Source organism: Microbacterium sp. CFH 31415 (assembly GCF_022538185.1).
Classification (GTDB): domain Bacteria; phylum Actinomycetota; class Actinomycetes; order Actinomycetales; family Microbacteriaceae; genus Microbacterium.
The window spans coordinates 57,405-112,722 of sequence record NZ_JAKYXC010000001.1; the positions used below are offsets into that span (position 1 = coordinate 57,405).

Annotated in this window: 55 protein-coding genes, 2 tRNA genes and 1 other RNA gene (2 of these 58 only partly in view); 36 read left to right on the forward strand and 22 right to left on the reverse strand. The window is 70.4% G+C overall.

Features of this window, described 5'->3' with window-relative positions; genetic code table 11:
- Window positions 1-552, reverse strand: partial view of a nicotinate phosphoribosyltransferase gene (locus tag MK786_RS00260; RefSeq protein WP_241110265.1) — the beginning only. It extends 807 nt beyond the left edge of the window; only the first 552 of its 1,359 coding nucleotides appear in the window; its start codon is at window positions 550-552; its stop codon lies off the left edge, out of view.
- A 52-nt stretch (window positions 553-604) separates the two neighbouring features.
- Between MK786_RS00260 and murI the strand changes: the two genes are divergently transcribed.
- The 4 genes from murI (at window position 605) to MK786_RS00280 (ending at window position 3,882) form a co-directional block, all read left to right on the forward strand.
- A complete protein-coding gene (gene murI, locus MK786_RS00265) occupies window positions 605-1,432 on the forward strand; it encodes a glutamate racemase (protein WP_241110266.1) in 828 nt (275 codons plus the stop codon).
- Window positions 1,433-1,459: 27 nt separating this feature from the next.
- Window positions 1,460-2,209, forward strand: a complete 750-nt coding sequence (rph, locus tag MK786_RS00270) for a ribonuclease PH (RefSeq protein ID WP_241110267.1) — start codon at window positions 1,460-1,462, stop codon at window positions 2,207-2,209.
- 22 nt (window positions 2,210-2,231) lie between these two features.
- Window positions 2,232-2,876 (forward strand): RdgB/HAM1 family non-canonical purine NTP pyrophosphatase, encoded by a 645-nt coding sequence (rdgB, locus tag MK786_RS00275; protein ID WP_241110388.1) that lies wholly within the window; start codon window positions 2,232-2,234, stop codon window positions 2,874-2,876.
- Window positions 2,877-2,961: 85 nt separating this feature from the next.
- Window positions 2,962-3,882 carry a cation diffusion facilitator family transporter gene (locus tag MK786_RS00280; protein WP_241110268.1) on the forward strand — a complete coding sequence of 307 codons (921 nt, stop codon included), beginning with the start codon at window positions 2,962-2,964 and terminating at the stop codon, window positions 3,880-3,882.
- Here the strand turns inward: MK786_RS00280 and MK786_RS00285 are convergent.
- Complete coding sequence (locus tag MK786_RS00285; RefSeq protein WP_241110269.1) at window positions 3,879-6,359, reverse strand: ATP-dependent DNA ligase; 2,481 nt, start codon at window positions 6,357-6,359, stop codon at window positions 3,879-3,881. The two genes, MK786_RS00280 and MK786_RS00285, sit on opposite strands and share 4 nt — an antisense overlap.
- A 78-nt stretch (window positions 6,360-6,437) precedes the next feature.
- Between MK786_RS00285 and MK786_RS00290 the strand changes: the two genes are divergently transcribed.
- Window positions 6,438-7,355, forward strand: coding sequence for a Ku protein (locus MK786_RS00290; protein WP_241110270.1), 918 nt, complete (start codon window positions 6,438-6,440; stop codon window positions 7,353-7,355).
- A gap of 12 nt (window positions 7,356-7,367) precedes the next feature.
- Here the strand turns inward: MK786_RS00290 and MK786_RS00295 are convergent, their stop codons facing one another.
- From MK786_RS00295 to MK786_RS00305, 3 genes are all read right to left on the reverse strand, one after another.
- Complete coding sequence (locus MK786_RS00295; RefSeq protein WP_241110271.1) at window positions 7,368-8,159, reverse strand: DedA family protein; 792 nt, start codon at window positions 8,157-8,159, stop codon at window positions 7,368-7,370.
- Window positions 8,160-8,221: 62 nt separating this feature from the next.
- Window positions 8,222-8,303, reverse strand: a tRNA-Leu gene (locus MK786_RS00300).
- Window positions 8,304-8,373: 70 nt separating this feature from the next.
- A complete protein-coding gene (locus tag MK786_RS00305) occupies window positions 8,374-8,586 on the reverse strand; it encodes a PLDc N-terminal domain-containing protein (RefSeq protein WP_241110272.1) in 213 nt (70 codons plus the stop codon).
- Between the two features lie 200 nt (window positions 8,587-8,786).
- On the opposite strand from MK786_RS00305, the gene MK786_RS00310 reads away from it, so the two are divergent.
- From MK786_RS00310 to MK786_RS00340, 7 genes are read left to right on the forward strand one after another with little or no spacing between them, the layout of a single operon-like run.
- Complete coding sequence (locus MK786_RS00310) at window positions 8,787-9,941, forward strand: CpaF family protein (protein ID WP_241110273.1); 1,155 nt, start codon at window positions 8,787-8,789, stop codon at window positions 9,939-9,941.
- Entirely contained in the window at window positions 9,938-10,795 is an 858-nt protein-coding gene (locus tag MK786_RS00315; RefSeq protein WP_241110274.1) for a type II secretion system F family protein, read from the forward strand. The genes MK786_RS00310 and MK786_RS00315 overlap by 4 nt, the downstream gene beginning before the upstream one ends.
- A complete protein-coding gene (locus tag MK786_RS00320; protein WP_241110275.1) occupies window positions 10,792-11,730 on the forward strand; it encodes a type II secretion system F family protein in 939 nt (312 codons plus the stop codon). Before MK786_RS00315 ends, MK786_RS00320 begins: the two co-directional genes overlap by 4 nt.
- Window positions 11,731-11,782: 52 nt before the next feature.
- Entirely contained in the window at window positions 11,783-11,986 is a 204-nt protein-coding gene (locus tag MK786_RS00325) for a hypothetical protein (RefSeq protein ID WP_241110276.1), read from the forward strand.
- Between the two features lie 3 nt (window positions 11,987-11,989).
- A complete protein-coding gene (locus MK786_RS00330) occupies window positions 11,990-12,382 on the forward strand; it encodes a TadE/TadG family type IV pilus assembly protein (RefSeq protein WP_241110277.1) in 393 nt (130 codons plus the stop codon).
- A 13-nt stretch (window positions 12,383-12,395) separates the two neighbouring features.
- Window positions 12,396-12,836 carry a TadE family protein gene (locus tag MK786_RS00335; RefSeq protein WP_241110278.1) on the forward strand — a complete coding sequence of 147 codons (441 nt, stop codon included), beginning with the start codon at window positions 12,396-12,398 and terminating at the stop codon, window positions 12,834-12,836.
- A gap of 59 nt (window positions 12,837-12,895) precedes the next feature.
- Window positions 12,896-13,279 carry a pilus assembly protein TadG-related protein gene (locus MK786_RS00340; RefSeq protein ID WP_308220008.1) on the forward strand — a complete coding sequence of 128 codons (384 nt, stop codon included), beginning with the start codon at window positions 12,896-12,898 and terminating at the stop codon, window positions 13,277-13,279.
- A gap of 14 nt (window positions 13,280-13,293) precedes the next feature.
- Here MK786_RS00340 and pucL read toward each other — a convergent pair whose 3' ends face one another.
- From pucL to MK786_RS00370, 6 genes are read right to left on the reverse strand one after another with little or no spacing between them, the layout of a single operon-like run.
- A complete protein-coding gene (gene pucL / locus MK786_RS00345) occupies window positions 13,294-14,187 on the reverse strand; it encodes a factor-independent urate hydroxylase (protein ID WP_241110280.1) in 894 nt (297 codons plus the stop codon).
- A 6-nt stretch (window positions 14,188-14,193) separates the two neighbouring features.
- On the reverse strand, window positions 14,194-14,529 hold the full coding sequence (gene uraH / locus MK786_RS00350; RefSeq protein ID WP_241110281.1) for a hydroxyisourate hydrolase: 336 nt from the start codon (window positions 14,527-14,529) through the stop codon (window positions 14,194-14,196).
- Window positions 14,526-15,023: a 2-oxo-4-hydroxy-4-carboxy-5-ureidoimidazoline decarboxylase gene (uraD, locus tag MK786_RS00355; RefSeq protein WP_241110282.1), complete on the reverse strand. Its 498-nt coding sequence runs from the start codon at window positions 15,021-15,023 to the stop codon at window positions 14,526-14,528. Before uraD ends, uraH begins: the two co-directional genes overlap by 4 nt.
- A complete protein-coding gene (gene allB, locus MK786_RS00360; protein WP_241110283.1) occupies window positions 15,013-16,362 on the reverse strand; it encodes an allantoinase AllB in 1,350 nt (449 codons plus the stop codon). The genes uraD and allB overlap by 11 nt, the downstream gene beginning before the upstream one ends.
- 1 nt (window position 16,363) lies before the next feature.
- Complete coding sequence (locus tag MK786_RS00365) at window positions 16,364-17,179, reverse strand: bifunctional allantoicase/(S)-ureidoglycine aminohydrolase (RefSeq protein WP_241110284.1); 816 nt, start codon at window positions 17,177-17,179, stop codon at window positions 16,364-16,366.
- Window positions 17,176-18,459: an aldolase gene (locus MK786_RS00370; RefSeq protein ID WP_241110285.1), complete on the reverse strand. Its 1,284-nt coding sequence runs from the start codon at window positions 18,457-18,459 to the stop codon at window positions 17,176-17,178. Before MK786_RS00370 ends, MK786_RS00365 begins: the two co-directional genes overlap by 4 nt.
- Window positions 18,460-18,564: 105 nt before the next feature.
- Between MK786_RS00370 and MK786_RS00375 the strand changes: the two genes are divergently transcribed.
- The 3 genes from MK786_RS00375 to xdhC are packed head-to-tail and all read left to right on the forward strand — an operon-like array spanning window position 18,565 to window position 23,243.
- Complete coding sequence (locus MK786_RS00375; protein WP_241110286.1) at window positions 18,565-20,025, forward strand: xanthine dehydrogenase small subunit; 1,461 nt, start codon at window positions 18,565-18,567, stop codon at window positions 20,023-20,025.
- A complete protein-coding gene (gene xdhB / locus MK786_RS00380; protein WP_241110287.1) occupies window positions 20,022-22,397 on the forward strand; it encodes a xanthine dehydrogenase molybdopterin binding subunit in 2,376 nt (791 codons plus the stop codon). The genes MK786_RS00375 and xdhB overlap by 4 nt, the downstream gene beginning before the upstream one ends.
- A 12-nt stretch (window positions 22,398-22,409) precedes the next feature.
- On the forward strand, window positions 22,410-23,243 hold the full coding sequence (gene xdhC / locus MK786_RS00385; RefSeq protein ID WP_241110288.1) for a xanthine dehydrogenase accessory protein XdhC: 834 nt from the start codon (window positions 22,410-22,412) through the stop codon (window positions 23,241-23,243).
- Window positions 23,244-23,253: 10 nt separating this feature from the next.
- Here the strand turns inward: xdhC and MK786_RS00390 are convergent, their stop codons facing one another.
- Together MK786_RS00390 and MK786_RS00395 are read right to left on the reverse strand one after the other, a co-directional pair.
- A complete protein-coding gene (locus tag MK786_RS00390) occupies window positions 23,254-23,754 on the reverse strand; it encodes a nucleoside deaminase (RefSeq protein ID WP_241110289.1) in 501 nt (166 codons plus the stop codon).
- A gap of 114 nt (window positions 23,755-23,868) precedes the next feature.
- The gene (locus tag MK786_RS00395; RefSeq protein ID WP_241110290.1) at window positions 23,869-27,738 is read right to left on the reverse strand and encodes a S8 family serine peptidase; all 3,870 of its coding nucleotides are present in this window, start codon (window positions 27,736-27,738) and stop codon (window positions 23,869-23,871) included.
- Window positions 27,739-27,816: 78 nt separating this feature from the next.
- Between MK786_RS00395 and MK786_RS00400 the strand changes: the two genes are divergently transcribed.
- Window positions 27,817-28,833: a helix-turn-helix domain-containing protein gene (locus MK786_RS00400; RefSeq protein WP_241110291.1), complete on the forward strand. Its 1,017-nt coding sequence runs from the start codon at window positions 27,817-27,819 to the stop codon at window positions 28,831-28,833.
- A 31-nt stretch (window positions 28,834-28,864) separates the two neighbouring features.
- Here MK786_RS00400 and MK786_RS00405 read toward each other — a convergent pair whose 3' ends face one another.
- Window positions 28,865-29,191, reverse strand: a complete 327-nt coding sequence (locus MK786_RS00405; protein WP_241110292.1) for a hypothetical protein — start codon at window positions 29,189-29,191, stop codon at window positions 28,865-28,867.
- On the reverse strand, window positions 29,188-30,462 hold the full coding sequence (locus MK786_RS00410; RefSeq protein WP_241110293.1) for an MFS transporter: 1,275 nt from the start codon (window positions 30,460-30,462) through the stop codon (window positions 29,188-29,190). The genes MK786_RS00405 and MK786_RS00410 overlap by 4 nt, the downstream gene beginning before the upstream one ends.
- A 20-nt stretch (window positions 30,463-30,482) precedes the next feature.
- On the opposite strand from MK786_RS00410, the gene prfB reads away from it, so the two are divergent.
- Window positions 30,483-31,595: a peptide chain release factor 2 gene (gene prfB / locus MK786_RS00415; protein WP_241110294.1), complete on the forward strand. Its 1,113-nt coding sequence runs from the start codon at window positions 30,483-30,485 to the stop codon at window positions 31,593-31,595.
- A gap of 8 nt (window positions 31,596-31,603) precedes the next feature.
- Here the strand turns inward: prfB and MK786_RS00420 are convergent, their stop codons facing one another.
- Window positions 31,604-31,972 (reverse strand): cupin domain-containing protein, encoded by a 369-nt coding sequence (locus MK786_RS00420; protein ID WP_241110295.1) that lies wholly within the window; start codon window positions 31,970-31,972, stop codon window positions 31,604-31,606.
- 37 nt (window positions 31,973-32,009) lie between these two features.
- Window positions 32,010-33,335, reverse strand: a complete 1,326-nt coding sequence (locus tag MK786_RS00425; RefSeq protein ID WP_241110296.1) for an HNH endonuclease signature motif containing protein — start codon at window positions 33,333-33,335, stop codon at window positions 32,010-32,012.
- A gap of 146 nt (window positions 33,336-33,481) precedes the next feature.
- On the opposite strand from MK786_RS00425, the gene ftsE reads away from it, so the two are divergent.
- From ftsE to smpB, 3 genes are all read left to right on the forward strand, one after another.
- Complete coding sequence (ftsE, locus tag MK786_RS00430) at window positions 33,482-34,624, forward strand: cell division ATP-binding protein FtsE (protein ID WP_241110297.1); 1,143 nt, start codon at window positions 33,482-33,484, stop codon at window positions 34,622-34,624.
- A complete protein-coding gene (gene ftsX, locus MK786_RS00435) occupies window positions 34,621-35,535 on the forward strand; it encodes a permease-like cell division protein FtsX (protein WP_241110298.1) in 915 nt (304 codons plus the stop codon). Before ftsE ends, ftsX begins: the two co-directional genes overlap by 4 nt.
- A 73-nt stretch (window positions 35,536-35,608) precedes the next feature.
- Entirely contained in the window at window positions 35,609-36,085 is a 477-nt protein-coding gene (smpB, locus tag MK786_RS00440; protein WP_191766702.1) for an SsrA-binding protein SmpB, read from the forward strand.
- Window positions 36,086-36,118: 33 nt separating this feature from the next.
- Here smpB and MK786_RS00445 read toward each other — a convergent pair whose 3' ends face one another.
- Window positions 36,119-36,796: an SIMPL domain-containing protein gene (locus tag MK786_RS00445; RefSeq protein ID WP_241110299.1), complete on the reverse strand. Its 678-nt coding sequence runs from the start codon at window positions 36,794-36,796 to the stop codon at window positions 36,119-36,121.
- Window positions 36,797-36,919: 123 nt separating this feature from the next.
- On the opposite strand from MK786_RS00445, the gene MK786_RS00450 reads away from it, so the two are divergent.
- The 3 genes from MK786_RS00450 to ssrA all read left to right on the forward strand — a co-directional run bounded on the left by MK786_RS00450 (window position 36,920) and on the right by ssrA (window position 38,858).
- Complete coding sequence (locus MK786_RS00450) at window positions 36,920-37,744, forward strand: DUF4397 domain-containing protein (RefSeq protein WP_241110300.1); 825 nt, start codon at window positions 36,920-36,922, stop codon at window positions 37,742-37,744.
- Window positions 37,745-37,755: 11 nt separating this feature from the next.
- Window positions 37,756-38,394 (forward strand): class F sortase, encoded by a 639-nt coding sequence (locus MK786_RS00455; protein WP_241110301.1) that lies wholly within the window; start codon window positions 37,756-37,758, stop codon window positions 38,392-38,394.
- A gap of 95 nt (window positions 38,395-38,489) precedes the next feature.
- Window positions 38,490-38,858, forward strand: a transfer-messenger RNA (tmRNA) gene (gene ssrA / locus MK786_RS00460).
- A gap of 98 nt (window positions 38,859-38,956) precedes the next feature.
- On the opposite strand, the gene MK786_RS00465 is transcribed toward ssrA, so the two are convergent.
- Both MK786_RS00465 and MK786_RS00470 read right to left on the reverse strand, forming a co-directional pair.
- Window positions 38,957-39,394, reverse strand: coding sequence for a VOC family protein (locus MK786_RS00465; protein ID WP_241110302.1), 438 nt, complete (start codon window positions 39,392-39,394; stop codon window positions 38,957-38,959).
- A gap of 10 nt (window positions 39,395-39,404) precedes the next feature.
- Window positions 39,405-40,727: an NAD(P)/FAD-dependent oxidoreductase gene (locus MK786_RS00470; protein ID WP_241110303.1), complete on the reverse strand. Its 1,323-nt coding sequence runs from the start codon at window positions 40,725-40,727 to the stop codon at window positions 39,405-39,407.
- 264 nt (window positions 40,728-40,991) lie between these two features.
- Between MK786_RS00470 and MK786_RS00475 the strand changes: the two genes are divergently transcribed.
- The 4 genes from MK786_RS00475 (at window position 40,992) to MK786_RS00490 (ending at window position 45,815) form a co-directional block, all read left to right on the forward strand.
- A complete protein-coding gene (locus MK786_RS00475; protein WP_241110304.1) occupies window positions 40,992-41,768 on the forward strand; it encodes a M23 family metallopeptidase in 777 nt (258 codons plus the stop codon).
- Window positions 41,769-41,897: 129 nt separating this feature from the next.
- Entirely contained in the window at window positions 41,898-43,793 is a 1,896-nt protein-coding gene (gene nhaA / locus MK786_RS00480) for a Na+/H+ antiporter NhaA (protein ID WP_241110305.1), read from the forward strand.
- Between the two features lie 2 nt (window positions 43,794-43,795).
- A complete protein-coding gene (locus MK786_RS00485; protein ID WP_241110306.1) occupies window positions 43,796-45,424 on the forward strand; it encodes a cyclic nucleotide-binding domain-containing thioredoxin-disulfide reductase in 1,629 nt (542 codons plus the stop codon).
- A 37-nt stretch (window positions 45,425-45,461) separates the two neighbouring features.
- The gene (locus MK786_RS00490) at window positions 45,462-45,815 is read left to right on the forward strand and encodes a UBP-type zinc finger domain-containing protein (RefSeq protein WP_241110307.1); all 354 of its coding nucleotides are present in this window, start codon (window positions 45,462-45,464) and stop codon (window positions 45,813-45,815) included.
- A 73-nt stretch (window positions 45,816-45,888) separates the two neighbouring features.
- Here the strand turns inward: MK786_RS00490 and MK786_RS00495 are convergent, their stop codons facing one another.
- Together MK786_RS00495 and MK786_RS00500 are read right to left on the reverse strand one after the other, a co-directional pair.
- Window positions 45,889-46,473: a hypothetical protein gene (locus MK786_RS00495; protein ID WP_241110308.1), complete on the reverse strand. Its 585-nt coding sequence runs from the start codon at window positions 46,471-46,473 to the stop codon at window positions 45,889-45,891.
- A 39-nt stretch (window positions 46,474-46,512) separates the two neighbouring features.
- Window positions 46,513-47,340: an inositol monophosphatase family protein gene (locus tag MK786_RS00500; protein ID WP_241110309.1), complete on the reverse strand. Its 828-nt coding sequence runs from the start codon at window positions 47,338-47,340 to the stop codon at window positions 46,513-46,515.
- Between the two features lie 93 nt (window positions 47,341-47,433).
- Here MK786_RS00500 and MK786_RS00505 point away from each other — a divergent pair.
- The 9 genes from MK786_RS00505 to MK786_RS00545 form a co-directional block, all read left to right on the forward strand.
- Window positions 47,434-47,506, forward strand: a tRNA-Lys gene (locus tag MK786_RS00505).
- Window positions 47,507-47,600: 94 nt separating this feature from the next.
- Window positions 47,601-48,443, forward strand: coding sequence for a zinc-ribbon domain-containing protein (locus MK786_RS00510; protein WP_241110310.1), 843 nt, complete (start codon window positions 47,601-47,603; stop codon window positions 48,441-48,443).
- A 177-nt stretch (window positions 48,444-48,620) separates the two neighbouring features.
- Window positions 48,621-49,826 carry a substrate-binding domain-containing protein gene (locus MK786_RS00515; protein ID WP_241110311.1) on the forward strand — a complete coding sequence of 402 codons (1,206 nt, stop codon included), beginning with the start codon at window positions 48,621-48,623 and terminating at the stop codon, window positions 49,824-49,826.
- A gap of 19 nt (window positions 49,827-49,845) precedes the next feature.
- A complete protein-coding gene (locus MK786_RS00520; protein ID WP_241110312.1) occupies window positions 49,846-50,637 on the forward strand; it encodes an ABC transporter ATP-binding protein in 792 nt (263 codons plus the stop codon).
- Window positions 50,637-51,371, forward strand: coding sequence for an ABC transporter ATP-binding protein (locus MK786_RS00525; protein WP_241110313.1), 735 nt, complete (start codon window positions 50,637-50,639; stop codon window positions 51,369-51,371). The genes MK786_RS00520 and MK786_RS00525 overlap by 1 nt, the downstream gene beginning before the upstream one ends.
- The gene (locus tag MK786_RS00530; protein ID WP_241110314.1) at window positions 51,368-52,243 is read left to right on the forward strand and encodes a branched-chain amino acid ABC transporter permease; all 876 of its coding nucleotides are present in this window, start codon (window positions 51,368-51,370) and stop codon (window positions 52,241-52,243) included. Before MK786_RS00525 ends, MK786_RS00530 begins: the two co-directional genes overlap by 4 nt.
- The gene (locus MK786_RS00535; RefSeq protein WP_241110315.1) at window positions 52,240-53,367 is read left to right on the forward strand and encodes a branched-chain amino acid ABC transporter permease; all 1,128 of its coding nucleotides are present in this window, start codon (window positions 52,240-52,242) and stop codon (window positions 53,365-53,367) included. The genes MK786_RS00530 and MK786_RS00535 overlap by 4 nt, the downstream gene beginning before the upstream one ends.
- Window positions 53,364-54,953: a class I adenylate-forming enzyme family protein gene (locus MK786_RS00540; protein ID WP_241110316.1), complete on the forward strand. Its 1,590-nt coding sequence runs from the start codon at window positions 53,364-53,366 to the stop codon at window positions 54,951-54,953. The genes MK786_RS00535 and MK786_RS00540 overlap by 4 nt, the downstream gene beginning before the upstream one ends.
- A protein-coding gene (locus MK786_RS00545) for a TetR/AcrR family transcriptional regulator (RefSeq protein ID WP_241110317.1) crosses the window boundary here: on the forward strand, window positions 54,950-55,318 show its 5' portion. 318 nt of this gene lie beyond the right edge of the window; the window shows 369 of its 687 coding nt (coding positions 1-369); it begins with the start codon at window positions 54,950-54,952; its stop codon lies beyond the right edge, outside the window. The genes MK786_RS00540 and MK786_RS00545 overlap by 4 nt, the downstream gene beginning before the upstream one ends.

Sequence of the window (55,318 nt, forward strand, 5' to 3'; positions counted from 1 at the left end):
GTTCGACGTCGCGCCGAAGCCCGCGATGTAGGCGGCGCGGGCGGCCGCGACGGCGGACGCCTCACCGGCGCGCCGAGAGCCCATCTCGGAGAGGGGGCGGTCACCGGCGGCGACGCTCATGCGCGCGGCGGCGGTCGCGACGGCCGAGTCGTGGTTCAGCACGCTCAGCGCGAGGGTCTCGAGTACGACGGCCTCGGCGAACGTCCCCTCGACGGTGAGGATGGGGGAGCCGGGGAAGTACAGCTCGCCCTCTCGGTAGCCCGTGATCGAGCCGGTGAAGCGGTAGCCCTCGAGGAAGTCGAGGGTCGCGGCATCCACCACCCGCTCGTCGCGCAGGAACCGCAGCTCTTCGTCGCCGAAGCGGAAGTCCCGGACGAGGCTCAGCAGGCGGCCGGTGCCGGCGACGACGCCGAAGCGGCGACCGCCGGACAGGCGCCGGCCGAACAGCTCGAAGACGCATCGCCGGTCGGCGGTGCCGTCGCGCAGAGCCGCGTCGAGCATCGTGAGCTCGTAGCGATCGGTGTGCAGGGCTGTGCTGCGAGAGGCGGTCATGCGGGTCACTCTAGCGATCTCGATGACCCGGCCTGGCGTAGGCTGGATCATCGTGAAGGACGCACCCATCGGAATCTTCGACTCCGGTGTCGGCGGACTCACGGTGGCGCGAGCCGTGTCGGCGCTGCTCCCGCGCGAGTCGATCCTCTACATCGGCGACACGGCGCACTCGCCGTACGGCCCCAAGCCCATCGCCGATGTCCGGCGCTACTCGCTCGAGATCCTCGACACGCTTGTCGACGAGGGCGTGAAGATGCTCGTGATCGCGTGCAACACCGCCTCGGCCGCCATGCTGCGCGATGCCCGCGAACGCTACGACGTGCCGGTCGTCGAGGTGATCGGTCCCGCGGTGCGCACCGCGATGTCGACCACCCGCAACGGACGCATCGGGGTGATCGGCACCGCCGGCACGATCGGTTCGGGCGCCTACCAGGACATGCTCGAGGTCAACGAGCGTCTCACCGTCTTCGCCGAGGCGTGCCCCCGGTTCGTGGAATTCGTGGAGGCGGGCGTGACCGACTCGCCCGAGGTGCTCGCGACCGCCGAGGAGTACCTCGCGCCGCTGCGCCATGCCGGCGTCGACACGCTGGTGCTCGGGTGCACGCACTATCCCTTCCTCGAGGGCGCCATCAGCTACGTCATGGGCTCCGATGTGTCGCTCGTGTCGAGTGACACGGAGACCGCGAAAGACGTCTACCGCCAATTGATCTCCCGTGACCTGCTCGCGGGTCCTGATGCCGCGCCCCGCCACGTCTACGAGGCCACCGGCGCGTCGGCTGACGAGTTCCTCCAGCTCGCCCACCGGCTGATGGGCCGCGAGGTGCGCGAGGTCCAGCTGGTGCAGACCGGCGCCATCGACCTCCCGCATCGTTCGAACTGATCCCCCGTCCCACCCGAGGAGAACCCGATGACCGATCTCGTCCGCGCGGACGGCCGCACCGTCGACCAGCTGCGACCCATCACGATCGAGCGCGGCTGGAGCGCCAACGCCGAAGGATCGGCGCTCATCTCGTTCGGGGGCACCAAGGTGCTCTGCACGGCGTCGTTCACGAACGGCGTGCCGCGCTGGCTGACCGGCAAGGGCAAGGGCTGGGTGACCGCGGAGTACGCGATGCTGCCGCGCGCGACGAACAGCCGCAACGACCGAGAGAGCGTGAAGGGCCGCGTCGGCGGACGCACGCACGAGATCTCGCGGCTCATCGGCCGCGCGCTGCGCGCGGTCGTCGACACCAAGGCGCTCGGCGAGAACACCATCGTGATCGACTGCGACGTGCTGCAGGCCGACGGCGGCACGCGCACCGCCGCGATCACCGGTGCGTATGTGGCGCTCGCCGACGCGATCGAGTGGGGCCGCGGCAAGAAGTTCATCGCCCAGAGGTCGCAGGTGCTCATCGACTCCGTCTCGGCCGTGTCGGTCGGCATCATCGACGGCGAGCCGATGCTCGACCTCGCCTACGTGGAGGATGTGCGCGCCGAGACCGACATGAACGTCGTCGTGACCGGGCGCGGGCTGTTCGTCGAGGTGCAGGGCACCGCCGAGGGCGCGCCGTTCGACAAGCGCGAGCTCGACGCCCTCCTGGAGCTCGGCATCGCCGGCTGCGCATCGCTGCGCGACCGCCAGGCCGCCGCGCTCGAAGCCGGCGCGGCGGAGGCGTGACGTGACCGCGCTGCCGGAGGAGATGGCGCAGGCCGTGGCCGACGTCGCGGCCGAGGCCGAGCCGCTCCGCCAGATCGTGCTTGCCACCCATAACCGGCACAAGGTCGAGGAGTTCCAGGAAATCGTCGCCGAGACCCGCCCCGACCTGCAGGTCGTCGCGTACGACGGGCCTGAGCCCGTCGAAGACGGCGTGACGTTCGCCGCGAACGCGCTCATCAAAGCACGGGCCGCCGCCGAGCACACCGGGCTGCCGGCGCTCGCCGACGACTCGGGCATCTGCGTGGACGTGCTGGGCGGCGCGCCCGGCGTGTTCTCGGCCTACTGGGCGGGGCATGCGAAGGACGCCGCGGCCAACCTCGAGCTGCTGCTCGACCAGCTCTCCGACATCGCCGACCCGCACCGGACGGCGCAGTTCGTATCGACCATCGCCCTCGTGGTGCCGGGCGACGCGTCGAGCGAGCAGGTCGTCGAAGGGCGCTGGCCGGGCCGCCTCGCGACCGCGGCGGCGGGGGAGGGCGGCTTCGGCTACGACCCGATCTTCATTCCCGACGGGCAGCCCGCCGGCAGCGAGCGCACCGTCGGCGAATGGTCGTCGCTCGAGAAGAACCGCGCGTCGCATCGCGCCCGCGCCTTCGCCGAGCTGACCCCGCTCCTCGAGCAGCTCTGACACGCTCGCGCGAGTGAGAATCACGATCATTCCCGACTGCGCGGATCGGCATACGGCGGGTCGCGCCCGGGCTTAGCCTGGGCGCATGCACGATCACGCGAGCGCCTCGGAGAGCGGCATCCGCGGGGCGAGCAACCGCCGACTGCTTGCGATCTCGCTCGCGATCACGAGCGTCGTGATGGTGGTGCAGGTCGTCGGAGCGGCACTGTCGGGATCGCTGGCGCTCCTGGCCGACGCGGCGCACATGTTCACGGATGCCGTGGCGCTGGTCATCGCGCTGGTGGCGACGTCTGTCGCGGCGCGGCCGGCGAACGACCGCCGCACATTCGGGTATCAGCGCGCCGAGGTGTTCGGCGCCCTCGCGAACGGCGCCATCCTCCTCGTGCTGTCGGCATGGATCGCCGTCGAGGGAGTGCAGCGCCTGCTGGATCCGGGCGAGGTCGAGCTGGCGGGCGGGCTCATGCTCGCCGTCGCCGTCGCGGGCCTGATCGCCAACGCGATCGCGATGTGGCTGCTCAGCTCCGCGCAGCGCCGCAGCATCAACGTGCGCGGCGCCTACCTCGAGGTCCTCGGCGACCTGATCGGCTCGGCGATGGTGATCGTCGCCGCGATCGTGATCGTGACGACGGGCTGGGTGCAGGCCGACGCGATCGCATCGCTGGTCATCGCCGCCATGATCATCCCCCGCGCGATCGGCCTGCTGCGCGAGGTCGTGTCGGTGCTGGCGGAGTCGGCGCCTGCGGGCACGCACGTGCGCGACATCCGCGATCACATCCTGTCCACCCCCGGCGTCGTGGACGTGCACGACGTGCACGTGTGGCAGCTCACCCGCGGAGCGCCGGTGTTCAGCGCGCACGTGGTGGTCGACGACGCCGCGATGCGCGATGGGCGGGCCTCCGGCATCCTGAGCACCCTCCAGTCCTGCCTGTCTGAGCACTTCGACGTGGAGCACTCGACGTTCCAGCTCGAGCCCGCCGGCCACGTCGAGCACGACGCCCACGCCTAGCGCACGTCCTCGCGGCGCACCTCGCCGGGACTCTTGTCGGGCCGCAGTCCGCGCCAGCGCGGGTGGCGCAGGATGCCGCCGGGCGTGAACTCGCCGTACTCCACCTCGCCGACCAGTTCGGGCCGGACCCACAGCGCGTCGCGGGCATCGAGCGGCGGCACTCCCACCAGCGGGTTGTCGTCGGTGCGCAGCGGCGTGAGCGTGCGCAGGAGCTGGGTGAGCATGCTGTCGCTGAAGCCGGTGCCGACGCGCCCCGCGTAGTGAAGGCCGTCAGGGCCGGGGATGCCGAGCAGGAGCGAGCCGAACGTACCGCTGCGCCCGCCCTTGCCCGGGCGGATGCCGGCGATCACCACCTCCTGGGTGCTCGTGTGCTTCACTTTGAGCCAGGACTCCGAGCGGACGCCGCCGGTGTAGCGGGACCGCGGATCCTTCACGACGATGCCCTCGAGCCGCAGCGCGCGGCTGGCATCGAGCGCGGCGTCGACGTCGTCGAAGACAGGCGGCACCGAGATGAGCGGGATCGCGTCGGCGGCGAGGTCTTCGAGCAGACGCCGACGGACGCGGAGGGGCTCGCCCGTCACGTCGTCGCCGTCGGCGGACTGCACGTCGAACAGGTAGTACCGCACCGGGGCGCGGCGCGATTCGCGGGCGATCTCGGCGGGACGCTCGAGGTTCATGCGCCCCTGCAGCAGCGGGAAGCTCGGCCTGCCGTCAGGTTCGAGTGCGACGAGCTCGCCGTCGACGATCGCCGGGGCGTTGCCGAGCCCCGCGTCCACGTCGGTCAGCTCGGGGTAGCGATGGGTGATGTCGTTGCCGCTGCGGGCGTAGAGCCGCAGGCGCGAGCCGTCCCACACGCCGAGCGCGCGGATGCCGTCCCACTTGCCCTCCACCCACGGCTCGCTGCCCCAGCGGGCCGCGGATCGACGGGCGATGCCGGGGGTCGCGTTCGTCGCGAGCATCGCCGCCGGGGCGGACGGGGCAGAGGATGGGTCCTCGTCAGGTCCCGCGCGCCGTGCGGGAGGTCGCGCGTCGGCCTGTGCGCTGGGTTCGACGGGGATGCCGTCCGGCTGTGGCCGGCCCGCGGCATCCGTCTTCATCCGATGCAGCAGCCAGCTCGACTTCTCACCCTCGCCCTCGGTGCGGATGAGTGCGAGGCGCACCCGTCCGAGCGGGCCGCCCGGGCGACCCTCGAGTGTGGCGATCACCTCGTCGTCGCGCCACTTCTCGAGGTCGTAGCGGCCGTCGTCCCAGATCGTGACGCTGCCGCCGCCGTACTCGCCGGCCGGGATGGTGCCCTCGAAGCTCGCGTACTCCATCGGGTGGTCCTCGGTCATGATGGCGAGATTGTTCCGCTTGTACGAGTGCGGGACGCCGCGGGGCACCGCCCAGCTGACGAGCACGCCGTCGTGCTCGAGGCGGAAGTCCCAGTGCAGCGCCGTCGCGTGATGCTCCTGGATGACGAAGATCGGCTTCTCGCCGTGCGGAGTCGCGCCGAGGGGGTTCGCCGGCACCGGCTCGGGAGTGCGCGAGGCGCTGCGCTTGGAGATGTACGCCGACAGCGGCCCGGCCTCGGCCTCTCGTCCGCCCGCGTGGAAGCCGAGTGCCGCCATCGGGTCGCCGATCGCCTGCATGCGCTCGAGCACCTCCTCGAACAGCAGGTGCCGCAGTCCCGGGTCGCCGAGCTCGTCCCACGTGCGCGGGGCGGCGACCGTGGGGTGCATGCGGCCGCGCAGCGAGTACGGAGCGATCGTCGTCTTGGAGCCGTTGTTCTGGCTCCAGTCGATGAGCACCTTGCCGGGGCGCTCGGTCTTCTTCATCGAGCTGACGACAAGGTCGGGGTGGTCGGCCTCGATCGCGCGAGCGAGCTCCTTGGCGATCATCGACGCCTGCTCGGTCGTCTGCCCGTCAGGCAGCGCCGTGTACAGGTGGATGCCTTTGCTGCCGCTGGTCACGGGGTAGGGGTCGAGGCCCATTCCGGACAGGATGCCGCGTGCCCAGCCGGCGACGACGGCGCACTCCGGCAGCCCTGCGCCCGGACCGGGGTCGAGGTCGAGCACCAGGCGATCGGCGAATCCGCGCTGGCCGTCGGGAGTGAAGCGCCACTGCGGCACGTGCAGTTCGAGACTCGCCACCTGGGCGAGGTAGACGAGGGTCGGCACGTCGCCGATCAGGGGGTAGTCCTTCGTCCCCGTGGAGTGGGGGATCGGCATCCGCCTCACCCAGGACGGCGCGCCGCGCTCGAGGTCCTTCGCGAAGAACACCATGCCCGGGTCGTCGTCGGTTCCCACACCGTCCGGCCAGCGCTTGCGGGTCACGGGCCGCCCGACCACGTGCGGAATGAGCAGCGGGGCGATGCGCGTGTAGTAGTCGATGACCTCGCCCTTAGTGGTGCCCGTCTCGGGGTACAGCACCTTGTCGAGGTTCGTGACGCGCAGTCGCCGGCCACCGATGCTCACCATGTTGGACGGGCCCGGCATGCGTTCAGGCTAGCCGCGACATGTCAACACCTGCATATGGGCTAGCCGTGGCGGGTGTGACCGGTGTTCACTGGGGGGATGAGGGCGATCTGGAAGGGTGCGCTGACCTTCGGTCTGGTCAATGTGCCGGTCAAGGTGTATTCGGCGACCGAGGACCACGACGTGTCGCTGCACCAGGTGCACAACAAGGACGGCGGCCGCATCCGCTACCAGCGCATCTGCGAGATCGACGGCGAGGTCGTGCCCTACCAGGACATCGACAAGGCCTACGACGACGGCGACAAGACCGTCGTGCTCACGAAGGAGGACTTCGCGGCGCTGCCGGCCGAGAAGAGCCGCGAGATCGACGTCGTCGAGTTCGTGCCGAGCGACCAGGTCGACCTGCTCACGCTCGACAAGGCGTACTACCTCGAGCCCGACAGCGCTTCGCCGAAGGCGTACGTGCTGCTGCGCAAGACGCTCGAGCAGACGGACCGGACCGCGATCGTGCGGTTCTCGCTGCGCCAGAAGACGCGGCTGGCCGCGCTGCGTGTGCGCGGTGACGTACTGGTGCTCCAGACCCTGCTGTGGGCCGACGAGGTGCGCGAGGCCGCTTTCCCGGCGCTGGATGAGACGGTGCGCATCTCGGCGAAGGAGCTCGAGCTGTCGGCATCCCTCGTCGAGAGCTTCGCGAGCGACTTCGACCCGTCCGAGTTCTCGGACGAGTACCAGGAGGAGCTGCGCACCCTGATCGACGCGAAGCTCGAGAAGGGCGATGCGCTCGACACCTCCGAGACCTTCGGCGACCACGAGGAGGAGGACACCGGGGGAGAGGTCATCGACCTCATGGAGGCGCTGCGCGCGAGCGTCGAGAAGTCGCGCGCTGCGCGCGAGGGCGGCGCGACGTCGGCGAAGAAGGACGACGAACCCGCGAAGAAGCCCGCCGCCAAGAAGTCCACCGCGAAGAAGTCCACCGCGAAGAAGCCGGCGGCGAAGAAGACCGCGAAGGCCTCCTGACCGACGACAGCGTCAGGCCCGCGGCACCTCTCCGTCGTGCTGTCCGTGCTCGGGGCCGCGGTCGAAGATGTCGGCGTCGAGCACGAGCGCCTCGGCCTCCTCGTGGTCGGTCACGACATCCTCGCCCGCCGCAGCGGCCTTCTTGGCCTTGCTGCGCTCGCGGAAGTAGTGCCAGAGGGTGACCACGGCGGTGCCGCCGACGGCGGCGAGCAGGATGAGGTCGATGTAGTTCTCGACGAAGGTGGCCACCGGCGGGATGAAGCCGATCAGGTAGCCGAACATCGTCAGGCCGAAGCCCCAGATCACGGCGCCGATGAAGTTGTAGAGGGTGTACTTCCACTTGTTCATGTGGCCGACGCCGGCGGCGACGGGGGCGAAGGTGCGCACGATCGGCACGAAGCGGGCGAGGATGATCGTGAGCCCGCCGAAGCGCTCGAAGAACGCGTTGGTGCGCTCGACGTTCTTGACGCTGAAGAGACCGGACTCCTTCTTCTCGAAGACCGAGGGCCCGCCCTTGTGGCCGATGTAGTAGCCGACCTCGCCGCCGACGAAGGCGGCCAGTCCGATCAGCAGGGCCACCCACCAGACGCTGAGGCCGAACACGCCGTTCGGCGCGTAGTCCTGGGGGTGCGAGAGCAGGCCGGCGATGACGAGGAGCGTGTCGCCCGGCAGCAGGAAGCCGACCAGCAGGCCGGTCTCGGCGAACACGATGAAGCACACGACCACGAGCGCCCACGGGCCCGCCCAATCGATGATCGCGGCCGGATCGAGCCAGGGGATGAGAGCGGTGGGCACGGCGTGCACGATGTGGGATTCCCGTCGGTCGAGGCGGTCGGCGGTGCAGCGCGGTCAGCGAAGCAGCTGCGTGCGGAAGGTGGGACTTGAACCCACACGCCCGGAGGCACAGGAACCTAAATCCTGCGTGTCTGCCAATTCCACCACTCCCGCGAGCAGGTTCAGTCTACTGAGGCGCCTGGACGCGGGCTGTGGGGCGGGCCCCCGGGTTCCGCGGGTGCTTTCAGCGACGGATGCCGAAGAGGAAATAGCTCGCCGGACCGATCCAATTGACCAGGATCGCGGGGATCCACGCCGGCTTCGGTCCGCGCACCTCGGCCGCGTCGCGATGAGCGAGATCCCAGAAGGCCAGGAAGGCGAATGCGACCTGCACGAGGCCCACGAGGCCGAGGACGGCTCGGCCGATCGGTGCCATCTCTTGTGGGCTCTTGGTCATCATCGTGCCTCCGAATCGTTCGTCGGTGTCACCTCCATCCTGCACCGTGACGCGTCACGGCACGAGCGTGATCCGGTCCATCGGCGCCGGCGCCACTGGTCCGGCGAGAGTCACGTCTGATCCTGCGAGCACGGCGCGCTGCCTTCGGCACCTGTGGATAACTTCGGGATGCCGCTTTCCTCCCTTGCGAGGATGCAGTGGTGCATTCGTCCACCGCCTCCCCGCCGACGGCGACCCTCGTCGCCGAGCGGGTGCGGGAACGGCTGCGCGCCGAGCGGACCGACCCGTCGCGCGATCCGGAGTTGGCCGCCCACATCGCGCGAGCCGAGGTACGACGCCACAACGACTTCGCCCTCGCCCGCGGGCTCGCGCCTGTCGACGACGAGACGGCGTGCGTGCGCGAGGTGCTCGCCGCGGTCGCCGGTTTCGGTCCGCTCCAGCCGTATCTGGACGACCCGACCGTCGAGGAACTGTGGATCAATGCCCCCGACCGCATCTTCGTCGCCCGCGGCGGGGTGGCGGAGCGCACGCCGCTCGCGCTGACCGACTCGGCGGTGCGGGATCTCGTCGAGCGGATGCTGCAATCCTCGGGTCGACGCGTCGACCTGAGTCAGCCCTTCGTCGACGCGTCGCTGCCCGATGGGTCCCGCCTGCACGTCGTGATCCCTGACATCACCCGGCGGCACTGGGCGGTCAACGTCCGCAAGTTCCTGCCCGCCTTCCGCGACCTCGACCGGCTCGTGGCCGCACGTTCGATCACCGCCGACGGCGCTCAGCTGCTCCGGTCCGCGATGCATCGCGGAGCCTCTGTGATCGTGTCGGGCGCCACGCACGCGGGAAAGACCACGCTCCTCGGCGCCATGATCGCCGCCTGTCCGGCCGAGCATCGCATCGTCACCGTCGAGGAGACCTTCGAGCTCGCCGTCGCCGCCACCGACCTGGTCGCGCTCCAGGGTCGGCAGCCGAGTCTCGAGGGCACCGGTGAAGTCACGCTGCGGCGCCTCGTGAAGGAGGCGCTGCGCATGCGCCCCGACCGTCTCGTCGTCGGCGAGGTGCGCGACGCCGAGGCACTCGACCTCGTGCTGGCGCTCAACACGGGCGTGCCGGGCGCTGCGACGATCCACGCCAACTCGGCGCGCGAGGCGCTGGGCAAGCTCGCCGCGCTGCCGCTGCTGGCCGGGCGCAACATCGACGCCGCTTTCGTGGTGCCGGCGGTCGCGGCATCCGTCGATGTCGTCGTGCATTGCGAGCGGGATGCCGCGGGCCGCCGCCGCGTCGCAGAGATCGTCGAGCCGGTCGGTGTCGAGGAGGGCGTGATCTCCGCGCGGACGCTCTATCGAGGCGACGGCGCATGACGTTCGTCTGGGGTGCCGTGCTCGCCGCCGGGGTGCTGCTCACCCTCTCGCCCTGGGTGTGGCCGCTGCGCGAGCGGTCGGCGCCTATGGCGTCGCACGGCCGCATCGCGCGACTCCTCGAGGGCGCCGGACTCGCGCGCCTGTCGCCCGGCTCGGTGATCGTCGTGGCCGGCTCCGCCGCGGTGGTCGGCGCGGCCGCGTCGTGGATCGTCGCCCAGGTGCCGGCGCTGAGCCTCGTCGCCGCCGCCGCATGCACCGTCGCGCCGTTCGCGTGGCTGCGCGCGCGGCGGTCCCGGCTCGTGCGTGTGCGTCGCGGCCTCTGGCCCGATGTGTGCGACCTGCTCATCGCGTCGGTGCGTGCCGGGATGTCGCTGCCCGACGCCGTCGCGAGCCTCGCACGGTCCGCGCCCGTCGAGCTGCGGCCGGCCTTCGGGGGGTTCGCACGCGATGTTGCGGCATCCGGTCACTTCGACTCCAGCGCGCAGCGCCTGAAGGTGGCGCTGGCCGATCCGGTCGCCGATCGCATCATCGAGACGCTGCGCATGGCGCGCCAGGTGGGCGGCACCGAGCTGACGCCGGTGCTGCGTGCGCTGGCCGCCTCAGTACGCGCCGACACCGCGCTGCGCGCCGAGGTCGAGTCGCGTCAGTCGTGGATCCGCGGAGCCGCCGTGCTCGGCGTCGCCGCCCCTTGGGTCATCCTGTGCCTGCTCGCGATGCGGCCCGAGGGCGCCGAGGCGTACGGCAGTCCCGAAGGGGTCGCGCTCATCCTCGCCGGCGCTGCGGTGTCGTTCCTCGCCTTCCGCGTGATGATCCGGCTCGGACGTCTGCCCGAGCCGCGGAGGTGGTTCGGGTGAGCCCCCTCCCGATGGACGACGTCGCGTTCTCGATCGTGCTGGGAACGGCGCTCGGCGTCGGCGTCTGCCTGCTGCTGTCACTCGCCCCGCGCGTCGGCGCGCCGAGCCTCGCGCAGCGCATCGCTCCGTACATCCGCGACGTGACGGATCCGCGCGGCGTCGGGGACGTCATCGGCGCGGCCGGTCCGGTGCCGGCCCCGTCCCTCGCGTGGCGTGCATTGCAGCTGCGCTTCGCGCGATTCCTGGGCGGCGACGCGGCGCTGAGCCGCCGGCTTCACCAGGCGGGGCGATCGATGGATGCCTCGGCCTTCCGCGGCCGGCAGCTGGCGTGGTCGATCGCGGGGCTGGCGACGGGCAGTGTGCTCGTGGTCGCCGCTGTGCTCCTCGGCCGCGGTTCCCCCTCGCTCGTGGTGCTGCCCCCGCTGTTCGCGGTGGGAGGGATCCTCGGGTACGACGCGTGGCTGTCGCAGTCGGCGAAGGCGCGCGTCGCCCGCATCCGCGAAGAGCTCCCGACGGTGCTCGAGTTCGTCGCACTCTGCCTCTCGGCGGGCGAGGGGATCCTCGACTCGCTCCGACGGGTGAGCGAGGTCGGGGCCGGCGAGCTCACGGCGGAGCTGCGCGGGGCGGTGGTGGCCGTCGGCACCGGTTCGCCGCTCCCGGAGGCGCTGGCGAGGATGTCGGACGCTCTGCAGATCCCCGCCCTGTCGCGATCAGTCGACCAGCTCGTCGCCGCGATCGACCGCGGGGCACCGCTCGCGCGGGTGCTGCACGCCCAGGCGCTCGACGCCCGGGACGACGCCAAGCGCGACCTCATCGAACGTGCGGGGCGCAAAGAGATCTACATGCTCGTGCCGCTGGTCTTCCTCATCCTCCCGCTCAGCGTGCTGTTCGCCGTGTTCCCGGGAGTGTTCATGCTCCGGCTCGGCCTTGGCTGAGTCGCCCTCCACCTCAGTCGCCCTCCACCTGACCCCCCCTCGAAGGAGAGACATGATCCGCCACCACCTCCAGAATCTGACGTCCCGCCTGCGCGCGTCGTTCGCCGACATCGCCCACGACGACCGCGGCGATGTGCCCGGCTGGGTGCTCATCACGCTCATGACCGCCGGGCTCGTCGTCGTGATCTGGGCGCTCGCAGGTGCCGCCCTCGCAGGCCTGTTCGAACAGGCGATCTCGCGCGTCTCCGGCTTCTGATCCGTGCGGGTCCATCATCCCCTCGATGAGGAGGGCTCCAGCCCGGTCGAGTTCGTGCTCGTCGGAGCGCTGCTCACCGTGCTGACGCTGGGGGTGCTCCAGTTCGGCCTGGCGGTCTACGTGCGCAACGTCGTGCACGATGCCGCCATCGAGGGGGCGTACCACGCGGCTCTCGCCGACACCTCGCTCGACGATGGGGCGCGGCGCACCCGCGAGATCGTGTCGCGCACGGTCGGTGAGGAGTACGCCACCGACATCGACGTGCGCGAGACGGATGCGCTGGGCCATACGTCCGTCCAGGTGACGGTGCGCGCGATGTTGCCGCTGGTCGGACTGCTGGGCGCTCCCCGCACGATGGAGGTGACAGCCCGTGCACCGGCGGAGTCCTTCGGCTGACCCGCTGTCCGCGATGCCCGACGACGGCGAGCGGGGATCCGCCGCCCTGGAGTTCATCCTCGTCGGCCTGCTGCTCCTCGTGCCGCTCGTCTACCTCGTCGGTGCGCTCGGCCTCATCCAGGGGCAGTCGCTGGGCGCCGAAGCGGGCACTCGCCACATCGCGCGTGCCGTCGCGTCGGCCACGAATGACGCCGACGCCGCGGGCCGTGCCGACCTCGTGCTCGAATCCATCACCCGCGAGTACGGGCTGGACCCCTCGTCCGTCGACGTGACGTTCGCCTGCCGCCCGGCCGGGGCCGCGTGCCCGCGCGCCGGCGCGACGCTGGTCGTGACCCTGCGGACGCGGGTGGCACTTCCGCTCGTGCCGCCCGTGTTCGGGCTCGATCGCCTCGCGAGCATTCCGGTCGAGGCGTCCGCCGTGCAGAAGGTGTCGCGCTTCTGGGGATCGCGATGAGGGCGCGCCCCTCCCGCGACGCTCGTGCACGGCGCCGGGGATCGGATGACGAGGGCAGCGTGCTGCTCCTGACCCTCGGCTACGGCGTCCTCGCGCTCGTCGCCATCCTGGTGTGCGCCGATGCCACGAGTCTCTATCTGGCGCAGAAGCGGCTGGATTCGCTCGCGGATGCCGCGGCCCTCGCGGCCGCCGACGGCTTCGTGCTGTCCGTTGACGACGGCGAGCCCGTCGCCGAGCTGACGACGGCGCGCGTCCGCGACCAGGCGCAGACGATGGTGGATGAGCTCGGTTCCGGGGCGACGCTGCTATCGGCCGGCACGCCCGACGGGCTCTCAGCCCGGGTGACGGTCGCCGCGACGTGGCGGCCGCCCGTCCTGACGCTCTTCGTGCCCGACGGCGTGGCGCTGGAGGCCACGGCGACGAGCCGCACCGCACTGCGCTGACGATCGAGCACGCTTCAGCAGAAGGGTCCCGCGCCCTCCCATGCGGCGCCGGCCGGCTCGATGCCCTCCCGCGTGACCTGCGCCTCGATCAGGCCATAGGGGCGGTCGGCGGCGTAGAACACCTCGTTGGGGTTGTCGAGGCCGAACGGCGCGAGGTCGACGGCGAAGTGATGCTTGTTCGGGAGGGAGAATCTCATCTCCGCGATCTCGGCGTGCGCCTCGAGCACCGCGGTGCCCAGTTCGAACATCGTCGTCTGCAGCGCCGCCGAGTATCGCCGCGTGAACTCCTCCAGCAGGGTGCGCTTCACGTCGGCGTACACGGCGTTGTAGTCGACCTCCGCGCCGGGGAGGTACCGCCAGCGGGTCGCGACGTCGGTCGCGAGGATCCGGTCGCGGGTCTCGGGGAGCGTCGTGTAACGGTCCTTGGGGTAGCCCTCGAATCCCGATCCGGTGGTCTTCAGCAGAGTCAGGCCGTGCAGTCCGCCGAGCACGTGGCGCTGGTCCCCGTCGGCGACGACCACGGCGGTGCGAGTCTCCTGCCCCGCCCGCACGAAGCCGTGGTCGTGCGGGTCGCCGTCGACGTGGATCCGCTGCCACGCGTAGCTCTCGGCGGTCCACCGGCCGCCCGTGACCCACTCGAACGAGTCGGTGAAGTGGTCGGCCAGGCGCAGCAGGAATTCCTCGGGCGACCCGATCCCATCACGCGCGAAGGCGAACACGGTGTTCTTCTGCGTGTCGGTCGGCACGACGTGACGGTTGTCGCCGGTGAGGTGGGCGGCGGCGAAGTCACCGCGCAGCTGTGAGGTGACGCTCAGGTCTTCGATCTCGTGGCGGGGGTCGTCGCGCGTCACCTTGACGACCCGCACCTCGGCCTTTCCGTACTGATTCGCTCCCAGGATGATGCTCATCGACGCTCAGCTTCCTCGGTAGGTGGAGTAGGCGAAGGGGCTCAGCAGCAGCGGCACATGGCAGTGCGACTCGTCGACGCGGAAGGTCAGCACCGCCTCCGGATAGAACGTCGGTGTGCCCTGGGCGTCGAAGTACGCACCGGTGTCGAACTGCAGCCGGTAGTCGCCGGGGGCGAGTCGCTCGGGCCCGAGCTGCGACGCCCGGCCGTCGGCATCCGTCACCGCTTCTGCGATCGGCTGCCAGGCGTCGCCGTCGCGGGTGAGCAGCTGCACTGCCACGCCGCTCGCCGGCCTGCCCCGCGCCGCGTCGAGCACGTGCGTCGTGATGTGCGACACGCTCATGGCTGCACCATCCCCTCCAGTCGCAGCAGCGCGATCTCGCGCAGCTGTTCTCCCACGACCGCCGCTTCGGCATCGGGGTCGTTCTCCAGGCGCGTGCGCAGCGCGGCCAGGATCTCGGGCGCCCCCCGCCCGGCGGCACGGATGAGGAACACCCGCCCGAACCGCTCCTCGTATGCGCGATTGCCGCCTTGCAGCGCGCGTTGCACGTCGACGTCGGCGGGGTCGACCGCCGCCTGCTCCGCCCGCGACAGCGTCGCCTCGCGACTGTCGCCCCGCGCGCGCTCGCCGATGCGCGGATGGTGCGCGAGCGCCGCCTCGACCTCGTCCGGCGTGAACGGGTCGGCCGCGCGCGCCGCCTCGGCGAGCAGCTCATCGACCGACGCGTACGGCCGGCGATCGGCCACCTGCTCGCACCAGCGCGTCACATCGGCGCACGTGCGCAGCGCGGCGATCGCGTCGGCGCGGTCGGCCCGGTTGAACTCCTCACGCCGCATGCGCCGCCTCCGTCCGACGCGTGAGCAGGCGCCCGCGTGGAACCTCGCGGTCGATGCGCACGCCCGCGAGGTACGCGGCCCGCACGACGCCGGTCAGTTCGCGGCCGTCGTACGGGCAGATCGGATGCCGGTGCTCGAGCGACCTCGCATCGACGGCGAATGTCTCGTCCGGCGCGAACACGGCGAAGTCGGCGGCTGCTCCGACCGCGATCCTGCCTTTGCCGGTCAGGCCGACGCGTGCCGCGGGACCCTCGGCCATGAGCGTGACCACCCGCTCCAGCTCGAAACCGCGCTGCCGTGCCTCGGTCCACACCAGCGGCAGCCCGAGCTGCAGCGAGGCGATCCCGCCCCACGCGAGCTCGAAGTCGCCGTCGCCGGCCGACTTCAGTTCGGGGGTGCTGGGGGAGTGGTCCGAGACGATGACGTCGATCGCGCTCGCGGCGAGACCCTTCCACAGCGCATCCCGGTTGGCGGCGTCACGGATCGGCGGGCAACATTTGCACACGGTGGCTCCGGTCGCGATCTCTTCCGCGGTGAGGGTGAGGTAGTGCGGGCAGGTCTCCACGGTCAGATCGACACCGCGCCGCCGCGCCTTCGCGATGCGGTCGAGCGAGCCCGCGTTGCTCAGGTGCAGGATGTGGGCTGCCGCGCCGGTCGCCTCGGCGAAGCGGATGACGTCGGCGATCGCGGTGTCTTCGGCTTCGCCCGGCCTCGAGGCGAGGAAGTCGGCGTACTCGCGACCACCTCGGTGCGGTGCCGCCTCGATCGTGTGCGCGTCTTCGGCGTGCACGATCAGCAAGGATCCGAGCTCGGCGACGACCGCCATCGCCTCGCCCATCTCTTCAGGGGTGACGGCGGGGAACTCCTCGACGCCCGACGGCGTGAGGAAGCACTTGAAGCCGAACACGCCGGCCTCTGCGAGCGGGCGCAGCTCGGCGAGGCTGCCGGGCACGACGCCGCCCCAGAAGCCGACATCTACGTGGACTCTGCCCTCGGCCGCCGAGCGCTTCTCGGCGAGGGCTGCGACCGACAGCGTGGGCGGGATGCTGTTGAGCGGCATGTCGACGATCGTCGTCACCCCGCCGGCGGCTGCGGCGCGGGTGGCCGACTCGAAGCCCTCCCACTCGGTGCGTCCCGGCTCGTTCACGTGCACGTGCGTGTCGACGAGCCCGGGCAGCAGCACCTCGTCGTCGCGCAGTTCGGTGAGGGACGCGGTATGCGTCACCGTTCCGTATTCGGCGACGCGCGCCACGACTCCGCCGCACACGCCTACATCGGCCGGACGGAACGCGCCGTCGACGAGTACGCGTGCCGCGCGGAAGACCGTGTCGAACGCCACGTCAGGCCCCGGTCAGGCGGATCTGTCGGTTCACGTCCTTGTACAGCAGGTAGCGGAACGGGCCCGGCCCGCCCGCGTAGCAGGCCTGAGGGCAGAAGGCGCGCAGCCACAGGTAGTCGCCCGCCTCGACCTCGACCCAATCGCCGTTGAGCCGGTACACGCCCTTGCCCTCGAGCACGAACAGGCCGTGCTCCATCACGTGCGTCTCGGCGAAGGGGATCGATCCGCCCGGCTGGAACGTCACGATGTTGACGTGCATGTCGTGCGCGAGGTCGCCGGGGTCGACGAACCGGGTCGTCGCCCACGCGCCTTCTGTGTCGGGCATCGGCTCGGGTGCGACGTCCTGATCCCGGGTGACGAAGGATGCCGCGGCATGGCCTTCGACCGGCTCGTACGCTTTGCGGATCCAGTGGAAGCTCGTCAGCGCGGCGCCGTCGTTCGCGAGGGACCACTCCTCGCCCGCCGCGAGGTAGGCGTAGCCGCCCGGTTCGAGCACATGGCGCCGGCCGGCGAGCGCGAGGGTGAGGCTGCCGGACGTGACGAAGATCACGCTCTCGACGCCCGCCTCCTGCTCGGGGCGCTCGGCGCCGCCTCCCGCGCCGATCTCTACGATGAGCTGCGAGAACGTGGTCGAGAATCCCGCGATCGGCCGGGCGAGGATCCAGGCGCGCGCGGCGGTGAACCCCGGCAGGTTGCTCGTGACGATGTCGCGCAGCACACCCTTCGGGATGACCGTGTAGGCCGCCGTGACGATCGCTCGATCGGTGAGCAGCTCGGTCTGGTCGGGCAGGCCGCCCGACGGGGTGAAGTAGCTCATGCGGACTCCTCAGCCGGGGGAGCGGAACGGGTGGGGTGGGCGAGTGCGGTGAGCGTGTCGTGGCCGATGCCCAGGTCGGCGGTGATCTCGACGGGGTCGATTGCGCCGCACTGGAGGCCGCGGTGCAGGAACCACGCCAGCGCCCGTGCGGTGGCGGGCTCGTCGAGCACCGTGCCCGCACGGCTGTTCAGGTACGCGCCCAGCCGGGTGGCGGCATCCGGATATCCCTCCCGGAAGAACGCGTACGTCGCGAGATACCGGGTCAGCAGCTGGTGGGGGTGGAGGTCCCAGCCCTGGAAGATCCCGCGCTCGAGGGCACGACGCACGAGTCGGGCGTGCATAACCCACGCATCGAGGGCGCCGTCGCCGACCGGCAGGATGTTGGTCGAGCCGTCGGAGAGCCGGATGCCGGTGCCCGCGACCGCGAGCTGCATGAGGTCTTTCGCCAGGTCGGCGGCGGGGTGCTCGAGCGACTGGTGGCGGGCCGCGATGCCGAGCGCGGCGGTGTAGTCGTAGGTGCCGAAGTGCAGCGAGGTGACCCGGCCGTCGCCCGCGACCGGCAGTTGCGCGAGCGGCACGCGCCCGTCGCGACCGAGCACTACCTGGGGCGTCTCGATCTGCACCTCGAAGCGCAGCGTGCGCTCCGGCAGGCCGTGCGCGCGCTCGAGAGCCGCGGCGACCATGACCATCGCGTCGACCTGCGCGATCGCCGACACCTTGGGAAGCGTCAGCATGAGGTTCTCCGGCAGCCCGCCGAGCTCGACGAGGGTGCCGATGAACAGATCGAGCGTGCGCAGGCCGCGGGCCCGCGTCGACTGCTCGAGACTCTTGAAGCGGATGCCGGTGAACGGCGTCGCCGTGCCGGCTTCGAGCGCCTCGGCCACACGCCGCGCGGCTTCGACCGCATCGGCGTCTTCGACGTCGTCGCCGCGATCTCCGTAGCCGTCCTCGAAGTCCAGCCGGAGGTCTTCGATCGGCTCGCGCTGCAGCTTCGCGTGGACGCGGGGCGCGACGTCGCGGGCGAACGACGGGTCCAGGCCGATGCGTTCCGCCAGCGCGGCCAGACCGCCGGCGTCCGCGGCGGCGGACAGCGCCGCGGCGCCCCACGCCGAGAGCAGCGTCGGCGTCATGCGGTCGGCGGGGACGTACACCGTATGCACGGGCTGGCGCGAGCCGTCGTCGCCCGGGTAGGCCGTGCGCAGCACATCGTCGGTCGCGTGCAGCGAGGCGTCGACGTGATCGAGCACCGCAGGCGTGAGCGCGCGGCGGGGCTGGCTCATCGGCGGTGCCTCCTTCGGCGGCCGGCCTTCGTGGTTCCCTCATCGTGGCGCACGCGAGGGGCGATCGCCACAGTGCGGACGTACAATCGCGCAAGAGGAGCTCACTTGGCTGACAACGTCGTTACCGTGAATGGGATCCGCCGGCCGCTGGACGGCGTGCCGGTGAACACGAACGCGCTCGATTGGCTGCGCTCCGTCGGGCTGACGGGGAGCAAGGAAGGCTGCGCCGAGGGCGAGTGCGGCGCATGCGCGATGCTCGTGCTCGGCCCCGACGGCGACGATCGGTCGGCGTGGGTGCCCGTCAACTCGTGCCTCGTGCCCGTTCACTCTCTCGACGGCCAGGAGGTCGTGACCGCCGAGGGGCTCGGCACTCCCGACGCGCTGCACCCCGTGCAGGAGCGCATGGCCGAAGCCGGCGGCTCGCAGTGCGGCTACTGCACTCCCGGCTTCGTGTGCAGCATGGCGGCGGAGTTCTATCGCGCCGACCGGGAGCCGGCGACGACCGCTGGCGGCGAGCACGATCACGAGCACGGCCCGAACGGGTTCGACCTGCACGCGCTGAGCGGCAACCTGTGCCGCTGCACGGGTTACCGGCCCATCCGCGACGCCGCTCATGCGCTCGGGATGCCGGAACCCGCCGACCCGCTCGCGGAGCGCCGCGCTCGGCCTGCGCCGGAGCCGATGGCCGTCGATGTCGCGGTCGACGGCTCGCGCTTCGTACGCCCTGCCGGGCTGGACGAGACGCTCCAGCTGCTGCGCGACGAGCCCGACGCGACCGTCGTCGCCGGCGCCACGGACTGGGGCGTCGAAGTCAACTTGCGCGGCCGGCGCGCCGCGCTCGCCATCGTGATCGACCGCCTCCCCGAGCTGCGCACGCTGTCGGTCGCCGACGACGCGATCGAGCTCGGCGCGGCGCTGACGCTGTCCGAGATCGAGCATGGATTGGACGGCCGGGTTCCCCTGCTGGCCGAGCTCGTCCCGCAGTTCGCGTCGCGCCTCATCCGCAATCGCGCCACGATCGGCGGGAACCTGGGGACGGCCTCTCCGATCGGCGACGCGGCTCCGGCGCTTCTCGCCCTCGACGCGCGTGTCGTGCTGACCTCGGTCGACGGCGACCGCGAGGTCGAGCTCGCCGAGTACTTCACGGGCTACCGCGAGACGGTGCGGCGCTCGGACGAGCTCATCCGCGCCGTCCGCATACCACTGCCGCTCGCGCCGATGACCGCCTTCCACAAGATCGCGAAGCGGCGGTTCGACGACATCTCCAGCGTGGCGATCGCATTCGCCCTCGACCTCGATGACGGAGTCGTCACAGCTGCCCGCATCGGCCTGGGCGGGGTGGCCGCGACGCCGTTGCGCGCGCGTGCGACGGAGCAGCGGCTCGTCGGCGAGCCGTGGGACATCGCCACCGTGCGCGCCGCCTCGGCCGTGCTCGGGTCGGAGGGCACACCGGTGTCGGACCACCGCGCGAGCGCGGACTACCGCGCCATGATGCTGGGCAACTCGCTCCTGAAGCTCTACGCCGCCACCGCCGGTGACCTCGAGCCGGAGGAGGCGACAGCATGAGCGAGCTCGCCCAGCGCCCCGACGACGCAGTGGTCGGCATCCCGGTTCCGCACGAGAGTGCGACCTTGCACGTGACCGGCGCCGCCGCCTACACCGACGACCTCTCGGTCTCGGCTGCGGGCGTGCTCACGGCCTGGCCCGTGCAGTCCACGAACGCGCACGCGGCCGTCGACATTGATGCCTCCGGCGCCTACGCGGTGCCCGGCGTCGTGCGCGTGCTCACAGCGGAGGACGTGCCGGGAATCAACGACGCCGGGGTGAAGGACGACGAGCCGCTCTTCCCTCGCGAGGCTATGTACCACGGGCACGCGGTCGCATGGGTGCTCGGCGAGACGCCCGAGGCGGCGCGCCTGGGCGCCGCCGCGGTCACGGTCGAATACAGCCCGCTGCCGAGCATCCTCACCCTCACCGAGGCGATCGCCGCGGGCTCGTTTCAGGGCGTGCAGCGCACGGTCGAGCGGGGGGACGCTGCGGCCGCGCTCGCCGGCGCGCGGTTCGCGTTCGAGGGTGTGACCGAACTAGGCGGCCAGGAGCACTTCTACCTCGAGACGCAGGCCGCACTCGCGGTGCGTGACTCCGAGGGCCAGTACTTCGTGCAGTCGTCGACGCAGCACCCCAGCGAGACGCAGGAGATCGTCGCGCATGTGCTCGGCGTGCCGTCGAGTCAGGTGACGGTGCAGACCCTGCGGATGGGCGGCGGTTTCGGCGGCAAGGAGATGCAGCCGCACGGTCTCGCCGCGATCGCCGCGCTCGGCGCGAAGCTCACCGGTCGCCCCGTGCGGCTGCGGCTGAACCGCACGCAGGACATCACGATGACCGGGAAGCGGCATCCGTTCCACATCTCGTGGCGCGTCGGCTTCGACGAGAACGGCGGACTGCTCGCGCTCGACGCGACGCTCACGTCCGACGGCGGGTGGTGCCTCGACCTGTCGGAACCGGTCATGAGCCGGGCGCTCTGTCACATCGACAACGCCTACTGGATTCCGCACGTGCGCGCACTCGGACGCATCGCCCGCACGAACAAGCCGTCGAACACCGCGTTCCGCGGGTTCGGCGGCCCCCAGGGCGTCTTCCTCATCGAAGACATCCTCGGCCGCGTCGCGCCCCTGCTCGGGAGGGACCCGATCGACCTCCGGCGGCAGAACCTCTACGGCGAGGGACAGCTCACGCCCTACGGGCAGCCGGTGAAGGATGCCGCGCGCATGCCTGCCATCTGGGATCGGCTGCGCGCCGAGAGCGATGTCGACGTCCGCCGAGAGCAGGTGCGGGCGTTCAACGACAGCCACGTGCACGTCAAGAGGGCGATCGCGATGACGCCCATCAAGTTCGGCATCTCGTTCAACTTCACCGCGTTCAACCAGGCGGGTGCTCTCGTGCACGTCTACAAGGACGGCTCCGTTCTCGTGAACCACGGCGGCACCGAGATGGGCCAGGGCCTCCACACGAAGATGCTGCAGGTGGCCGCGACCACGCTGGGCCTGCGACTGGACCAGGTGCGCCTGGCACCCACGCGCACCGACAAGGTGCCGAACACGTCCGCGACCGCGGCGTCGGCCGGAGCGGACCTCAACGGCGGTGCCGTCAAGAACGCGTGTGATCAGTTGCGGACGCGCATGGCGCAGGTCGCGGCGGGCATGCTCGGAGCGGATGTGGACGACGTGCGGTTCACGTGCGGGTGGGTCACCGCGGTGGGCGTCGACGAGCGTCTCACGTTCGCCGAGGTCGCCCACGAGGCGTACCTGCAGCGCGTGCAGCTGTTCGCCGCGGGTTACTACCGCACCGAGGGACTCCACTGGGACGGCGTGCGCATGCAGGGGTCGCCGTTCAAGTACTTCGCTTACGGCGCGGCCGCCGCCGAGGTCGAGGTGGACGGGTTCACGGGGACGACGCGGCTGCGCAGGGTGGACATCGTGCACGACGTCGGCGACTCGCTCTCGCCGATGATCGACATCGGTCAGATCGAGGGCGGCTTCGTGCAGGGCGTCGGATGGCTGACTCTCGAGGAGCTGCGGTGGGACACCGGCGACGGTCCGAGCCGCGGGCGGCTGCAGACGCAGGCCGCGAGCACCTACAAGCTGCCGAGCTTCTCGGAGATGCCCGAGGAGTTCCACGTGCGGCTCTTCGAAGACGCCCGCGAGGACGGAGCCGTGTACGGCTCGAAGGCGGTGGGGGAGCCGCCGCTCATGCTGGCGTTCAGCGTGCGGGAGGCGGTCCGCACGGCCGTCCAGGCGTTCGGGCCGTCAGGCCACAGCGTGGAGCTCGCGTCGCCGGCGACCCCGGAGGCCGTGTTCTGGGCGATCCGGTCCGCGCAGGCCGCAGGCGACGCCGCGGAGTCCGGCGCGGCGTCGGTCCTCGCCGACGCACGGCGCTGAGGACACTCCGCCATGGACTGGGTCGACGCGCTGCAGCGGCTGCGTGAGGCGCGCACGCCGGCGGTGATCGTGACGCTCGCGATGGTCCGTGGGCATGCGCCCCGCAACGGCGGTGCGAAGCTCATCGTCTCGCCCGGTGCCCTCTTCGGCACGGTAGGCGGGGGGAATCTGGAGGCCACGGCCATCGCGCAGGCGCGCGAGATGCTCGAGGCGGGCACGGACGAGCCGCGCCTGCTCACGCTGACGCTGAGCGACAGGACGACGACCGAGTACGGCATCCAATGCTGCGGAGGAGAGGTGACCATGCTGCTCGAACCGGTCCGCGCCGTGCCGACGGTGGCGATCTTCGGTCTCGGCCATGTCGGGATCGAACTGGCGCGCATCCTCGCCCGGCACGAACTGGAGCTCGTGCTCGTCGACGCGCGCGCCGAGATGCTGGATCCGGCGCGACTCGGTGTGCCCGGCGCCTCGGGCATTCTGGCCGACGCCGTCGCGACCGTGCATGTGCGGCAGGCGCCGGTGCCGGAGACGGTCATCGCCGACCTGTCGCCGGGCGCGCACGTGCTCGTCATGACCCACGACCACGGCGAAGACCTCGCCATCACCGATCAGGCCCTGCGGCGCGACGACCTCGGATCGATCGGTCTGATCGGCTCGTCGACGAAGTGGTCGCGCTTCCGTGTCAGGCTCACCGAGCTGGGACACACGGAGAGCGAAGTGGCCCGGGTGACGACCCCGATCGGCATCCCCGAGATCCGCAGCAAGGCACCCGCGTCGATCGCCGTCGGCGTCGCGGCGCGCACCCTGCAGTTCATCGAGGCCGCGGCGGTCACCGCGGACGGGTGAGCGCCGGCCGTCAGTACTCGATGCGCCGGTCGTTGCGACCCCACGCGACGAAGGGTGCGGTATGCCCGTCGTCGGGCAGCCCGATGCGCTCGACGGGGAGGATCGCGCGGTCTTCGGGCATGCCGTCGAAGTAACGGTAGAAGCGGGCGTCGTCGAACCCGGCCGCAGCGGCGTCGTCGCGGTCGGCGGCGAAGTACACGCGGTCGATGCGTGCCCACAGTGCGGTCGAGAGGCACATCGGGCACGGCTCGCAGCTCGCGTAGAGCGTGGCGCCGGACAGGTCGAAGGTGCCGAGACCCTGGCAGGCGCGACGGATCGCGACGACCTCGGCATGCGCCGACGGGTCGAGGTCGGCGGTCACCCGGTTGACGCCTTCGAAGACTTGTCCGTCGCGCGTGACGACGACGGCTCCGAACGGGCCGCCGGACTCGCCGGCGTTGGCGGTCGCGATGTCGACGGCGCGGGCGAGGAGATCGGCGGCCTGCGGCGACGGCCCTGTGGACGAGGACATGCCACGACCGTACGCCCAGCGACGGGAACCTGCAGGCAGCGCGCCGCGCAGCGCCGCGACCGACGGGGTCCCGCCCGCCGAAGCGGACGGGACCCCGTGATGGCTGTCGGACCGTCAGCGTCCGTGGCCGCCGTGGCCCCCGCCATTGGCCGGCGTGGCCTGGAACGCCTTCACGATCTCCTGCGAGAAGGTGTTGCCCGCGGCATCCGTCGCCCTCACTCGCAGGTCGACCCAGCCGCCCTTGTCGGACACCGGGATCTGCGCGGCGTAGGCGCTCACCCATGCGCGGCTCGTGACGAAGATGTCACCGTCGCCCTCGACGGCGCCCGTGGGGGCATCCGTCTTCGCGGACTTCAGCGAGACCTTCTTCCAGGCTCCGCCTGCGGTGCGGTACTCGAGCGTTGCCTGCGTCACCTTGCCCGCCGGCGCGGTGCCCGCGACGTGGCCGAGTTCGAGACCGAGCGAGACGCCCGAGCCCTTGCGCCGGCCTTCGCCCACCATGTTGTCCTCATTGACGTCGACGTCGTAGAACGCCTGGATCATCGGCAGCAGGCGGTAGTCCCAGTCGCCCAGCTTGCCTGCGGAACGGAACGTCCAGTCGCTGACCGTCTTGGTGGAACCGGCGAGGTGGGTGCCGGGGTGGGTCGCGGTGCTCACCACGCGCCACTCCTGCTCACCGTCGGGGAGGTCGAACAGGTTCGCTCCCTGGTGCTCGGTCTGCCTGACCAGCTCGCCATCGAGGTAGACGTCGGTGAGCTGCTGGACCGTCGAGTCGGGCATCCAGGTGTCGAAGGTGCCGGTGTGATCGGCGTTGCCGCCGTCGGCCCAGCTCGGCACGTTGATCTGCGCGTAGTCCGACACGCGGTAGGGGACCCAGAACCCGGTGGCGACGTACGGGCGAACGATTCCGCCGAAGTACTCCTCCGTTGAACGCTGGCCACGGTCGTAGGTGCGCAGCTTGTCGCGGATCTCCCACATCACGGACTGCACCGCGACCCACTGATTCCAGCGCAGGTTGTCGGTGTTCACCCATTCGACGCGGTCCATGCCGCGCTGAGCCTTGAACGGGAACCCGTTGCCGTACACGGCTCCCGGGATGAAGTCGTAGCGGAACTCCGCGAGCCCCTCCTTCTGCCCGTGGTAGCGCGTGTCGATACGGGCGAGATCCTTCGACGAGTGCCGGTAGGCGAGGTTCGACGGGATCTCACCGTCGCCCCACTCGGCGATGTCGTAGACCACCTCGGTTTCGGGCACGCCGACGGCCGAGAGCGTGACCTTCTTCTTGCCGCCGAGCTTCGTGAGGAGCTCGCGCCCCTCGACGCCGCTGATGCCGGCTACCGGGATCGCGACATCCGTGTAGTCGATCTCGGAGCCGACCCACGCGCTGAACTCGCCGTCCTCGTTGTTCGCGATGACGAGCAGCTTCGCGCCTGCTGCGGCCGCGTTCGCCGCCTGCTGCGACACCGAGGTCTCGGTCGAGCGCGTGACCACGGCGATCTTGCCCTTCGCTCCCGCGGCGGCGAGCTCGTCCAGCGTGCCCGAACCTGCGTTGACGGCGGCCGCCGTGAACGAGCCGTCCAGGAGCTTCGAGCCCGCGAGGACGATGAGGTCGAGAGGCTTCTTGCCCTCGGTGAGCGTCAGCAGCGGGGTCTGCAGGCGCCACCGCACCGTGAAGTCGAAATCGGCGTCGTCGACCTTCATCGGCTGCGCCCAGATCTCGTCGACCCAGACGGGCATCATCGCGCTCGCGGAGAAGTCGTCGACCTTCATGTCGAGACGCTGGAACACCGGCTCTACACCCTTCGCTCCGACGTCGATGGAGATCTTCTTCGCGGTGCGGGCGTCGAGGGCGACGGTCGTGTCCTTCTCGAGTTCGAGCGTCGGCGCGCCCACCATCACGGTGGCGATCGTGTCGGGAGCGCGGTTGATGTCCAGGTACGACACGACCGAGTAGTCGCCCTTCATCAGGCGCAGCGTGGTCTCGCCACCCACGAAGATCGGCTCGGCGAACTTCGTCGCGGCGTTCCAGAGGTACGCGTAGGTGTCGATCGGGTTTCCGTCGAAGTCCGTCGCCTTCAGCGTGAGGTCGTAGCGCTCGGCCTCGGCGATCGTGCCCAGAGCCGTGCGAGTGACCGGCTCGCCGTCCACCGAGCCGATCAGCGCGCCCGAGAGCTGCGTGCCCGCGGGAACCTTCGCCGGGTCGACCGTCATCGTCGCCGAGGCGGTGCCGCCCGCGGGGATGGTGAGCGTGGCGGTGTCGAGCGTGAGCGCATCGAACGCGACGCCTGCAGACAGGGGACCGGGACCGACCTCGCCGCGAGGCGTGGTGTCGGTGAGCGTCGCCTCGAGCGACACGGTGATCTCGGCATCGGTGCGGTTGGTGTATTCGACCGTGCGCTCGACCGGAGTCGGCTCCTCGCCCCAGGCGAGCATTCCGAAGTCGCCCGAACCGGACGCGACGACCGGCGCGTTGAGCGCGGCGTCGATGTCGATGACGCCCGAGCCGCCGGCGTACGCCGTGAACCCGAAGTCGCGCGCGGTGCTCGCGAGCGCCGCCTTGAGCTGTTCGGTCGTGTACTCGGGATGTGCGCCGAGGAGGATGGCGGCGGCACCGGCGACGTGAGGCGTCGCCATCGAGGTGCCGCTCATCGAGATGTACGAGCCCTCACCGCCGCTGTCCGCCGAGCGAGCGGCTGTGACGTCGGCGCCCGGTCCGGACACGTTGGGCTTGAGCGCCCCCGAGCGAGAGAGCGGACCCTGGCTCGAGAAATACGACATCCCGCCGCTCGGGTCGTCGACCGACCCGACGGTGAACGCCTGCTCGGCCGAGCCGGGCGCACCGATCGTCTCCGGGGCGCCGTTGTTGCCCGCAGCGACCACGAACAGTGCGCCGGTCTCTTCCGCGATGCGGTTGAGCGACTCGGCCAAGAGGTCCTTGCCGTCGGACGCCTCCGTCGTACCGAGGCTCATCGAGACGATCGGGGCGTTCTCACCGGCCCACTCCATCGCCTCGATGATCCAGGAGTCCTGGCCGTAGCCGTCGGCGCCGAGCACCTTGCCCACGAGCAGGTCTGTGCCGTCGGCGACGCCACGGTGCAGCCCGTCGCTCGCGGCGCCGGTGCCGGCGATCGTCGAGGCGACATGCGTGCCGTGGCCGTGCGGGTCGCTGTCGACCTCCTCGCCCGGCACGAAGCTCCGCGAGCCGGAGAGCACGCGTCCCTGAAGGTCGGGGTGAGTGTCGTCGTAGCCGGTGTCGAGCACGGCGACCGTGGCGCCTTCGCCGGTGTGACCGGCAGCCCACGCGGACGGTGCGCCGACGAAGGGCACGCTCGAGTCGAGCGTCGCCTCGACCTTGCCGTCGAGGTGGATCGCCTCGATGCCTCCCGCAAGCCGGGGAGTCGCGGAGAACGCGCGCGCGGCCGGTGCGGTCAGCGTCTCCCACGCCGCGGCGCTGGCCTTGTGGCCGAGCGTGGCGGCGGCGCCCCCGATGCTGGCGAGCTCGGTCTGCACCTCCAGCCCGGGGAGCGGTGCGGCGAAGCTGCGCGGGGAGGCGGCATCCTGTTCCACGATGACCGGGGTGGCGTCGACCGACGCGTCGTCGTAGCCGAACTCGATCAGCTTCGTGACGTTGAAGAGATCCTGGTCGAGCGCGCCCGAGGCCAGGTAGGGCATTGCGGCGTCGGGGACGACGTGCAGGTCGCCGGCCGCCTCGTACGTGCGCACACCCGCACCGTCGACGGCGGTGTCGATGCTGACGGTGTGCGTGCCGTCGCTGAGGTCGGTCACGGTCACGCGATCGCCGGTGATCAGCGTGACGGTGGAGGAGCTGCCGGCGACCGCGTCGGGGGTGGGGGGACCGTCGACATTCGAGGTCGCGGTCGCCGGCAGAGTCGTGAGGCCGATGCCGGCGATGCCGATCGCCAGACCGCTTGTGGCGGCGACGATCGGACGCAGGCGGCGGCCGATGGGTGGGGGAGTGGACATGCGTGAACCTCTCGGGGGGTAGGGGATCTGCTACGAAGCTCTCATGCGGGGCGCGTACAGTGGTGGCGGAGAAATGCCATGGCCACCATCCGCCACGCCCGGTGGGTGAAGATAGCTGGTGTGGAGAAGGTCACCGTGCTCGACGCGTTGGGTCTCGATGAGGAGCACACCGCCGTCTACCGGTGGATCCTTCAGCAGACGTCGGTGTCGGCCTCCGATGTCGCCGGGGCGCTGAGCATGTCACTGCCGCGCGTTCGTCCGATCGTGGCCCAGCTCGAGCGACTCGGTCTGGTGGCACGCAAAGCCGCACGCAGCGACCGGTATGTCGCCTCGCCGCCGACGACGGCGCTGCGCCCGCTGCTGCTCGAGCGCGAGCGCGGGCTGACGCGCGCGCACGAAGCGCTCGTCGAGCTGAGCGACCTGTACCGGCGATCGGCCGAGCAGCGCAGCGTCGCCGATGTCGTCGACGTCGTGATCGGCGACGACGCCGTGCGGCAGCGAATCGCGCAGCTGCAGGCCGCGTCGACCGAGCAGGTGCGTGTGCTCGTCCTGCACGAGGTCGCGCTCGTCAGCGGCGAGGAGAACATCGAGGAGGATCGCGCCCTCGCGCGCGGGGTGCGATATCGCGTGATCGTCGAGAGCGCCGTGCTCGAGCGACCCGGGTTCCTCACCGCTGCACACGAGATGGCGCAGATCGGAGAGGAGATCCGGGTGCTCCCCGCCCTTCCGACGCGCATGTTCATCGCCGACGATCAGATGGCCCTCGTGCCCATGCGCGCGCAGGGCGATGACGAGGGTTTCGGCGCTCTGCTCATCCATCCGAGCGGTCTCCTCGACCTCGTGATCGCGATCTTCGAGGAGTACTGGAGTCACGCCACCGCGTTCCTCCCCGTCGCCGAGGTGCCCGCCACCGAGGAGGTCGATCGAGACCTGCTGCGGCTGCTGCTGCTGGGGGTGACGGATGCCGCGGCCGCGACGCAGCTGGGAATCTCGCTGCGCACGGTCCAGCGCCGGGTGGCCGACCTGATGGAGATCGCCGGTGTGACCACCCGCATGCAGCTCGGCGCGGAGGCCGTGCGGAGGTCGTGGGTCTGAGCGCCGTGCGGGTGAGGGCCCGTCGTGCGCGTCAGTCCGCGTGCGTGTTGAACCAGGCCCGGCGCTGTGCGATCTCGCTGTCGCTCTCGGCCGGGTCTGACGTGTCGTGCTCGACGAGACGACCGTTCTCGTCGAGGGGCACGAACCGCAGGCACGTCGGGCACAGGGCTCGGCCCTCGGGGAATCCATCGGCGAGAGTCGCGGCGAGTGCGCCGGGCGCACCCGAGCCGGAGCATCGTGGAAGGTCGGCCGCGGCATCCGCCCACATGATCGCCCGGTGGCGGTGCAGCCCCGGGTGGTCCAGGTGTCGCGTGCAGCGACGACCCTGGTTGCGGCTCGTGCAGAAGCGCACCGTCACGGCTTCGGCCTCGGCACGAACCGCGGAACCCAGCGGACGAACGCGGCGGCGCCGACGAGGCCGATGACGCCGACGACGCCCGTCGCCAGGGCGAGGGTGGACGCGGCCGCGATCGCCGACACCAGCAGCGGCGAGACCGCACCTCCGGCATCGGTCAGGGTGCGCCAGGATCCGAGGAACGGTGCCGGATCGTCCTTGGGGGCGATATCGGCGCCGAGTGTGAGCAGGATGCCGCTGGACAGGCCGTTGCCCACTCCGAGGACGGCGGCGAACATCGCGAACCACATCGCCGACTGCTGGAGATCGTGGGTGAACGAGAGGGCCAGGAAGCCGAGACCCATCAGGAGCATGGCGGGGAGGGCGGCCCACAGGCGCCCGAAGCGGTCCATGACCTGTCCGCTCGCGTAGAAGAGCGCGAAGTCGATGGCACCGGAGATCCCGACGACGAGCGCGATGGTCTGGGCGTCCAGCCCGAGCGAGACGCCCCACAGCGGCAGGACGACCTGCCGGGCGGAGCGGACGGCGGAGAGGGATGCCGCGGCCAGGCCCAGGCGCGACAGCACGCGTCGATACACCCACATCGTGCGGAAGACGCCGGTGCGCTCGGCGGTGGGGATCGAGCCGGTGACGGGCTCGCCGGTGTCTTCGGCCGGTGTGGAGTCGCCGTGCGCGAGCGCGGGCGCCGCGACGGCGTGCTCCGGATCGGGACCCAGGAGCACCAGCAGGATCGTGGCGACCAGGCACGCACCGAAGAACCAGATGGTGGCATGCTCGTCGCCGAACAGGGCGAGAAGCGCGGCCGCCACGAACGGCCCGATGAACATGCCCAGGCGGAAGGTGCCGCCGAGAAGCGAGAGGGAACGGGCGCGGAACGCCGGCGGCACGCGCGTCGTCATGAACGAGTGGCGGGCCAGGCCGAACGCCGCCGCGCAGAATCCGATGACGAACACGGCCAGGGCGAAGACGCCGAGCGACGGGGCGAGTGCGAGGCCGACCACCGCGGCGAGACAGAGCCCGCCGGCGATGGCCATGGTGAAGCGCTCGCCGATGCGGGCGACCGCCCAGCCCGCGGGGATGTTGCCGCACAACTGGCCGACCACCAGCGCCGAGGCGACGAGCGCGGCGGTGGCGAGGTCGGCCCCGAGCTGTGCCGCGATCACCGGGATCAGCGGGATGACGGCGCCCTCGCCGAGCGCGAAGAGCACGGTCGGGCCGTAGATCATCGGCGCGAACCGGACGAGAACATCCCGCGGGCGATCGCTCACGTGCATCCACGTTAGTCTGGACTGTCATGCTCGACTTCGATCCCTCCGCCGACATCCAGGCCCTGCGCTCCACGTTCTCCGACATCAAGGCCGTGGTCGACGTCGACGCACTCACGGCCGAGATCGCGCAGCTGAGCGAGGCCGCCGGGGCACCCGACCTGTGGGACGACGTCGAGAAGGCGCAGAAGGTCACCAGCGCCCTGAGCCACCGTCAGGCAGAGCTCAAGCGCGTCACCGACGTCGAGCAGCGTCTCGACGACCTCGAAGTGCTCGTCGAGCTCGCCAACGAGATGGACGACGAAGACTCCGCTGAGGAAGCCCGTCACGAGATCGCGGAGCTCGAAGACATCATCGGCCAGCTCGAGGTGCAGACGCTCCTCGACGGCGAGTACGACGATCGCGCGGCCGTCGTGACGATCCGTTCCGGCGCGGGCGGCGACGACGCCACCGACTTCGCCGAGATGCTGCTGCGCATGTACCTGCGCTGGGCCGAGCGTCACAAGTACCCGGTGAAGGTCATGGACACGTCCTACGCGGAGGGCGCCGGCATCAAGTCGGCGACGTTCGAGGTCGACGCGCCGTACGCCTACGGCACGCTCTCCGTCGAGGCCGGCACACACCGCCTCGCGCGCATCAGCCCCTTCGGCTCGGCCGACAAGCGGCAGACCAGCTTCGCCGCCGTCGAGGTCATCCCCGTCATGGAGGAGGCCGTCGAGGTCGACATCCCCGAGAACGACATCCGGGTCGATGTCTTCCGTTCGTCCGGACCCGGCGGTCAGTCCGTCAACACCACAGACTCGGCCGTGCGCATCACGCACATCCCCACGGGTCTCGTCGTGTCGATGCAGAACGAGAAGTCGCAGATCCAGAACCGTGCCGCCGCCATGCGCGTGCTGCAGACGCGACTGCTCCTGCTCAAGCGCGAAGAGGAAGCCGCCAAGAAGAAGGAGCTCGCCGGCGTCATCACCGCGAGCTGGGGCGACCAGATGCGCTCGTACTTCCTCTACGGACAGCAGCTCGTGAAGGACCTGCGCACGGGGCACGAGGTGGGCAATCCTGCGATCGTCTTCGACGGCGACCTCGACGGATTCATCTCGGCCGGCATCCGCTGGCGCAAGCGCAAGGACGACGACGACTGACGTCCTCGTCAGCCAGGCCGATCGGCGGCCTCAGGCTCGTCGAGGTTCTCCTGGATCATGACCGGGGACGCGTGGATGCAGACGATCCGCAGGCGGCCCAGACCTGTGTTCGTGAAGCCGTGCCACGTGTCGGCGGCGACCACCGCGGTGTCGCCCGCATGTGCGATGACCGTGTCGTCGCCCATCCGAATCGTCGCCTCGCCCTCGATCACGAGCCACGTCTCGGTGTACGGGTGGCGGTGCAGTCCCGGCCCCATGCCGGGGTCGTTGTCGACGTAGAAGAACGAGATGCCCGATCCGTACTCGTCGCCCTCAAAGCGCATGGTTCGTGACGCGCCGATGAGCAGCTCGGACGCGGGGATGGGGGATGCGGTCATGCCCTCCATCGTCGGTGTGATGCGTCGTCGCGTCCAGTCAGGCCTCGTCATGTGCACGCTCAGCGCTGCTCAGAAGGGCGCGGGAGCGGTGTCGCCGACTGAGGGGCGGAAGACGGGGACGGGTCGCTCGGGCTCGACGCGGTAGCGCCGCCCGGAAGGCGAGGTCCACTGCAGTGCCCCGCCAGTGCCCCGGGATCTGGTTCACGCGCCAGCCGCCGTGATGCTTGAGAGTGTGGTGGCCCTTGCAGAGCGGTGCGAGATTGTCGAGGGCCGTGGCTCCGCCGTGCTCCCAGGCGACGGTGTGATCGATCTCGCATCTGTCGGCGGGGATACTGCAGCCGGGGGCCATGCACCGGTCGGCGCGCCATCGGACCAGGCGGCGCAGCGCCGGCGGCGGCCGGTACTGGTCGCGCCCGACGGACAGCACAATCCCAGTCTCGGGATGAGTGAGGATCCGCGTCCAGCCGCGTGCTCCGCCGGCCAGCTGCCGTGCCTGCGCCGCGGTGACCGGACCGACCCCCTCCACCACCGCCGGCGCGGCGCCGGAGGCTTCGTCGACGAGGGTGAGTGCAGGGACGGTGAGGCTGACCGTGGCCCGGATGCCCGATGCCTGAGGAGGAAGTGCGGTCGTGTCGCCGTCGATCAGCAGGTCGCCCAGCACGTCTGCGCGCCGCTCGTCGAGCGTGCGCTGGTCGTCGTCGGCGAGGGTCTTGGCGATCGCGGTGAGCCTGCCTTGGATGGCGCGGGCTTCCACAGCCGGCAGGAACGCATGCAGCCAGGCCATGCCGTCGTCGGCGGGCTCCACGATCACTCGGCGATGCCGCACCGCCCAGTCATGCCGCTCGGCCAGGCTCGCCGCCCGCTCGTGTTCGAGAAGTGCCCGCAGCTGCCGGCGGAACGCGCCGACCGGGAGCCGCACCGCCAGCTCCACCGCCGTCGTGGTGACCCGGCCGCGCACGTCGGGCTCGACCGCATCCATCAGGTCCACCAGGATCTCGGCGTGCCGCTCGGTGATCGACGCTCGACCGAGCGCGTCCAACGCGGCCGGGTACCGGTGCACCAGCGCCTGCGCGAACCCGAGGAGTCCGGCGGCGGCGTGCTCGGTGATCCGCAGAGCAGCCGCCAGCTCCAACCGCACGGATCGCTCCACGACTCCTGCGACCGCCCCGCCGTAGAAGGCAGCATCAGCCAACGCGTTGCGGCGCAGCTGATCCACCCGCATCACGCGCTGTGCGGCGAACACCGACATCATGTCGGCGACCTCGGTCACCCGGCCGACATCGTCCGGAGCCTCGAACCCGTCCCAAGGCTCGTCCCACACGTCACGCTCTTCGGGAGAGGGGAACGGGTCGTCATCGGCCATACCTCCAAACTAGAACATACCTACGACATTCCGAGATCCCATCCGGGCCGCCCAGCGCGCGCACTGGTGACCGCCGCCGAACCGATGCGGCGCCTGAGGGTGTCGCGGAGGCCGGCGCGGAGGCATCCGCTTAGGCTCGATAGGCCATGATCCGGTTCGAGAACGTCACGAAGCGCTACAAGGGCACGTCGAAGCCTGCCTTGAGCAATGTCGACTTCGAGGTGCTGCGCGGCGAGTTCGTGTTCCTCGTCGGCGCATCCGGCTCGGGCAAGTCGTCGTGTCTGCGCATGATCCTCCGTGAAGAGACGCCCACCGACGGCCGCGTGGTCGTGCTCGGGCGCGACCTGCGCACGCTGTCGAACCGCAAGGTGCCGTACTTCCGGCGCCACATCGGCGCGGTGTTCCAGGACTTCCGCCTGCTGCCGACCAAGACGGTCTTCCAGAACGTCGCCTTCACACTGCAGGTCATCGGGTCGTCGCGCGGATTCATCCAGCAGACCGTTCCCGAGGTGCTCGCGCTCGTCGGACTCTCCGGCAAGGAGAAGCGATTCCCGCACGAGCTGTCGGGTGGCGAGCAGCAGCGCGTCGCGATCGCCCGTGCGCTGGTCAACCGCCCGCAGGTGCTGCTGGCCGACGAGCCCACCGGAAACCTCGATCCCGCGACATCCGTCGACATCATGCAGCTTCTCGCGCGCATCAACGCCGGCGGGACCACCGTCGTGATGGCGACGCATGAGGCCGGGTTCGTCGATCAGATGCAGCGCCGCGTGATCGAGCTCGTGCACGGCGAGATCGTGCGCGACGAACGGCATGGTGGCTACGGCGACACGTCGGGCCTGCCGAGCCTCGCCCCGGAGCAGGAGCGCGGCGCGGCCGCTGTCGCCGCCCTCACCGCCGTGCTCGAGGTGCAGCGCGAAGCCGCCGCGGCCGCCGAGGCCGGGCTGGATCCGACCCTGGCGAACGAGGAGGAGGCGACGGATGCCGCGCCCCGGCCGGCGTCGCCGTCGACGGCGCCCGATCCGGAGCGCGAAGCGCCGGCACCCGCCGCTGAGCCTGCGCCTGCCGCATCCGCTCCGGCATCGGCCTCCGAGCAAGCCGCCGCCTCCGAACCCGACATGGTCGATGAGCCCACCCCCGGTCGCGCGGCCTCTCCGGCTCCGCGCGCGCCGCAGACCGCGCCCATCCCGGTGGCTGACATCCCCGAGGTGGACGTCGCCGAGCTCGGCCTCGCCGACCGGCTCGGTCTGGGCGAGAAGGCTCCAGACGACGAAGTGGGGCCCACGTCATGAGGGTCGGTCTCATCCTCGGCGAGGCGTTCACGGGCCTGCGCCGCAACGCCTCGATGGTGATCTCCGTCGTGCTGGTCACGTTCGTGTCGCTGACGTTCGTCGGAGCGGCGATACTCATGCAGATGCAGATCGGCATCATGAAGGACTTCTGGGTCGACCGCGCCCAGGTGGCCATCTACATGTGCACCGCGATCTCGCAAGCGCCCACCTGCACCGGCGGCGTGGCCACCGAGGAGCAGCTCGCGGCGGTGGAGGAGAAGCTCGACGGGCCCGCACTCTCTCCGCTCATCCGTGATGTGCGGTTCGAGGACAGCGACGAGGCGTACCAGAACGTCATCGATCTTCTCGGTGAGGACTACGCCAGCGTCATCACGCCCGACCAGCTCAACGAGACGTTCTGGATCAACCTGGTCGACCAGAACCAGTCCGACGTCATCATCGAGGCGTTCGGCGGCACCGAGGGCGTCGAGGAGGTGCAGGACCAGCTGCAGTACCTCGAACCGCTGTTCTCCGCCCTCACCGTCGCGACGTACATCGCAGTCGGCGTCGCCGCGCTGATGCTGGTCGCCGCCGTGCTGCTGATCGCCACGACGATCAGGCTCTCGGCCTACGCCCGACGGCGCGAACTCGGCATCATGCGCCTGGTCGGAGCATCCAATCGCTTCATCCAGACCCCCTTCGTACTGGAAGGCGTGTTCGCGGCGCTCATCGGGTCGCTGCTGGCCAGCGGCGCCGTGATAGCCGGCGTGCACTTCGGCGTCGACCAGTACCTGCGCGGACGCGTCGAGTTCGTAACGACGTGGGTCGGGCTGGACGACGCGTGGATCGTCGTGCCGGTGCTGATCCTCATCGGCATCGTGCTCGCGGCGCTGTCGGCGAGCTTCGCGATCCGCCGCTGGCTGCGGGCCTGACTCTCGGGCGAGTCGTCCGGGGGTAGACTGAACGGCTGCCGTGCGCCCGCACGGCGTGAATCGAGGAGTCACCATGCCCAGGGAACGCGGGGAGACGGTCGTCGCGACCAATCGTCGCGCGCGCCACGAGTACACCATCGAGAAGACGTACGAGGCGGGTCTGGTGCTCACCGGCACCGAGGTCAAGTCGCTGCGTCAGGGGCGTGCCAACATCTCCGACGGCTACGCCTTCATCAACAACGGCGAGGCGTTCCTCGACGCGGTGCACATTCCCGAGTACTCACAGGGGCACTGGACGAACCACGCGTCGAAGCGCGTGCGCAAGCTGCTCCTCCACAAGGACGAGATCATCAAGCTGTCGCACGCGATCAGCGCGGGCGGCTACACGCTGGTGCCGCTGAAGCTGTACTTCTCGGACGGCCGCGCCAAGGTCGAGATCGCCGTCGCGAAGGGCAAGCGCGAGTACGAGAAGCGGCAGACCATCCGCGAGCGCGAAGACAAGCGCGAGGCCGAGCGGGCCATGCGCAGCCGCAACCGCCTGGGCGAGTAGAGCGGATGCCGCGACCGCCTCGTTCAGGGCCGGTCAGCGTGCGCTGAACCGCGCCTCGACGGCGGCCGTGAGGACGATGTCTTCCGGCTGGAGCTGGACGGTGGGCGCTCCACCGCCGGCATCTGCGGCGAAGGATGCTTTGGCCATCAGCATGCGCTCCTGCCGCGGGGCAGCGGGAGAGTCGTTACGTGTGAGCAGTCCGAGATCGGCGATCTCGAGCGGCGTCACGGTCGACAGACCGATCGCGCCGGCGTAGGCGTTCGCCCGGGCGAGGGCGACGCCGACCGCGCTCGCCGCGACGTCGCGCTCCATCGCGGCTCGCGTCTCGGGCGTGAGCTGCCACTCGATCCAGCCGAGCTGGACGCCTTCGCGCTCGACGACCTCGCCGGCCCAGAACGACAGCGCGGCGAAGTCAGTGAACGTCGCGCTGAAATCGACGGTGGCGTAGTGCACGGGCGCCAGCCGTCGCCCGTCGGGATTCCACGGGCGCTCCGACCAGACCGAGACGCGCTGGCTCGTCCACTCGACGACCGTGCCCGCGGCGGTGCGCGAAGCGAGGTCCTCCCGCACCGGCTCGCTGAACGCGGCCATGCGCTCGACGACGGTCCCGCGCTCCGCACCCTCGGCCCGGATCGTGAGATGGGCCACCGCCCGCTCGGGCGCGATGCGCGCCTCGTGCTCGCCCCGGACTGTGATGACGACGTCGCTCATGCGGCAGAGCCTACTGCGTGGCGATGAATGAATTTTCATTCAAGTGCATCCAAATGGACCCCCTCCCCGGGAATGACTTCTCGATGGGCGACGGACGATCGCCCCTGACGAAGGAGGACCATCATGCGAACGAGGATCTTCGCGGGCATCGCCGTCGGCGCCATCGCCGCAGTCAGCCTGCTCGCCCCCGCCAGTGCCGCCACCGCCGGCAACGCGGCTCTCTCGGTGCTGCACGGCATCCCCGACACGCCTGTGGACGTGTATGTCAACGGCGAACTCACTCTCGACGACTTCCAGCCGGGCGACCTCGCCGGACCGCTCGATCTGCCGGCGGGCGACTACGAGGTGGCCCTCACCGCGCCGGACGCGACCGACGACAGCGCACCGGTTCTCGGACCGGTGACCGTCACGCTGGAGGCCGACACCAACTACACCGCCGTGGCCCACCTCGACGAGGCGGGCGCGCCGACGGTGACACCCTACGTCAACGACACGTCGCCGACCGCCGCGGGCGAGGGCCGGCTCACGGTGCGCCATGACGCCGCGGCGCCGGCCGTCGACGTGCTCGCGGGCGGGACGCCGGTGATCGAGGGCCTCGCCAATCCCGACGAAGCTTCCCTGGATCTGCCGGCAGGCACGATCGAGGCATCCGTCGCCGCCGCAGGGACCACCGACCCCGTGATCGGCCCGGCGCCGGTCGAGGTGCAGGAGGGCGTGCTCACCATTGTCTACGCGTGGGGCAGCCTCGAGGACGGCAACCTCGACCTCGCCGTGCAGACGATCACCGGCCTGCACTCCGCGCCGGATGGGGTCAACTCGGGCACCGGTGGCCAGCTCGCTCAGCGTGACATGACCATGCAGATGCTGCTGCTCCTCGGTGGCGTCGCCATCGCCGCCGCGGTCGCGACCTCTGCCGTCGCCGTGTCACGGGCGCGCGCTCAGCGCTGAGGACGGACACCATGACGAGGACGACCGCGGGCCAGGCGACCGCCCTGCTCGCGGTCGTCGTCGTGCTGGCGGGATGCAGCTCGCCCCCAGGGGCAGCCCCGTCGGCGACGGCACCGACACCGACGACGACCGCGCTCCCGACACCCGTCGTCGAGGTGCCGATCGTGACGGCCACCCCGCCACCGGCGCGCCGGTCTGCGCCGCCGGTGCGGGTGGTCGTCACGACCATCGGCGCCGATGTCCCCGTGCTTCCCGTGGGGGTCGAGACCGGCGGGTTCATGGAGCTGCCCGTCGACCCCGCTGTCGCGGGCTGGTACCGCTTCGGCGCCGATCCGTCCAGCGCCGACGGAAACATCGTGATCTCCGCCCATGTCGACGCGCCGCAGTACCCGATCGGACCGTTCAGCCGGTTGCGCGAGCTGCCGCCTGGTGCCTCGATCGAAGTGACGGATGCCTCGGACACGCTGCATCGCTACACGGTGGAGAGCGTCACGTACTACCCGAAGACCGAGCTGCCCGTGGACGAGCTGTTCGCCCGCGACGGCGCGCGCAACCTGGTGCTGATCACCTGCGGGGGAGAGTTCGATGCCCGCACCGGCCGGTACGCCGACAACGTCGTCGTCATCGCGACTCCGCGGAATGGCCCGTGACATGAGGACGTTGTAGACTGATGTGCTCGGATGCCTCGGCGCCGAGCACTTGGTAACTCCACAGCGTGACAGCGGCCCTTCGCACGAAGGCTCATGGGGATGATCGGTTTCGACATCGCCTGTGACTCTGCGGGAAGCGGGCCGAGGATGCAGGGTTATCTCGTAAACGACCTCTGCAAACCAATAATTGCCGATGCAAATCGCAATGAGTTCGCCCTCGCTGCCTAAGCGAGCCTGAACTCCGTGAGACCGTAGGCGTTCCCGCTACGGACCCTCGCGTCATCTAGGGGACTTGCTGCGTGACGGCGTCTGGACGTCACGTGGGACTCTTCCCAGGCTGGGCTTGTCGACTTAGGTGTCTGTGACAAAGGTCGGAGCCGAGCAGAACGTCTTCACAGACTGCGCCCGGAGAAGACGCAGTATCTCAGCGATGGACGGGGGTTCGATTCCCCCCATCTCCACCAACGCCGCTGTCACAGATGAAGGCCCGGAGCCGCGCGATCGCGCGGTTCCGGGCCTTTCTCATCTCCGCTCGGCATGGACGGCGCAGTGCCCGCCCCGTTCAGTCCTTCTGCAGCTCCTGAGCGAGCATCACGAGGATCCCGCTCGGGCCGCGAACGTACGTCAGCTTGTAGACGTCCTCGTAGGTCGCGACGCCGCGCAGCGGGTGGCAGCCGTGGCGTGCGGCGATCGCCAGCGCCTCGTCGATGTCGTCGACCGAGAATGCGACGCGGTGCATCCCGATCTCGTGGGGGAGCGTCGGCTCCGTCTCGATCGCGTCAGGGTGGATGTACTCGAACAGTTCGAGCCGTCCGTGGCCGTCGGGGGTCCCGAGCATCGCGAGCTTCACGTGGTTGCCGTCGAGACCCACGGCGGTGTCGGCCCATTCGCCACTGACAGTGTCGCGACCCAGCACGGTGAGTCCGAGATCCGTGAAGAACGCCACCGCGGCGTCCAGGTCGCGCACCGCGATCGCGACGTTCTCGAGCTTGATCGGCATACGCGCGACTCTATGCCCAGGCGGCCTCGATCGCGACGGGACGTCCGAGCACGTTCTCCGCCGCCCGATGGCCCGACCGCATGGCCGCCGGCACCGTGGCAGGGTCATCGGTCCAGGTCGCCTCGCCCGCCAGATGCAGGACTCCGGCGATCGGGACGGCGAGGTCGTCGTGGTCGGATGTCGTCGAGCCGATCCGCATGTACGCGTACGAGCCGTAGGCGAAGGGGTCATCCTGCCAGTCCGTCACATGCACGGTGCTCGGCTTCGGCACGCGGTCGCCGTACAGACGGCGCAGCTGCGCGAGCACGGACTCGACGATCTCGTCCTCGCTCCAGTCGAGCGTCGCGATCGCAGCCGGGCCGGCGGCGAACGTGAGCAACGTGGGTCGATCGTGGAGAGCGGTGAGGTCGTACCAGGAGTGCCACCACCGCGACTCGGGGCCCTGCTGACGGATGGCGTAGACGTCGTCCTCCCAGAACTTCGTCGGGAAGCCGAGCACGACCTTCTCGAACGCGTTCATGCGGAGGCGGCTGAGCGGGGCGGCGTGCGAATCGGGCAACGGCGGGTCGATGACGAAGTCGTCGGACTGCAGCACGCCGACCGGCACGGTCACCACGGCGCTCGCCGCCCGGAAGGCGCCGAAGTCGGTCGAGACCACGACGCCGTCCGCGCTCCACCGCACGTGGGACACGACATGGGTCAACCGGATGTCGAGTCCCTCTGCAAGACGGCGCGGGAGCCGGTCGTATCCGTCGGGGAACACCACCTCGTCGCCCACCACGACGTCGTCGTCGAGGCCGTGGGCGGCGAGATCCTCGATCCACACGCCGTACTGCTCCTCCGCCCGGTGCTCGAGGAACTCCCGCACACGCTGGGTTCGCTCGTCGTCCCAGCCCTGAGCTGCGAGCGCAGCCTCGGTGACATCCCGGTAGGAGGCATCCGGAGCCGACTCGGCGACCACGCCGAGCAGCGTCTCATCCACGGACTCGATGCCGGCGACGAATTGGCGGGTCTCGGCGTCGGAGAGCCGCCGACCATCCGGCCCGTAGTAGGCGATCGGACGGCTGTCGGGCTGGTAGCTGCCGACGGTGAACTCGACCGTGCGCATTCCGAATGCCTCGGCGGCCGCAGCGACGGGGGAGTCGGTGACCCCGTGGATCCAGGAGGCGCCCAGATCGGTCGCGAAGCCGTAGCGGTGATCGGACACGACCCGGCCGCCGACGCGGTCGCGCGCCTCCAGCACGACGACCCGCCGCCCCTCCGACTGCAGCAGCCGCGCGGCGGTCAGTCCGCAGACGCCGGCGCCGATCACGATCGTGTCGAACTCGTCCATCGATGGCCTTCTCTCCCGGCGACGTGGGGCCGCCCTCCGACGCTATCGAGTGCACGCGTCGGGTGTGAATCGGGATCCTCACCGCCACACTGTCGCCGGGCCGCCGTCAGGAGCATAATCGCGACTGCCGGCGCGGTGGGATGCGTCAGCGGGCCGCCGGCGGAGACCCACCGACGGAGAAGGACGATCATGGCGTACATCCGCCCATCCAAACCGGGGATCAACGACAGCTGGGGTGGTCACCGCAGACGCCGACCTCCCTCCGTGGAACCCGGAATCGACTACAACTGCTTCATCGGCGACGACGTCGTCGCTCCGGCCGACGGGGTGGTCCATGAGGTCAAGCGCTCGACGGGCGGCGCTTCCGGCCGCGCGATCATGCTGCGGACGGGCCGCGACTGGCACCGCGGCCTCCACCTGTCCGAGATCCTCGTCGAACCCGGTCAGCGGGTGCGGCAGGGCCAGCTCATCGCCCGTTCCGGCGCCTCGGCCCGCGGCAGCGAGCACGGCGTCGGCCAGCACCTGCACTGGTCGTTCTGGTTCGACCGCGGAAACGCGGTGCCCACCCCGGGCCTCACACCGACGGATGACTTCGAAGTCTTCGTCGCCAACCCCAGCCTCACCACATCCACAACCTCCGAGGAGGACCCCTTGTTCACCGAGCAGGACCGCGCGCTTCTCTTGCAGATCAAGAACGAGCTGCTCAACACCAAGGCCGGAGTCTGGACCGGCGGAAAGGTGCGCATCGACGGTATCGTTCAGGACTTCCGCTACGGGGCGCTGCCGATCGTGGCGCACAACCAGAAGCTGATCGCGAAGCAGGCCGGTCAGATCGCCGCGCTGCAGGAGATCATCGACCAGCTCACTTCCGTGCAGAACGTGTCGATCGACATGGGACCGGTACGGGATGCCGCGGAGCGCGGCACACGAGAAGCCAATGCCGGTCTCCTAAACGACGTCATCGTCGAGGCCGACCCCGACCAGGATCCCGACATCGACCCGCCGCTCGAAGGCGGGGAGGACCCCGGCCTCGGCGGCTGACTCGTCAGCGTCGGCATTGCGCTCGGGGCTTGCGAAGCCCGGTGGGCCTGCGGCATCGCGGCGATGCCGAGGACGCGGCATCCGCTTTCCGGCCCTCCCGTCCGTGCGGACGTGCAAGAATCACGTCCGATGGCGAATCTGACGATCATCCAGCAGTCGCCCGATCCCGAACAGGTCGCGGAGCATTCGCGCACGCGCCGTTCGATCGCGGACAAGATCCGCGGCATGGGCCAGAACCGCATCGGAGCTCTGCTCCTCCTGCTCGCCACGGTCGTCGCGATCCTCTGGGCGAACCTCGCCACGGCGTCGTACGCGGCGTTCTGGGAGACCCATCTGACGGTCGGCGTCGGCGATCTGCAGCTCGACTTCACATTGCACGCCATCGTGAACGACGCGCTCATGGCGATCTTCTTCTTCACCGTCGGTCTGGAGGTGCGGCGGGAGTTCGCGATCGGCGAGCTGACGAGCTGGTCCCGCGCCATGGTGCCGGTGATCGCCGCGATCGCGGGTCTTGCCCTGCCCGCACTGCTGTTCGTGCTGGTCGCGATGGGATCCGGGTACGAGAACGCGTGGGGGATCGTGATCTCGACCGACACCGCGTTCCTCGTGGGCGCGCTCGCGCTCATCGGGCCGCGGGTGCCCGGGCGGCTGCGCGTCTTCCTGCTCGCGCTCGCGGTGGTCGACGACATCGGGGCGCTGTCGATCATCGCGATCGTCTACACGGCGAACTTCACGCCGCTGCCTCTCGCGATCGCCGCGGTGGGCCTCGTAGGCGTGTACTTCACGCGCTACCTTCCCAGCGGTCGGGGGCCGGTCTACGCGACGCTGTCGATCATCGTGTGGCTCGCCTTCCTGGCGTCGGGCGTTCATCCGACGCTGGCGGGCGTGGCAATCGCGCTGCTGGTCCCCGTCTACCGCCCCGACCGACGCGACGTGGAGCATGCGCTCGAGCTGGCCCGCACCTTCCGGCAGTCGCCGAACAGCGAGTACGCCCGCGCGGCGGCCAACAGCCTGCGTGAATCCATCTCGATCAACGAGCGCCTGCAGTCCGCGTACGCCCCGTACGTCGCGTACGTCATCCTGCCGCTGTTCGCGCTCGCGAACGCCGGCGTCGTGCTCAGCCCCGAGATCCTCCAGGGTGCGGTCACCTCGTCACTCACGTGGGGCATTGTGGCGGGCCTCGTCGCAGGCAAGCTCATCGGCGTCTTCGGATCCACGGCGCTGATGAAGATCACCGGGATGGGCGAGTTCGGCCCGGGGCTCACACTCGACCGGCTCGCCGGCGGGGCGGCGCTGTGCGGCATCGGCTTCACCATCTCGCTCTTCATCGTCGACCTCGCGATCGACGACCCGCTCGCGCAGAACGAGGCGCGGGTCGGCGTGCTCGCGGCATCCGTCATCGCCTTCATCCTGGCGACGATCATCTTCCGCATCTCCGACGCCCTGCGCACCGACGTCGACCCCGGCCAGACGCTGCTGCGTCCGGTGGACCCGAAGCGCGACCACATCTTCGGCTCGCCAGACGCGCCCTTCACGATCGTCGAGTACGGCGATTTCCAGTGCGGGTTCTGCCTCAAGGCGTCGGGATCGATCCACGAGGTGTACGAGGAGCTCGGCGACCGCCTGCGCTACGTGTGGCGACATGCGCCGCTCACGCAGTACCACCCGAACGCCCTCGCCGGAGCCGAAGCCTCGGAGGCGGCGGCGCTGCAGGGGAAGTTCTTCGAGTTCGAGCGCGGGCTGTTCGCCGACCAGGAGAACCAGCGACCTTCCGACATCGTGCGTCTCGCCCGCGACCTCGGCGTCGACGTCGACAAGTTCGAGCGGGATCTCACGGCGCCGGAGGTGACCGGTCGAGTGCAGGACGACATGCTGGATGCCGAGGCCATGGGAATCACATCGGTGCCGACGCTCTTCATCAACGGCCGTCGTCACACCGGTCCGTACGACGCGCAGTCGCTCATCCGTGCGCTGTCGGAAGGCGCGACGGAGGCTGCCCCCGATCCCGAGCGCCCAGGAGGGTGACGATGGCAGAGGTCGATCCGGTGCAGCGACCCACACTGACGGACGCCCAGTGGGAGCGTCTGCGCGGGTTCGGCGTGCCCGAACAGGTGGAGGCGGGAGACTACGTCTTCCGCTCCGGTGATCGCGAGTACGACCTGATCCTCGTGGACGAGGGCGACATCGAGATCGTGCGCGATTCGCTGCTCTGGATCGAAGAGGCCGTGATCGCCCACTCGGGGCCACGCACGTTCGTCGGCGAGCTCGGCCTGCTCAACGGGCAGGGCGCCTTCCTTTCGGCCCGGGCGACTGCGCCGACTCGCGTGCTGCGGGTGTCGCGACCCGAGCTGCGGCGGCTGATGGCCGAGGACGACGAGTTGTGCGACATCATCCTGCATGCGCTCTGGGCGCGCAGGGAGTCTCTGCGCCGGGGGCCGGCCGCGCTGACCCTGAAGTTCGTCGGCTCGAGCACGTCGAGCGACTTCCTCGCCCTGCAGCGCTTCGCTGAGCGCCTCGATCTCGTGCACAAGAGCGTCGCGCTCGCGCCGGGCGAGCTCGGTGCCCACGAGAAGCTCGGGGTCTCGGAGGGCGACCTCCCGATCGCCTACATCCAGGGCGAGCCGATCTCGAACGCGACGCCCGGGATGGTGGCCGAGCGACTCGGCCTGAGCTACCAGGCCGACAGCGACGAGGTGGTCGACCTCGTCGTGATCGGCGGCGGTCCGGCCGGACTCGCGGCGGCGATCTACGGTGCGTCCGAAGGACTCAGCACCGTGCTGCTCGACGCCGTCGCGCCCGGCGGCCAGGCGGCGTCGACCTCGCGCATCGAGAACTTCCTCGGGTTCCCGTTCGGGGTGAGCGGCGGTGACCTCATCGGCCAGGCGAGCCTGCAGGCGCTGAAGTTCGGGGTGCGGGTCTACGCGCCGTGCGAGGCGGTGAGGCTCGATCCGGCAGCGGAGCGTCAGCTCGACGTCACACTCGCCGACGGACGTATCATCCGGGCGCGCAGCGCGATCATCACGTCGGGCGCGGCGTACCGCCGGCTGAGCCTCGAGCGCTGGGCGGACTTCGAGCGCTCCGGCATCTACTATGCGGCGACGCAGCTCGAGCTGCGTCAGGTGATGGATGCGCCGGTGGTGGTCGTCGGCGGAGCGAACTCCGCGGGCCAGGCATCCCTCTATCTGGCAGCCAACGGATGCCCCGTCCACCTCGTCGTGCGGGGCTCCGAGCTCGGCACCCGAATGTCGTCCTACCTCGTCGACCGGCTGATGGAGGATCCGCGCGTGCACGTGCATACGGGTGCGAACGTCGTCGGACTGGACGGGGGAGCAGGTCTCGAGCGCGTGCGCATCGACAGTCTCGGCGAGGTGGAGGCGCGTGGCCTGTTCTGCTTCATCGGCGCGGACCCGGCGACCGGCTGGCTGCCGTCGCTCGACCGCGACGCCGACGGGTTTCTGCGCACCGGCACCGACATCGCCGCGCAGTCGCTGGCGCAGTGGCAGCGACTCGGCCGCGAGCCGCTGCCCTTCGAGACGTCCGTTCCGCGGGTGTTCGCCGCCGGCGACGTGCGGCGCGGGTCCATGAAGCGTGTGGCGGCGGCCGTCGGCGAGGGGTCGAGCGCCGTCGCCTCCGTCCACCGGGCGCTGGCCTATTGATCTGCCTCGTGGCACCGCATCGAATTCGGGAGACGCCGTGACCGACGAAATCGACGAGACCGCCCCGCCGAGCGGCAGCGGATGCGCCGAGTGCGACGAGGCGGGCGGCTGGTGGTTCCACTTGCGGCGGTGCGCCGCGTGCGGGCACATCGGATGCTGCGACTCGTCGCTCGCGCAGCACGCCTCGGCTCATGCCCGCGAGACGGGCCACCGACTCGTGCAGAGCTTCGAGCCGGGCGAGGACTGGTGGTGGGACTACGAGGCGGGTGCCTGGGCGGAGGGGCCCGCGTTGGCTCCCCCCACCAGCCGGCCGGACGCACAGCCGGTGCCGGGCCCGGAGGGTCGGGTGCCACGGGACTGGCGGGACGTGCTGCGCGCCGCAGGCCGCTGAGCCGGCGCGGCGCGTACCGCCCGGCGAGCGCCGTGAGGGCGATTCCCGGACGGGCCCAGCACCGCTTCCGCAGTCAGGACTTCGGCCACTCGATGAGCAGCAGTCCCTGCTTGGTGTCGGCGAGCTTCACCCAGCCGGGCGCGTAGAGGTAGGTCATGCCGTAGCCCTCGTCGTCGGTGGAGATCGTCGTGTCAGGACTCTCGGTGATGTACACGCCCTCCGGCCCCTCCTCGCGGATCCATCCCTGCGAGACGAGCTCGGACTGCGTCGCCGCCGCATCCTCGTCGGAGATGCGGGCCCAGCCGAACATCTGACCGTGGTCGCCCGCGGGTCCGTCGAAGTCGGCCCAGACGCACTGGATGCCCTCGATGACCTCGAAGCTGCCGATGTAGAACGGCTCGGTCTGCGACGTCCACCCCAGACTCTCGAAGTCGGCGATGACGGACTCTCCGATGAGCGTCTCGCACGTCGGTTCGTCTGCGGCCGACGGCTCGGGCTCAGGCGTCGCCGAGGGTACCGGCGCGGGTGCGGTCGCCACCGGCGTCGGCGTGGCGTCGGGGCCGGCGGATGGCGGGCTCGCCGAGCACGAGGCGAGCAGCACGGTGACCGCGAGGGCGACGGCCGCGCCGGCGGCGGAACGGTGACGTGGGGGGATCATCGTGCGGTCTCCGGGGGAGGGGATCGGGCGGGAGAAGGATCAGGGGGAGTGCAGGAGCTGGAGGAAGTCGTCGTGGAGCACGCGGTTGGTGGCGAGCGAGGAGCGCTCGGAGAGCGAGTCGTCGCCGTGGAACGAGGTGAAGCGGCCGCCGGCCTCGGTCACGATGGGCACGAGCGCGGCGATGTCGTACTCCTTGACGCCGAACTCTGCCACGAACTCGAGCCGTCCCTCGGCGAGGAGCATGTACGGCCACGCGTCGCCGTAGCCGCGGTCGCGCCACACCGCGGACGTGAGTCGTTCGAGCGCGTCGAGCTCCCCGGCATCCCGCCACTGTCCGATGCTCTGGAAGCTGACGCTCGATGCGGCGATCGAGTCGACGGAGGAGACCGCGAGGCGACGCGGCTCGCCGCCCGGCACGTTGGTCCACGCGCCGTGCCCGGTCGCGGCCCACCAGCGCCGGCCGATGGCAGGCTGACTGGCGACGCCCACGCGCGGGACGCCGTCGATCGCGAGGGCGATCAGCGTCGTCCACATGGGGATGCCCTTGAGGTAGTTGGCGGTGCCGTCGATCGGGTCGATGATCCACTGCCGGCGCGTGTCGCCGGTGACGCCGTACTCCTCGCCGAAGACGCCGTCGGACGGCCGTTCGGTCTCGAGCATCGTACGGATCGCGCGCTCGGTGGCGAGGTCGGCTTCGGTCACGTGGCTCGCGTCGGCCTTCAGGCTCACCTCGAGATCGGCGGCGTCGAAACGGCTCATGGATGCCGCGTCCGCAGCATCCGCGAGTCGGAGAGCGAGTGCGAGATCGGCCCCCAGGTCGCCCTCGAAGGGCGCGTCGAAGCGCGTCGGCGTGGTGGGGGAGGTCACGTCGACCAGACTAACGGCCTCCTCCTGGCCTCGATTTCCGGTGACGCAATCGTGATGCTAATGTTGACCCTCGGTTCGCCTCTCGCGATTCACGCACCTCTAGCTCAATCGGCAGAGCAACTGACTCTTAATCAGTGGGTTCAGGGTTCAAGTCCCTGGGGGTGCACAACGCAGAAGAGCGGTCCCGAACGGGGCCGCTCTTCTTCGTGTGCCCGGTCATCGCCACGTCGGTGGGGGAGGTCCGCGCTATCGTGCCCCGCATGCCGGAGCGGGTCGAACTGTGGTGGGCGAGGCGCCAGTTCTCGCGCGACGCCGACGTGCCGTACCCGGTTGGCACCTACCGCGAGGCCTGGGCGCCGTACCCCGCGCTCATCCGCCAGTACCACCCCGAGTTGAACGCCGGGATCACGCTCACGCAGATCCCGCCGGCGGCCGACGTCCTGCTGCTGTGGCAGTGCGAGGCGGGGCACTCGTTCGCCGCCACGCCGGCCGAGCAGCGCAATCGTCCTGGGCGCGAGCGCCGGCGGTCGGCGTGGTGCCCCGAGTGCTCGACGTCGGCGCGCGCCCCGGTCGCGATCCTGGGCGAACCCGTCGCGCGGCCGAGGCTCGCACGGGCGAAGCCTGCGCGCCCTGCGCGCACGCTCTGCCCGAAGACGCCCGACCTTCCGGCAGGCGAGTCGTTCGTCAGCGCGTGCGCGCCGCGCCCGGCGTCCGCCGTCGAGGCGCAGCTCCGAGCCGACGTGTTCGCGCGCCTCGGGGTGACGTCCGGGATGAACGCCGTACGGGTTTCGCGTCCGTTCTTCGATCACGTCGAGGTGTGGCCCGACATCCTCCTGCCCGAGCTGCGCCTCGCGATCGAGTACGACAGCACCGGCCGCCACGGGCTCGAGCACGTGGGCAAGCGAGAAGACGCCGATCGTCGCAAAGACCGCACGCTGCGCGCGACCGGCTGGGAGGTCGTGCGGATCCGCACCGGGCGGCTCGAGCCGATCGGCCCCTACGACGTGCAGCTGTCGTCGATCGGGCGCCGAGGCGTCGACCGGCTCATCGACGTGCTGCGCGACATCCGCGGGTCGCTGCTCGTCGACGCGTATCTCATCTGAGCGCGTTCCGTCTCGTCCGGCTCGCACGCTCCATCGCGATTCGGTAACGACGGCCGCCCGAACGCCATCTCGACTTGACCGAGCGGCCCGGACTTCCTACATTTGCGAATACCTGAATCGGATTTCAGGTATGCCCGATCCGGGCACCCGAACCTTCCAACGGCGAAAGGCACGCACATGCGGGTTTCGAAGAAGTTGCTCCTGGGGTCCGTGGTCGCCACGGCCGCGATCTTCCTGGCGGCCTGCGCGCCGCAGGCTCAGCCCGGAGGCGCGCCGGCCGACGGCGAAGACCGCCCGGCCGAGATCACGGTCGGCGTCGTCACGAGCGAATCCGGCCCTCTCGCCGGCTACGGCAAGCAGTACCTCGACGCGTTCAAGGCGGGGCTCGACTACGCCACCGACGGCACCGGCGAGGTCGACGGCACGACGATCGACGTCGAGTACAAGGACGACGCCGGCGACCCCGACAAGGCGGTCACGGTCGTCAAGGAGCTCATCGGCGAAGGTGTGAACATCATCGCGGGCACGGCATCCTCAGGCGTCGCGCTGGCTGTCGCCGAGCAGGCAGAGCAGAACAAGGTCCTCTACATCTCGGGCCCGGCAGCGGCCGACGCGCTGACCGGCCTGAACGACTACACGTTCCGCTCGGGCCGTCAGAGCGCCCAGGACGTCGCCACCGCCGGGACGTTCCTCGACGACATCGAGGGCAAGACGGTCACGGTGTTCGCCCAGGACAACGCCTTCGGGCAGGGCAACGTCGCCGCCGTCGACGCGATCCTGGGCGGTCAGGGGGCAACGGTCAACTCGGTGCTCGTCGCCGAGGACGCGACCGAGTTCACGCCGTTCGCGCAGCAGATCCTCACGGGCGCACCCGACCTCGTCTTCGTGGCGTGGGCCGGTGCGACGTCGGGCGCGATGTGGCAGGCGCTGAGCCAGCAGGGGGTACTCGATGAGATCCCCGTCGTCACCGGTCTCGGCGATGCCGCTACCTTCGGGGCGTACGGCGAGGCATCCGAGAAGATCAACTTCCTGAACCACTACTTCCCGGGAGCGCCCGACAACGACGTGAACGACGCGATGGTCGAGGCCATCGAGTCGGCGGGCGGCACGCCTGACCTGTTCAGCCCCGACGGCTTCAACGCCGCCATCATGATCGTCGAGGCGATCAAGGAGGGCGCCGGCGACGTCGACGCGATGGTCGAAGCGCTCGAGGGCTTCGAGTTCGAGGGTCCGAAGGGGACGATGACCGTGCGCGCCGGGGACCACGCCCTCATCCAGGAGATGTACCAGGTCAAGCTCGTCGCCGACGGCGGCGCGTTCGTGCCCGAGCTGGTCGACACGGTCTCGGCCGATGACGTCGCGCCGGCCGAAGCCGCCGAGTGACCGGGAGCAGCACCGAACGATGAGCATCCCAGTCCCGTCCGCCCAGGCCGCCACACGCGGCTCCCGGCTGCAGGTCGATGGCCTCGGCCTGCAGATCGGCGGCGCGACGATCCTGAAAGATGTCGATCTCGATGTCGCTGCGGGCTCGCTCGTGGGCGTCATCGGGCCGAACGGAGCCGGCAAGACCACGCTGTTCAACGCGGTGTCCGGCCTCCTGAAGCCCACCGCCGGGCGCGTGCTGCTCGACGGCTACGACATCACCGCGGCGTCCGTGCCCGCTCGGGCCCGGGCGGGACTGGGGCGCACCTTCCAGACGTCGAGCCTCTTCCCGAGGCTGTCCGTGCTCGAGAACGTGCGTCTCGCGGCCCAGGTGTCACTGGGCGGCTCGGGGTCGCTGGTGCGATTCCCGAGGCGATCGGATGCCGCGACCGCGCTCGCCCTCGAGAAGCTCGAGGCCGTCGGGCTGAGCCACAAGCGCGACTCGGCTGCCGGAGACATCTCGCACGGCGACAAGCGCAAGCTCGAGATCGCGGTGCTGCTGGCGACCGAGACGAGCATCGTGCTCCTCGACGAGCCCATGGCCGGCGTCGGCTCGGGCGACGTCGACGGACTCGTCGGCAACATCCGCGACCTGCACCGCGAGAAAGGCTGCACCGTCCTCATGGTCGAGCACCACATCGACGTGCTGATGGGACTCGTCGACAAGGTCGCCGTCATGTACTTCGGAACGATCATCGCCTACGACACTCCGCAGGCCGTCATGGACAACCCACTCGTGCAGAGCGCCTATCTGGGGACGGGGGCCGCCTGATGGACGCCATCCTGACCGTCGCCGGCCTGGGGTGCTCGATCGCCGGGCAGCAGGTCGTCGAGGACGTCACGTTCGAGATGCCCCCCACCGGCATCACGGCGGTCCTGGGCCGCAACGGAGTGGGCAAGACCTCGACGCTGCGCGGCATCCTGGGTCTCATCCAGCGCCGCGGCGAGGTCCGTCTCGCCGGCGAGCGCATCGACGGTCTGCCCACGCACAGGATCGTCCGCAAGGGCGTCGGCTACGTACCCGAGGATCGCGAGATCTTCTCGTCGCTGACCGTCGCCGAGAACCTGGCGCTCGCCGAGCGCCAGCGCGCACCGCGCCGCGAGTTCGTCGCCGAGCTGTTCCCCGACCTGGTCGCGCGGCGCGATCAGCCCGCGGGCACGCTCTCGGGCGGCCAGCAGCAGATGGTCTCCGTCGCCCGGGCTCTCATCAACGACAACCGCCTCCTGCTCGTCGACGAGCCGACCAAGGGCCTCGCGCCCAAAATCGTCGTCGAGGTGGCGAACGCCCTCGAGGAGGCGGCCAAGACCGTGCCCATCCTCCTCGTCGAACAGAACCTCGAGGTGGTCCGCCGCCTCGCCGACACGGCCGTCGTCATCGGCGGCGGACGCGTCGTGCACATCGGAAAGGCCCGCGAGATCCTCGACGACGACGACCTCACCCGGCGACTGCTGGGTGTGCACGCAGAGCCCACTCACACACACGGGACGGAAGACGGCCGCGCATGAGCACCCTCGTCCTCACCCTCATCACCGGCGTCGGCCTCGGCGCCCTCTACTTCCTCGTCGCGAGCGGGCTGAGCCTCATCTACGGCCTCATGCACGTGCTCAACTTCGCGCACGGCGCCTTCCTCACCCTCAGCGCATTCGTGGGGTGGATGGTGGCGCAGGCGCTCGGCACCGCGTCGTGGGGCTCGTTCCTGCTGTCGGTGCTCGTCGGAGCGGGCGTCGGCGCGGTGTTCGCGACCCTCACCGAGCTGGTGCTGATCCGTCCGCTGTACGAGCGGCACATCGAGCAGGTGCTCGTGACGGTCGGCCTCTCCTTCGCCGCCGTCGCCCTCTTCGAAGGCATCTGGGGCACCGACCCGATCCACATCTCGGGGCCAGCGTGGCTGCGTCAGACGACCGACGTGCTGGGCGCCCGCATCCCGAACACCTACTGGGTGCTGATGATCGCCGCGGCCCTCGTGCTCGCCGCGCTGGTGCTGTTCCTCAAGCGCACGCGCTACGGCATGATCATCCGCGCCGGTGTGGAGAACCGCTCGATGGTCACCGCCCTCGGGATCGACGTGCGACGGTCATTCACCCTCGTCTTCGCGATCGGCGGGGCCGCCGCCGGCATCGGGGGAGTCCTCGCGATGCACTACTCCACCTTCGTGTCCGCGCACCTCGGCGCGACGCTGCTGATCTTCGCTTTCATCGTCACGGTCGTCGGCGGTCTCGGCTCGCTGACAGGTGCGGCCGTGGCATCCGTCCTCGTCGCCGTCCTGCAGCAGTTCGCGAACTTCTATCTCGGGGGAACCGGCGACTTCATCGTCGTCATCCTCCTCGCCGTGGTGCTGCTGGTGCGCCCGGCCGGACTCCTCGGGAGGAAGGCATGAGCGCCGACTCGAGCACCACCACCGGCGGCGTCCGCCGCTTCCTGCCCGCCATCGTCGGCGTCGCCCTCGTCGGGTTCATGGCGCTGCTGCCGATGCTGAACCTGTCGCTTCCCGGCATCCTTCCGACTCCGACGTACATGCCCGGCACCCTGGCGCTCCTGTCGCTGTGCATGGTGTTCGCGGCGCTGGCGCTGTCGTACAACCTGCTGCTCGGATCCGGCGGGATGCTGTCGTTCGGGCACGCCCTGTACTTCGGAGCCGGCGCGTACGGGCTCGGCATCGCGCTCGAGCACTTCGGCGTGCCGCTGTGGCCGGGCGTGTTCATCGCGCTGATCGGGGGCATGCTCATCGCCCTTGTGACGGGCGCCGTCTCGATGCGCGTGTCGGGCATCCCGTTCGCGATGGTCACCCTGGCGTTCGCCCAGGCCGGGTCGGTGCTCGTGCGGCGCAACTCGCAGATCACCGGCGGCGAAGAGGGACTCGGGCTCGAGACCGACCTCGTTCCCGACTTCCTCATCGGGGTGATCAACACCCGCAACCTGTACTGGTTCGCTCTGGCGGTGCTGGTCGTCGTCTACCTGGTGACGCTGTGGGTCGACACCTCGCGCCTCGGTCACCTCGCCCGCGCGACGCGCGAGAACGAGCAGCGGGTTCGAGTGCTCGGCCTCTCGCCCTACCGCGTGCGTCTGCTGGTGTTCGTGATCGCCGCGGTGCTTGCGAGCCTCGCCGGCGTGGCGTACATGCTGCTGCAGTCGGGCACCGTGCCGCGGGCGGTGTCGGCCGACCTCACCATCACGATCCTCGTGATGGTCGTGCTCGGTGGCGTCGGGTTCCGGTGGGGTGCCATCGTTGGCGGTGTGCTGTACACGCTTCTCGACCAGCGCCTGACGGTCCTCGCCGGATCGGAGGCCATCGCCGGACTGCCCGACGTGCTGCGCGTGCCGCTGTCGGAGCCGCTGTTCATCCTCGGGGTGCTGTTCATCCTCGTGGTGATGTTCCTGCCGGGCGGCATCGCCGGCACGATCGACGGCGCCGTGCGTCGCCGTCGCGGCGAGAAGGCCCGCGGCACCCTGCAGACCCTCGACGACGAGGCGGCCGAGGCGCCGGTGGAGGTGCGCGCGTGACCTGGCCGGCCGAGTTCGAGGACGGCTCCCACACGATCGGCCGCTGGCTGACCGATCGGGCGTCTCGCTCGCCGCATCGCATCGCCGTCGACGACCGCGGCGTGACGACCGACTACGCCACGCTGGCCGAACGCTCGGTCGCCCTCGCCGACGGTCTGCGACGCGCCGGCCACGGCGCCGGCGACCGCATCGCCACGGTGTCGGGCAACTGCACCGACCACGTCGTCGCGTTCTTCGCGTGCGCGCTCGCCGGCATCGCGTTCGTGCCGCTGTCGTGGCGGCTGACGCCGCGCGAGCTTAGGACCCAGCTCGACCGGGCCGACCCGGTGCTGCTGCTCGTCGAGGACGAGCACGCGGCGCTCGCGGGCGAGGCGCTGCGCGGGCTCGGCCGGGCGCTTCCCGTCGCCCTCCTCGGTACCACCGGCGTCGAGGCCGGGATCGGCGCCACCGGCTCGCCGAAGCCGCGCCGGCCCGTGCAGGATGACGACCCCCTCCTGGTGGTCTTCACCTCCGGCAGCGAGGCGGCGCCGAAGGGGGTCGTGCTCACGCACGCCAACTGCTTCTGGAACAACCTCGCGCTCGCGCAGGCACTGCCCCTGACGCAGGATGACGTCGTGCTCGCGATACTGCCGCAGTTCCACGTCGCGGCATGGAACTGCCAGCCGCTGCTCGCGTGGTGGGTCGGTGCGACCGTCGTGCTGGAGCGCTCGTTCCAGCCCGCACGGGTCCTGCAGCTCATCGCCGAACGCGGGGTGACGGCGATGATGGGCGTGCCGACGCAGTACGCGCTCCTCGCGGGCACCAGGGAGTGGAGGACGACGGATGTCTCGTCCCTCCGGCTCGCGCTCGTGGGAGGCGCCACGATGCCGGCCCCGCTGCAGGAGCAGTGGACGCACCGCGGCGTGGTGCTCACCCAGGGCTACGGGCTGACCGAGGCCGCTCCCAACGTGCTGCACCTTCCCGCGGACGAGGCTCCGGCTCACCCGGGCGCAGTCGGGCGCCCGTACCCGCACGTCTCTGTGCGGGTCGTCGACCCCGAGAGCGGGTTGCCGCTCGACGGCGAGGCCACCGGCGAGCTGTGGGTGCGCGGACCCAGCGTGTTCGCGGGCTACCTCGGCGACGACGCGGCGACGACGCGCACGATGAGCGGGGAATGGCTGCGCACGGGTGACCTCGTGCACCGCGACGCCGACGGCGTGTTCCGCATCGTCGATCGGATCAAGGACATCTTCATCTCGGGCGGCGAGAACGTCGCTCCCGCCGAGGTCGAGCACGCGCTGACGCAGCATCCCCTCATCGAGGCGGCCGCCGTCGTCGGCATCCCCGATCCGGTATGGGGCGAGCGGGGCGTGGCGTTCGTGGTGACGGCCCCCGGCGCGGCATTGTCGACCGACGAGGTGATCGCGCACGCGCGGCGCAATCTCGCGGGATTCAAGGTGCCGACGCGCGTGGAGTTCGTCGACGCGCTGCCGCGCGCGACGATCGAGAAGCTCGCCCGCTCGCGGCTGCGCGAACGGGCACGACGGCTCATCGAGGGGGATCGGGCGGCGACGCCCGATCATGAGACGGAAGGGGTGGGGTCATGACGCATCCCGAAGGAATGATCGAGGACGACGCCGAGCTCGTCTCTCCGGCCACGGGCCGACCGCTCACCAAGCGGGGCGAGGCGACGCGACGACGGCTGCTCGAGGCCGCCGAGGTCGTGTTCGCCGAGCAGGGCTACCACGAGGCATCCATCGTCAAGATCACCGAGCGCGCCGGGATCGGCCTCGGCACGTTCTACCTGTACTTCGACAGCAAGCAGTCGATCTTCGAGGCGCTGGTCATCGACCTCAACCGCCGGGTCCGGCACTCGATGTCGGAGGCCATGGAAGGCGCGACATCGCGCCTCGACGCCGAGCGCGCGGGCTTCGCGGGGTTCTTCCGCTTCACGGCGGAGCATCCCGCGCTC

What these genes read in the sequence shown, in the direction of transcription:
- ftsX (WP_241110298.1), top strand. Translation starts at nt 34,621, where the DNA reads ATGAGGGTCGGTCTCATCCTCGGCGAGGCGTTCACGGGCCTGCGCCGC.
- MK786_RS00530 (WP_241110314.1), top strand. Translation starts at nt 51,368, where the DNA reads ATGAGCACCCTCGTCCTCACCCTCATCACCGGCGTCGGCCTCGGCGCC.
- MK786_RS00525 (WP_241110313.1), top strand. Translation starts at nt 50,637, where the DNA reads ATGGACGCCATCCTGACCGTCGCCGGCCTGGGGTGCTCGATCGCCGGG.
- MK786_RS00395 (WP_241110290.1), bottom strand. Translation starts at nt 27,738, where the DNA reads ATGTCCACTCCCCCACCCATCGGCCGCCGCCTGCGTCCGATCGTCGCC.
- uraH (WP_241110281.1), bottom strand. Translation starts at nt 14,529, where the DNA reads ATGAGCGTGTCGCACATCACGACGCACGTGCTCGACGCGGCGCGGGGC.
- MK786_RS00485 (WP_241110306.1), top strand. Translation starts at nt 43,796, where the DNA reads ATGGCAGAGGTCGATCCGGTGCAGCGACCCACACTGACGGACGCCCAG.
- MK786_RS00520 (WP_241110312.1), top strand. Translation starts at nt 49,846, where the DNA reads ATGAGCATCCCAGTCCCGTCCGCCCAGGCCGCCACACGCGGCTCCCGG.
- xdhB (WP_241110287.1), top strand. Translation starts at nt 20,022, where the DNA reads ATGAGCGAGCTCGCCCAGCGCCCCGACGACGCAGTGGTCGGCATCCCG.
- MK786_RS00425 (WP_241110296.1), bottom strand. Translation starts at nt 33,335, where the DNA reads ATGGCCGATGACGACCCGTTCCCCTCTCCCGAAGAGCGTGACGTGTGG.
- MK786_RS00400 (WP_241110291.1), top strand. Translation starts at nt 27,817, where the DNA reads ATGGCCACCATCCGCCACGCCCGGTGGGTGAAGATAGCTGGTGTGGAG.
- xdhC (WP_241110288.1), top strand. Translation starts at nt 22,410, where the DNA reads ATGGACTGGGTCGACGCGCTGCAGCGGCTGCGTGAGGCGCGCACGCCG.
- ftsE (WP_241110297.1), top strand. Translation starts at nt 33,482, where the DNA reads ATGATCCGGTTCGAGAACGTCACGAAGCGCTACAAGGGCACGTCGAAG.
- MK786_RS00495 (WP_241110308.1), bottom strand. Translation starts at nt 46,473, where the DNA reads ATGATCCCCCCACGTCACCGTTCCGCCGCCGGCGCGGCCGTCGCCCTC.
- prfB (WP_241110294.1), top strand. Translation starts at nt 30,483, where the DNA reads ATGCTCGACTTCGATCCCTCCGCCGACATCCAGGCCCTGCGCTCCACG.
- MK786_RS00420 (WP_241110295.1), bottom strand. Translation starts at nt 31,972, where the DNA reads ATGACCGCATCCCCCATCCCCGCGTCCGAGCTGCTCATCGGCGCGTCA.
- rph (WP_241110267.1), top strand. Translation starts at nt 1,460, where the DNA reads ATGACCGATCTCGTCCGCGCGGACGGCCGCACCGTCGACCAGCTGCGA.
- MK786_RS00455 (WP_241110301.1), top strand. Translation starts at nt 37,756, where the DNA reads ATGACGAGGACGACCGCGGGCCAGGCGACCGCCCTGCTCGCGGTCGTC.
- MK786_RS00335 (WP_241110278.1), top strand. Translation starts at nt 12,396, where the DNA reads ATGCCCGACGACGGCGAGCGGGGATCCGCCGCCCTGGAGTTCATCCTC.
- MK786_RS00445 (WP_241110299.1), bottom strand. Translation starts at nt 36,796, where the DNA reads ATGAGCGACGTCGTCATCACAGTCCGGGGCGAGCACGAGGCGCGCATC.
- rdgB (WP_241110388.1), top strand. Translation starts at nt 2,232, where the DNA reads ATGGCGCAGGCCGTGGCCGACGTCGCGGCCGAGGCCGAGCCGCTCCGC.
- MK786_RS00365 (WP_241110284.1), bottom strand. Translation starts at nt 17,179, where the DNA reads ATGAGCTACTTCACCCCGTCGGGCGGCCTGCCCGACCAGACCGAGCTG.
- nhaA (WP_241110305.1), top strand. Translation starts at nt 41,898, where the DNA reads ATGGCGAATCTGACGATCATCCAGCAGTCGCCCGATCCCGAACAGGTC.
- MK786_RS00315 (WP_241110274.1), top strand. Translation starts at nt 9,938, where the DNA reads ATGACGTTCGTCTGGGGTGCCGTGCTCGCCGCCGGGGTGCTGCTCACC.
- MK786_RS00285 (WP_241110269.1), bottom strand. Translation starts at nt 6,359, where the DNA reads ATGCCGGGCCCGTCCAACATGGTGAGCATCGGTGGCCGGCGACTGCGC.
- MK786_RS00535 (WP_241110315.1), top strand. Translation starts at nt 52,240, where the DNA reads ATGAGCGCCGACTCGAGCACCACCACCGGCGGCGTCCGCCGCTTCCTG.
- MK786_RS00370 (WP_241110285.1), bottom strand. Translation starts at nt 18,459, where the DNA reads ATGAGCCAGCCCCGCCGCGCGCTCACGCCTGCGGTGCTCGATCACGTC.
- MK786_RS00325 (WP_241110276.1), top strand. Translation starts at nt 11,783, where the DNA reads ATGATCCGCCACCACCTCCAGAATCTGACGTCCCGCCTGCGCGCGTCG.
- uraD (WP_241110282.1), bottom strand. Translation starts at nt 15,023, where the DNA reads ATGCGGCGTGAGGAGTTCAACCGGGCCGACCGCGCCGACGCGATCGCC.
- MK786_RS00280 (WP_241110268.1), top strand. Translation starts at nt 2,962, where the DNA reads ATGCACGATCACGCGAGCGCCTCGGAGAGCGGCATCCGCGGGGCGAGC.
- MK786_RS00305 (WP_241110272.1), bottom strand. Translation starts at nt 8,586, where the DNA reads ATGACCAAGAGCCCACAAGAGATGGCACCGATCGGCCGAGCCGTCCTC.
- MK786_RS00515 (WP_241110311.1), top strand. Translation starts at nt 48,621, where the DNA reads ATGCGGGTTTCGAAGAAGTTGCTCCTGGGGTCCGTGGTCGCCACGGCC.
- pucL (WP_241110280.1), bottom strand. Translation starts at nt 14,187, where the DNA reads ATGAGCATCATCCTGGGAGCGAATCAGTACGGAAAGGCCGAGGTGCGG.
- MK786_RS00450 (WP_241110300.1), top strand. Translation starts at nt 36,920, where the DNA reads ATGCGAACGAGGATCTTCGCGGGCATCGCCGTCGGCGCCATCGCCGCA.
- MK786_RS00290 (WP_241110270.1), top strand. Translation starts at nt 6,438, where the DNA reads ATGAGGGCGATCTGGAAGGGTGCGCTGACCTTCGGTCTGGTCAATGTG.
- MK786_RS00470 (WP_241110303.1), bottom strand. Translation starts at nt 40,727, where the DNA reads ATGGACGAGTTCGACACGATCGTGATCGGCGCCGGCGTCTGCGGACTG.
- smpB (WP_191766702.1), top strand. Translation starts at nt 35,609, where the DNA reads ATGCCCAGGGAACGCGGGGAGACGGTCGTCGCGACCAATCGTCGCGCG.
- MK786_RS00510 (WP_241110310.1), top strand. Translation starts at nt 47,601, where the DNA reads ATGCCGGAGCGGGTCGAACTGTGGTGGGCGAGGCGCCAGTTCTCGCGC.
- MK786_RS00390 (WP_241110289.1), bottom strand. Translation starts at nt 23,754, where the DNA reads ATGTCCTCGTCCACAGGGCCGTCGCCGCAGGCCGCCGATCTCCTCGCC.
- MK786_RS00465 (WP_241110302.1), bottom strand. Translation starts at nt 39,394, where the DNA reads ATGCCGATCAAGCTCGAGAACGTCGCGATCGCGGTGCGCGACCTGGAC.
- MK786_RS00410 (WP_241110293.1), bottom strand. Translation starts at nt 30,462, where the DNA reads ATGCACGTGAGCGATCGCCCGCGGGATGTTCTCGTCCGGTTCGCGCCG.